Here is a 54178-nt window from a genome sequence, read left to right as displayed (position 1 = left end):
CGGTCTTGTCCTCATAACCCTTGGCAAGACGCTTGAAGACGTCGCTCTTGGTATAGGCGATCAGATGATCGGGGTTGCGGAAGATATAGGGGAAGTAGGTGACGCCGATCGGCTTGTAGTCGCGTGCGGCAAAGCTCGATCCAGAAATGATGATGTCGACCGTACCGAGCTTGAGCCCCTGGTTGATGTCGGCTTCCTTGCCGAGCTGCGAAGCCGGATAGACCTCGATCTTGTAGCGCCCGTCGGTACGCCTGGCGATCTCTTCCGCGGCCCAGACGGAATCAGTGTGGAAGGGCTCCGAGGTTTCATAGACATGTGCCCATTTCAGTACGGTCTGGGCATGCGCAACCGCCGTCATCGCCATGATCGCGGCTGCGGTGCACAGTATCGTTGCTAGTCTGCTCTTCATTGCGCTCTCCTCCCGTGCTCGGGTTTAAGTCTTGGTGGTTCCTTTCGCGGGCGCCTTGTCGCGGCCGCGCTCCTCCTCTCCCGAGAACTCCTCCCCGAAGCTCTCGGAAAATCTCTTCTGCGATAGGGTGAGATGGCTGCGCATTGCAGCCTTCGCGCCGGCGGCATCGCCGGCGGCGATTGCATCGCGGATGGCCCGGTGCTCATCGACGGCGCTGCGCCATGTCGTCGGCCCCTCGAAATGGCTGGCCAGCTTCGCGAAATAGGGAGTCATGCGCATGTCGAACATCTCGCCCGTCACGCGGGTCAACGTCGAATTGCCGACAATGGCGGCAATGCCGGTGTGAAAGGCGCGGTCGGCGGCGAGCACCGTCGCCGCATCGTTGACGCCGCCGCTCATGCGCATCAGCGCCTCGTCAAGCACGGCAATGTCTTCAGGCCTGGCCCGGGTTGCCGCCTCTTCGGCTATGGCGCATTCGATGATGGCGCGTGCCTGCAGCAGTTCGAAAGGCCCCTCCACCGGCTCGCTTTCGCTTGTCGCCATGCTGACGCCCTGACGGCGCACCACATAGATGCCTGAGCCCATGCGGATGTTGACGAGGCCCTCGACCTCCAGGACGATCAGGGCTTCGCGCACGGTCGGGCGTGAGACCGACAGTTGCTCCGCGAGATCGCGCTCGCCCGGCAGCTTCTGACCGACGACAAGCTCGCCTCCGGCAATCATCGAACGAATTTGATCCGCTACCTGCCTGTAGAGGCGGCGCGATTCAACGGGCAAAAACATCTGGCCTCCCCGGCGGCTTCTCCTCAAGCGCGCAGCTGGTCAACTGGCCTGACCAATTTCAGAGGTAGCACCGTGGGAGTTGTGCGTCAATGCGCCGCATGAAATTCCAACTGGCATCGTTCCCGCGCCAACGACCGTGGGAACCTTCAACCCCGTCACGGGTTCGGGCCCGACATGGGAGCATGATGATGAATTTTCTCTGGCTTTTTGCGGTATCGGGAGGGGCTGCCCTTCTCGGAATTGCTCTTGCTTTCGGAATGATCAAGCAGGATGGGCGACGATCGGTTGCAGCCATCGCTGGCGCTTTTGTGGTGGCCATCGGCGCGCTCGGACTCGGCATCTATGTTCAGAAGGCGCCCACGGCTCCTTTGCGCGCGTCCGATAGAGAGGGGTCGCAGAACAACCTTCCGGCGGCTGCGACGACCGAAAAGGATCTGCCGGGAAAGTGACGCTTGAGAGATCGTCGATTCCGGTGCGAGACGCGCCTCAGCGCCTCAGCGCCTCAGCGCCTCAGCGCCTCAGCGCCTCAGCGCCTCAGCGCCTCAGCCGGGCCCGGCCAGCTGCGTCCTGTGATGCCAGGGACATCGTAGGCGTCTGCAGCGAAGGCTTCGAGGGATGCGCGGTTTCGGATGATTACCAGGCCGCGGGTGGAATAAATGAGATGCTCGCCCTCCAGGATGTGTAAGGCATCAGTGACGCTGGAGCGGCGGACTCCCAGCATCGTGGCCATATATTCATGCGTAATTTCAATCTCTTCGCCATCGAGGCGGTCATGGCACAGCAGAAGCCATCTCGCCAGACGAACGTCGATCTTGTGAACGGCGTTGGACAGCGCGGTGTTGGCGACCTGCGCGAAAAAACTATGGAGAAAACGCAAAAGCAGCCGGCGGACGGTGGGCCGGTCGGCGAGGAAGCATGCCAGGGCGCCGGCTTCCACACGGCGCCCGTGACCGCCAACTTGCATCATGACGTCGAATGAAAACTGCTCCGCGTCCACCGTCAGGGGCGGCGGCGACATCCCGTCCCTGCCGAGCACGCCGATCTCGGCCTTCCTGCCCTCGGGGCTCGTCGCCACCATGGAAGCAATGCCGGTTTCCAGGAAATAATAATGGCTGACCGGCATGCCCAAATGCACGAGCTCGAAGTCGCGCGGAAGAAGAAGCGGTTCCAGCATGCGCTCCAGAGCCATAAGCTCCGGATCCGCCAACTGCGACAGAATGAGATTTTCGCTTTCGAACGCTCGCATCACTCTGCCCTTTGTTTGGCAAGAGGACACTGTCTCTCGGCCGTCAGCACCACAGATGCGCTCAGCCCTACGCAAAATTATGAACCCCGGAATGGCCGATTGCAAGACGCTGAGGCTTATCTCTGATGATCGGCAGAAGGCTTCGTGGAGGAGTTTTGTACGCAACCGCACGCGCCCGAGAAATTTCCTGTAGCAAGTGCTAATGTAGTCGACGGCAATAGCGGGGCGCGCGCTGGCATGGATCAATATCCCCTCCCGAGCAACGAGACTGAAATCTATCGGCACATCGTTGAGAGCGCCCGCGATTATGCAATTTTTGCAATGGATCGCAATGGCACTGTCATGACGTGGAGCGCGGGTGCCGAAAAAATCTTCGGCTATTCGGGATCCGAAATCATCGGACAGAGCGGTGCCGTGATCTTTACGTTCGAAGATCAGCTTGCCGGGGCAATGCTTAAGGAGATCAGGCTTGCCTTGACCACCGGCCGCGCCGACGACAATCGCTGGCATGTGAGAAAGGACGGCAGTTCGTTCTGGGCTTCGGGACTGATGATGCCGCTTCGCAACGATGCCGGCGAGACCTATGGCCTTCTGAAAATCGTCCGCGACCGAACGCAGATGCTGCATGAGGACGAAGCTTGGCGCGCCAGCGAAGAGCGCCTCCAGCTTATTCTCAAAAGCGCGATCGACTATGCGATCTTCGCCTTCGGCCGCGATGGGCGGATCATCAGCTGGAACACCGGCGCCTGCCGCATCTTCGGCTACGAGGAGAGCGAGATCCTCGGTCGCGACGCCCGCATCCTGTTCGTTCCCGAGGACCGCGAAGAGGGCGCGCTGGAGCGCGAGATGGAGGCGGCGGCCGAGCGCGGCCGCGCCGAGAACGAGCGGTTTCACTTGCGTAAGGACGGCTCGACATTCTGGGGCAGCGGCTTGACCATGCCGCTGCGCGCCCAGCGCGCCGGTTTTCTCAAAGTGCTCCGGGACGATACCGAGCGGCATTTCGCCGACGAGCATCAGCAGATCATGCTGCGGGAGATGAGCCATCGCGTCAAGAACAGCCTGGCTCTGGTTGCGGCCATGCTCGCCATGCAGGCCCGTTCGACCAAACAGGAGGAGGTCGGACAGGCGCTTCGGGATGCTGAAGCGCGAGTCGGAACCATTGCCCAGGTGCACGACCAATTGTGGCGCCAGCCTGATATCGAAACGGTGGATCTGGCCGATTTCCTGTCCAGCCTTTGCCAACGCCTGCAGCAATCGACCTCCGGCCACACGGTGTCGGTCGTCGCCGATCCATGCATGATCGATGCCGACCGTGCGATTCAGATCGCCCTCCTCGTCAACGAACTGGTAACCAATGCTTTCAAACACGCTTATGCCGAGGTAGCAGGCGCCGTCACGGTCAGCGCCCGGAGCATTGCCGACGAGATCTGCCTGGAGATCGCCGACGACGGACGAGGACTGCCGCCGGAAGTGCTGTCCGGCGAGAACGGCGGAAAAAGCCTCGGAATGAAGATCGTGCGGGCGTTGGTGCAGCAACTGAGGGCCGAGCTTCACATCGAAAACCGGGAGCCCGGCACGGGGTTCGTGATCAGGCTGCCGAGGGAGGTTTGAGAGCGTTCCGTGTCGGGCAGGAAATTATCCCAGAAGCGGTGCGCCTGGGACTATGGCTCGGCTTTTGTCAGAACCGTACAAAACTTATATGAAGATGGTCATCATTGCGCGCGTGACCCATATACCTCTCATTACCGCCAAAGAGGCGTCGGTATGAGCACGGGCTGTCTCCCGCCAGGAGAAGCGCATGCGCGTACCGGACCAAAGCGATATTCGGAATCTGCTGTTGAAGGCCCTGCCGGCCGAGGCATTCCAAAAGCTCACCGGCGATGGCAGTCTGATCGAACTTCCGGCCAGACATGTTTTGGTCGAAGCCGATCAGCCGAACGAGTATGTCTGTTTCATCGAAGGCGGTCTTGCCTCAATGGTGGCCGCCAATGGCGATGACGAAGCCGTTGAGGTCGGTCACATCGGACATGACGGCATGTCCGGCCTCCATGTCCTGCTGAGAACGGATACGACACCCAACCGCACCTTCGTTCAGGTCGCCGGCTCCGGCGTGCAGGTGTCGGTGAAAAGCTTCAAGCAGGTGCTGGCGGAATTTCCGGTCGCCAACGAATTGTTCCACAAATACATGCATTGCTGCGACATTCAGCTGGCCCAGTCAGCGCTTGCCAACGGGCGCTACAACATGCACGAGCGGCTCGCCCGCTGGCTGCTGATGTGCCACGACCGGCTGAATGGCAGCGACCTGCCGCTGACGCATGAACTGCTGGCCATCATGCTCGGCGTGCGCCGCGCAGGCGTCACCAACGAATTGCACGTCATCGAAGGTCTTCGAGCGATCAGGTCGACGCGCGCCAATGTCAGGATCCTCGACAGGGACCGGCTGGAAGAAATCGCAGCCGGCTGCTACGGCGTTCCGGAGCGCGAATATCAACGTTTGATCGGTCTGCCGATCCGGCGCCCCACTAATCGACACTCCTGATCGTATCGGCGAAAGGCACGATCAGAAGCAGGGTCCCCTGTTCGTCGCAGATGTAGATCTTTCTCGCTGAGATGTCTTTTCCCGAAAGAATTGCCTGACTCATGAGGGCTCTTGCATCCTGAACGGCTTCGCGCCTGGCGTCTTCAATGGTTGCCAGTTCCGAACCATCGGGATCAACGACCGTGCCGGTGTCTGAAACGACATTAAAATAAAATCTTGGCATCAGCCGCCCCATCGTTGCAGAATCAATGCCATAGCCTGTCTTAAGGTTCCTTGGAAAGGAACCAGGGCGCCCTTCAACGGCGACAATATCCTCGTTTCAAATCCTGCTGTCGAAATCAGTGGGACGTTTCGGCGCCGCCAGTGGCAAGACGCGTCATCTTCGCGCGAAGATCGAGGAGCTCCATAAGAATGATCTCCCATTCCTCGTCATCCGCTTTGGCAATCGATATGACCGAAGCGTCGATCATGCGAAGCAGACGATCGAAAGCCGAAGGACCGAAGTTGTCCGGCACTCCATCGCGCAGGTTTCTAAGATCGGCAACGATCTGTCGCAGAGCGATCTGCCGATCGACAAAACCGAGTTCGGAATGACCTGCCGCGACAGGAGCACTTTGCCGGGTTCTATCCATCGTGCCCATCCGCCCGTCCGGCATTCTCGCGCACATGTGCGCAGGCCGGTGCATCCTGGGTGACGAGCAGGTCCTCTGGATCCAGATACACATGCCGCATCAGGCCTGCGAGCCTATGCTTGTCTCGAATGCCGCATTCGAACCAGGATACGAGTTCTCTGGCAATATGTTCGGCTGCCGGGCTGGCGATCCCGCATGATTTTTCCTGGCACCAGTCTTCAAGGACCGCGGTCAGCATTGCCACGTCGTCGGGCTGTAACGGCGGCTTCGTGATTCCCGCGTGCTGCATCATCCGCGTTCCTCCCCTTGTATGCGACGATCCTAAACTTAGGGTCATCGATTTCAACAGCTGGTGCGAAAACGTACGGATCGCACGGCCGGCGCCCCGATCCCAACCGCCGGGGAACAAGGCGGCCCGGCAAGGGTTCGGCGGTCAGGGAAAAATGAACGTCGCATGACAGGCTCGAATATGGTAGGCACGATACAGGCGCGGACCCGCCTATGTTTCTAACCGCCATTGAACAGCATGATCACCCTAAAACCTGGATTACAGTAGGCGTCCGCCATGAAGTCGCTCAGTCCGGTCGCCGGCAAGACGATCCTTATCATTGGTGAAGCCGGCTTCCTTTCGGACGGTGCAAGAAAGGCGTTGATCGCGCGCCAGGCGGTGCTCGCCGGCCCCGTTGTCATCTCCAGCGCCATGGAATGCTTGAGCGAGGGCCTCCTGTTCGATGCGGTGATCATCGATGTGACGATTTCCGACGAGGCCATGCTCTGGATAAATGATTGGTTGGAGACACGGCGGATTCCTTTCATCTTTGCCTATGACGAGCGATCCGAAACACCGCCGGGCGGCTTTGTTGTCAGTGGGCGTCCTTCCGACGTGGACGCGATGATCGCCGCTCTGTTCGGAGGGGACTCGTCCTATTATCACTAAAGCGCCTCGCGTCCCTTCGGGCGCGCGATGCGGTGGATGTTCGCTTCCGTACAATGGAGGACGAGGAGTTGTTTCGGCTGCAATAGAGTCCCATTATTCAAAAAACGCACGGTGAAAAGCTTAGGGACCAGGGTCATGCTCGATTCTCAGTCCATCCATTTGAAAGCGCTCGATTCAGCCGATCTTAAGCGTCTGCAAATCGTCTTGGATGTGATCTGCCGCGAGGCCGGCAAAGCCGTGCGTTCGCCTGAAATGCAGGAGGTCGCCGCTCTGCTCATTCGCCTTTATCGCCACGGTTTGACTGACGAGGTCAAGCTGCTGTCGGTCGGCCGTCTGGCGTCGGCAAAAAAGGGGCTCTCCCGAACTGCTGCGATCACGGCGGGGCGGAGATCGAAACGGCCGCTCGGTGATCTCAATCTGACGAGGAGCAGCTCATGAATGACGGTGAAAAAGCGCGAGCCGACATCGAAGGAACCGAAAAGGAAACCGCTGATGCGAGGAAAAACCCGCCCGCCGGCCCTCACGCCAAGAATCATCTCATAGACGAAAGCAAAACGCCCGGCGCCGGCGCGCTGTCCGAGAAGGACGACAAGAGCATCACGCCAGGATCAGGCTGATCCACCGCCGGTCCGCCGAAAACACCGTCGGCTGCGGAACCTGCACCTTCGGGCGCGGTTCGAGGGGAATGGAGCCCGAAAATGAAGTTCCCACCAATTTCAGGTAACGACGAACCCTGCCCTCACGGGACTTTTGGGACGCTGCCCGCGGTGCCAGCGGGGTCATCTGTTTTCCGGATATCTTACGCTCGCCCGAGGCTGCGAAGTCTGCGGCCTGGATTATTCATTCGCCGATCCGGCGGATGGGCCGGCTTTCTTCGCGATGTCGATCGTCGCCGTTCCGGCGCTCGCCTTTGCCCTCTGGTTCGAATTCACGTTCGAGCCGGCGATCTGGGTGCATCTCATCGTCAGCCTGCCCCTCAGCGTCATCGCCTGCATTCTCATTCTGAGGCCTTTGAAAGGCTGGCTCGTCTGCTCGCAATTCTTTCACAAGGCGGAGGAAGGCAGTATCGACAGAGCCTGGCATGCCTCCGAGAAGGAGCGGAGGGAGCGGTCCTGAGGCGCTCACGCGGCGGCATGCTTTTCAGCGGGCGAGATCCTTGCCGATCAGCCGCCGATATTCTTCTTCGGCAGCGCCGTAAGATCCGTGCGCCTCTTCGATCAATCCCCGCCGGTTGAGGATGACGATCTGCCGTCGGGTGGACCGGATCAGCCCTTTGCCTTCCAGCAGGTGCAGCGCGACCGTAACGCCGGCGCGGCGCACGCCCAGCATCACCGCCAGAAACTCATGCGTCAGCCAGATGGTCGCGCCGTCGGTCCTGTCATGGACCATCAGCAGCCAGCGCGCCAGCCGCTCCTCGAGCTTGGCATGCCCGTTGGCGAGCACCGTCGACGTCGTCTGCGCGAGCAGCGCCTGGACATAGGCGAGAAGGAGGCTGCGTAAGGGACGGCTTTCCTCCATCGCCGCGGAAAGGGTCGATGCCGGCAATTTGAAGCCATGGCCGGAAACTTGCATGAACGTCCGGTTAGCGGATTGATTGCCGCCGAGAATGACGGCCGCCCCCGTCATGCCCTCGCGGCCGACGATGCCCACTTCGATGTCGCGCCCGCCTGGAAATCTCGCCACGATCGAGGCGAGCCCTGATTCGAGAATATAGACGTCGCTGACCGGGCTATTCTCCATTTCGAGGATCGTGGGCACCTCAAGGTCGACGGGCTCCAGATGCGGCAGCAGGAGTTGCTGCTCCTGCGGGCCCATGACGCGCAAAAGTTCATTCCGAAAAATCAATTGTTGGTCATCCATGTCCGTCCGCGCATCGGTGCTATTCCGACCCTTGCTGCGGGCGAACCTAACCATCTCGAATCATTGAGCAATACATTGTGCAATAGCGTACAGAATCGAAGGTCTGCGCAGGATCAGCCACTATTCGCGCCAGGGCGATCAAGCCTCTGCGAAATCCAGGCTCTGACAAGGCTGTTCGCTCCGGCCGCCAGCCTGGTCGGCAATCGGTTGAAGCCGTGCGGGGCCTCCGGAAAGATGACGCAGTCGGCATTGCCGCTTTGGCTCTGCCATCGCTCATACATCGAGATGCTGTCGTCGAGGATTGGATCGAGAGCTCCGGCGACCAGCAGGGCGGGGGGCAGGCCAGAGAGATCGGCAAACAACGGACCCTTCGCCTCGCGCCCGGAAAGGCTTGGCGTCAGTCGCTGCAGATTGCGCAGCGCCGATGGCCCGTCGATCACCAGGCTTCTGCCGGTGGAGCGGCGCAGGCTTTGCGACCCGCCGAGATCGAATGCGCCGCACATGGAAACGAAGCCGGCAACGGCCTCCGCCTTACTGCGCGCTCGAAGATGAAGAAGTGCTTCCGCGGCGAGATGTGCACCCGAGGACTCGCCGCCGAGGATCATCCGCTCGACCGCAAACTCGGCAAGATGGTCGGCCAGCCATTCGATCGACGCTTTGCTGTCCAGAAGAGCGAGGTCCAGCCGGTCGTCGGCGGCATTGTGAAAATCGACGCCAGCCGCTACCATCCGACAGTCTCTTGCGATCGGGCAGGTGATGCCGTCGTCAAAGCGGGCGTTGCCCATCACCCAGGCGCCGCCGTGGAAATGGACGTAGAGGCCGCGCGGGGCTCCGTTCGGAAGCATCAACCTCAAGCCGATCCGTCTGCCGTCGGCTGTGACAATGCGGGTAACAACGTGCCTGCGGCGCAGCAGCCTGTCTGTAGGCAGCAGTTGCGCGACGCGAATTGAGGCTTGCACGATTTTGGCGTTCCAGCGCCGATCGGTATGATAGCTGGGAAGGAAGCGCAGCAGGGCATTGAGCCTGCGGGCGGCGCCGATCTCGCGGGAAGTGAACGGCGCCGGCCGCAGGCCCGATACTGTTCGAGGGGTCATGTCCTTCACTTCGCTGTCAGACTTCATCGGCAGCAAAGGCAGGCGTCGCGGCCAGGAAGAGAAGGGAAAGGTTGAGCATCAGCCGCATCATCGTTCTCCGTGTTTATTCGGTTGAAGCAGGCGATTGCGCCCGAACGACTGGACCGAGAGTCGGTTCCCGAAACCCGAGGACAGATTTGAGCTGCTTACGCGCGGGAACCAGGGGAAGTTGAAGCGGATTGACAACAATCCGGAGATCGAGGCCGGCCGGCAAGTCCGGCAACATTCCTTTCGTCGATTCCGCGCAAATCCGGAACCAAGGGCGGGCTGGTGAGTTGTGTGGGAGAGCCGCCTAGCGAGTCAGTATTTCGCACCTGAAACCATCAGACTGCGCCCAACCCACACTTCCGGAGGGCGAGCATTGGCAGCAACGACACCGACCAGGGAAAACCGGTTATTCGCCCTCTTGCCTCAGGAGGAGCTTTCAGCTGTCGTTGCTGATCTGGAACCCTGCGACACCCCTCGCGGCTTTCTCATGGCTAAAGCAGGCGCAACGATCGACTATGCTTATTTCCCGTGCTCGGGCGTAGGTTCGATCATCAATGTTTCGCCGGAGGGAAACCGCGTCGAGGCCGGATTGTTCGGCCGTGACGGGTTTGCACCCACGGCGGCAGCGATAGACGGAGGAATCAGCGTCACCGAGGTCGCCGTCCAGGTGCCGGGTTTCGCCTACCGGCTGCGGCAGGACAAGCTTGTGGATCTGATGAAAACGCAGCCGGTGTTTACCAGCCTGCTGCACAAGAGCACGCACATCCTTGCGACCCAGGCCGGGTTCACAGCGCTTTCTAATGCGATCCACGGGATCGATGAGCGGCTGGCTCGCTGGATCTTGATGTGCCACGACCGCATTGACGGCGACAAGCTCGCGCTCACCCATGAGTTCATCGCTCTGATGCTGGCAGTCAGGCGGCCGAGCGTCACCACGGCGCTCCATCTGCTCGAGGGCAACCATTTCATCCGCTCGGTCCGCGGCCTGGTCATTGTCAGAGATCGCGTTGGCTTGGAGGAATTTGCCGCCGACGCCTACGGCAGGGCGGAGGAGGAATATGAGCGGTTGATTGGACCTCTCAGAAAATCGAAGCGACAGACTTTTGTAGGGTCATCGCACGCTGGTTGAAACAGCGCCAGCCAAATCCGGTACACCGTTCTTCTCCACGACCCCGGAAATTCGCCATTGCCGCCTCCATGAGATCCGCGACTGCCCAATGGGGATCGGCTCGACGCACTCGCACGATGCTTTCAGCTGCGAGTCGCAATGCGTTACAGCTTCACGTGCATGTGCTATAGAGCTGTATTGCAAAAATCCTTGGTTTTAACTGTAACCGATTGTCTGCTTTTACGAATGAGCTCTTTGACAGCATGACGACCGCCCATTCGGAAGAAGCCCTGAAAGCATTGATGCTTCTGTCCCTCGACGGGGACGAGGCTGCCTATCGGCGTTTGTTGACGGTTTTGCGCGTGCTGCTTGTCGGCTATTACAGCCGCAGGATGGCTGCGGCAACGAGGGCGGACATGGAAGATCTGGTCCAGGAGACGTTGCTGGCACTGCATTCCCGGCGATCCACCTATGACCGGACGAGACCTTTTACCGCCTGGTTTTTCTCGATCGCCCGCTACAAGCTGATCGACCATCATCGCGGCCGCGGCGGACGCAGGCTGGCGGAGACCGAGCTTGATGACGAGATCGAAAGCGACTTCAGCGAGGATAGGCTGTCTGCCCGCATGGATGTCGAGCGGTTGCTCGACGGCTTGCCGCCGAGACAGCAGGAACTGATCCGCCAGGTGAAGCTCGAGGGCGGCTCGGTCGCCGACGCCGCAAACCGCACCGGCCAGTCCGAATCGGCGGTGAAAGTCAGCATCCATCGGGCGCTCAAGGCGCTCGGAGAGAGATTGCGAGGCACATCGTGACAAAGACGGACGATATCATCGAACGATTGGCAAGCGACCTGGAGCCGGTGCCGCGCAACGCGCTAGGGCGCCGCTTTGCGCTCGGCATAGTGCCGGCCCTCGGACTTTCCCTGCTGCTGATGCTGATCATTCTCGGCCCCCGGGTCGATATCTCAGACGTGCTGATGCTGCCGGTCTTCTGGATCAAGTCGGCCTATAACGCGCTGATTGCGGCGGCCGCCTTTGCAGCCGTTTTTCGGCTTTCCCGCCCCGATGGCTCGGAGGGACGCTTTTTCGGTCTGCTCGCCGTGATTTTCGCTGCCATGACGGCCGTCGCGGCCATTCAGCTTCTGATGGCACCGAGCGAGAGCTATCGATTGCTGATCCTCGGCTCCTCGGCGCTGCATTGCCCGCCGCTCATCGCAGGCTTTGCGATCCCGGTCTATGCCGGTACGGTCTGGGCACTGCGCCGTGCAGCGCCGGTGGATCTGCGGCTGACCGGCTTCGTCGCCGGCATTGCCGCGGGAGCAACCGGCGCCTGGGTCTATTCCTGGTTCTGCACCGAAAATGGCATGCCTTTCGTGTTGATCTGGTACACGCTCGGCATCCTGCTCATCGGCGCTGTCGGCGCCGTGACCGGACCCCGCCTGCTACGCTGGTGACCCTTCTCGATTTCTCGATCTGGAACATTCCGGGTTTCCCTTGGTTCGAGTACCGAAGGAGAGAAGATGAGCCAGGAATCGGACCGTCGCGCTTTCATGATCTATTTGGGAGCCATCCTGTTAGTCGGGCTCGTGATCGTTTTCGGCGCTACGCTCTCGTGGAACTCGATCAACATAAGCGATCAGCCCACGCAATATTCAAGGGAAGCCAACCCCTGATGAAAGGGCCGAAAGGTGACCCGATTCGCTTGGATCGGCCGAGCGACGAAGGGCAGCGGGATGCGCTGAAAACCTTGTGGCAGGTCATCGCCGTGATCGCGACCGTGGTCGCTATCGCCTTTCTGCTCTACGTCTTGATCCTCGTTTACGGGGTCATGCAAAGGCTGTGAGCCGGCGCGACCTGAAATGTGCCGCGGCCATTGAGGCAGCATCTATTTCTCCCTGCGCCGCGCAGTCAGCTTCAGCCGGATGCCATAGTGATTGAGAGTGCCGGGAAGATTGGCGACGTCTAAAGAGGGATGCAGCAGCACAATCTCGGCGGCCGACAAGAATGTGCCCACGGCAAGGCTTGCAATCGTCGGCACGAGATTATGTGCCGGGCATATGACAGGACCGGCGCTGAAAGGCACGAGCCCTGCGGCCGGCAACGCATCGTTCTGTCCCCAGATGCTCGGTTCCATCCGATTGGCATAGAGGAGCCCGGGGTCTCGATGGAAGAAGGGGACGAAGATGATGACGCCAGTGCCGCGAGCGATGACCCTGTCGCCTGACTGGATGTCCCTGGTCAGCTGCCTGAGGATGGCGGGCGTCGTCGGCCAGAGACGCAAAATCTCCAGCAGACAACTGCGTGTGAAGGGCCGATCGAGATCCCCGCCGATGGCCTCTTCCACGGCTTTGCCCCAGTAGCTCACATGGCAGGCCAGCAAGGCGAGCGTCCTCATAACGGCTATTCCGGCTGCATCAAAGGCGAACAGCCATTGGGCCACCTGGTTTTCCGGAGCAAGCTCATCGCCCCTGGGAAACCGGTTGACCAGACTGTGCTTCTCCGGGTTCCCCAGATAGCGGCCGACCTGCTCATGAAAGCGGGCAAGCTTGTGCTGGTCGACCGGGGCGGCAAATGCCCAGTTCGCCCGGCCTCGAAGTTCGTTCAAGGTCTCGGTCAATGTGACGTCGTTGCGCGCTCGCTCGCCGAGGACAATTCGCCGGATGATCCGAAACCAGGCCTGAGAAAAGGCCGGCCAATCGAGCTCACGGGGTAAGTTCAGGATCTGCAGGAATTCTTCGTCGACGATATTTTTGAAATGCATCGCATATGGATGCAGCCGGTCTGCCGCTGCCAAAGCGTGCTCATGGGCAGGCCGAAGCTCGGCGCGCCGAGAGTCCGATGAGATAAGCACGTTCTTCGGCTCGAAGTGAGCAAGGGCGGCATGCTTTTCCGCCGTCGCCGCGGCAAACGGTTCGGGCGAAGATTGAAGCACCGTGGCGACATCGGCCGTATCGAGGATCAGCAGCTGTGGTCGCAATGGGATCGGCAGCAGAAGAGGGGCTGGCCCGTATTTGTGTTTCAGCCGCTGCATCTGTTCCACGGCGGTTGTGTCGAAGCCCTGCCGCTCCGCCAGACGCTCCATTGTCGGGCGGCGAATGATGATGCCCTTGGCAACCGTCGGGGCCACGACCGCCGTCAACACGCGAAGCGTATCGAACCATCCGGCGCGATTGACTCTGGGAAAGATGGCGTGGCTTCGCGCGTTCATGACTCTTCAGCCTGGCCCGGCGGTTGGCCCATATCGATTCGATCTGCCGATCCTATCGATTAGGTTTGGAACCAGGACCACGACCGTTTGTTCCGCTCGAGGCGAAGCGGCCAGCGCAAGCCGCTCAATCGACGAGATGGTTTCCGAGCATTGCAATCAGGCACTCGCGGGCGCGGCTCACCCGGCTTTTCAATGTGCCGATCCGGCACCCGCACATTTTGGCGGCGTCTTCATAGCTCGTTCCGGCAGCCACCAATGTCAGAGCCCGGCGCCTGTCGTCGGAAAGACGCGTCAACGCCCGCTGCAATTCATGTTCCCGCAGTACCCACTCCTGGGTCGGGGCGATCGCCACCTGTTCCATCGCCGCGTCCATTCCGGCCGGCTCGCGCTTCTTCCGGCGATAATTGGTGCAAAAGGTGTTTCGCAGAATGGTGAAAAGCCAGGATTTGAGCGAGGTGCCGGGCTGGTAGAGGTGAAGCGAGTTCAGCGCCTTCAGCAGGGTTTCCTGAACAAGGTCGTCGATGTCATCATCGCTGCGCAGGAACCTTCGGGCAAAGGCGCGCAATGCTGGTGTCAGCTCGACGATCTCCCGCTCGATCGCGGATTTTTCTTTGCAATGCGATGCGGGGCGTACTGAAGACGAGGAAGCCATTTTTCTCTCCTGGGATGAGAAGGAAAGTCGCTGGCTCCCTATTCGTTGCCGTACGATACCGGACAAAAGTCCCGGCTTGGCCGGCGACTGCTCGCCGGCTCGAGGACGGGAACAACGGCCTCCCGCAATCGTTCGGTGATCGCCGTCCCGGTACTCTCGATCGGGCGGTCTCTTCCTTGGCCGGACAGAGATGACGCCCCCGCCCAAGGGGGCGTCATATTTCCGATCGGAACATCCGACCGATGCGAGAGTTGATTGTCGTCACGACACGCCACAGGAGGATTAAATGGCAACCGAGAAGACTCTGAACGATCTGTTTCTCGATACTCTCAAGGACATCTATTACGCCGAAAAGCAGATCCTGAAGGCCCTGCCGAAGATGGCCCGCGCCGCGCAATCGGAAGAGGGCAAGGCCGGTTTTCTGCAGCATCGCGACGAGACCCAGGCGCAGGTCGAGCGCCTCGAACAGGTTTTCGAGATGATCGGCAAACCGGCACGCGGCAAGACCTGCGAGGCCATTCAGGGCATCATCGCCGAAGCCGAGGAGATCATGGACGAATTTAAGGGCACCGCTGCCCTCGATGCTGGTCTGATTTCGTCCGCACAGTCCGTCGAGCATTATGAAATCGCCCGCTACGGCACGTTGATCGCCTGGGCAAAGCAGCTCGGCCTCAAGGATGCAGTGCCACTGCTGCAGGCTACGCTTGCCGAAGAAGAGGCAACCGACAAGAAGCTCACGCGGCTCGCGGAGTCTTCAGCCAACATCAAGGGTAAGGGCAAGGCGGCCTAAGCCGCTCGATGCGCTATGCTCCTTCGCAACGGCCGCCGTCCCGGCGGCCGTGCTTTTGCCCGGATTGCCCCTGAGATCAAAGACCGAGCTGCCAGATTTCGGCGGTAAGCAGATTCCCTTGGGGCGCGATGAGACGCGCCGAGCTTACCCCGCTGAAGCCGGGCAGTCGCTTAGTTCCGGTCCAGCGGCCGTGGTCGGCGAAGACCTCGATCGAACCTGCATCGAGGAATATCCGGACGGTCGACGGGCGCGCGCCGGCGGCGATGTAGCGTGGCGACACCTTGGCATTCGCCACCGAAAAGGGAATGCTCAGCCCATCGTCGTTCAACAGGACCTCTACCGCCGCCTCCGGATGTTCGAACGTCAGGCGGAACGCGTTGCCCGCCTGCTGGAGGGTGAGCAGGATTTCGACGGCGCCGTTGGCGAGATCGACAGCCCGGCCGTCCAGAAGGCCATAGGCATCTAGCCGCCGCTGCCGCAGGCTTTCCACACCGGCGACCGGCGGGGTGATCAGAGCCCCCTCGTGCAATGCCAGCCGGCGCGGCAGCGTCATCGCCGTCGCCATGTCGATATCCTTTGAGACGTCGGTCCAGTTCGCCAGCCATGCAATGCCGACGGGGCCGCTATCATCGACGAAGGCCTGGAACGCGTAGGCGTCGGTGCCGAAATCCAGTTCCTGTTCGAATTCCACGGAGAAGCTGCGGCCATCGAAGCGGCCGACGGTCGCAAGCGTCATATTGCGTCGGCCCGTTGCCGGATCGCGGCTGGTGAGAAGACCGAAGATCAGTGCCCAGCGGGTCGAGGGGTCGTTTACGGGACCGTCGAGGGGCACCATGCAGGGGCATTCCGCGGCCGTCATTCCGAAGCGGTTCTCGCGATGAAGCACGCCGAGGAAAGTCCATCCCGTCGCCGCGGCCGGGTCGTCCGTTTCGTAAAGCAGGATGACGCCGCCCTCACGGTCCCGAGTGCCGAGCAGCATCTTCCATTTGTCGTCGGGCCCCATGAAGACATAGGGGTCACGGAAGTCGGTCGTCAGACCGAGCCCTGCGGGACGCGCGGGCAAGATCAGGCTCGCCGGCTCGACGCTGACAAGATCGCGGCTGGTTGCTGTGAACTGAACCTGTTCCTCCGGTTTCCGATCCTTCATGTGCTCGGTGAAGAAGATGCGAAAGCCGGCTTCATCCCCGGGAAGAGCGATCGCCGAGCCGGAAAATGCGCCGCCGCGCCCATCGGCCCGTGCGGCGAGTTCGTCCGAAGGCGGAAGAAAGATCGGAAGGTGCGTCCAATGAAGAAAATCGTCCGAGACAGCGTGGCCCCAATGCATGTTGTTCCACCGCAGGCTATGCGGATAGTGCTGATAGAACAGGTGCACCCTGCCGCCGAATCTACCAAAACCGTTGGGATCGTTCATCCAACCGAAGGGTGGGCGGAAGTGATAACCGCCGGAGATTTCGGGTGCGACGTTGGAAGACCCGACATGCAGCATCCGGATGCCTTTTTCGAGAACGCCGGGCTGAAGGAAGGCGTAGAGAACCGAGACCTGCGTCGTCACCGGATCGTAGGAAAAGTCGGTTTCCCCTGCGCTTTCCAGCGTCAGCACCCGAAACTCGAATTCATGGCGATTTGACGTTTCCACAGTGATGGGCGGATCGCCATCGACATGGGCGGTCAATCTTCCCACGGCGCCGCCATGCCGGGCCTTGGTCCACGCGTGGATCGTCGCTCCCGCGGGCAGGACGGCGCTGATCGTCTCCAGCCCGCGTTCATGGGACGGAGTCATCGCTTGGCTTGTCATCAATTCAACCTTTCACGGCGGAGCCGATGAAGGAACTCACGAACCAGCGCTGGAAAACGAGGTAGAGCCCCAGGATCGGGATCATCATCAATACGGAGGCGGCCATCGCGCGATCCCAGTAGATGCTGTCCTGACCGAAGAAGGTCGCGATGGCGACCGCGATCGGGCGGGCATAATCGGTCTGGGTGACGAGGATCGGCCAGAGATACTGGTTCCAGGTCTCGATGCCCATGAGGATCGAGACGGTGGCCAGTGCGGGCAGGCTGAGGGGCAGGAAAATCGAACGATAGGCCCGGAAGAAGGACGCGCCGTCGATCTCGGCGGCCTCAAGCAGTTCCTTCGGCAATTGGGTGAAGAACTGATAGAACAAGAAGATGTAGAGAGGGCTCGCGACCCAGGGCACAATCTGCACTGCGAAGGTATCGGCCATTCCGGCGCGCGAAACCATCATCACCAGGGGCATGATGATGCTTTCCTGCGGGATCACATAAAGCGCAATCACGATCGACAGGATGACGGCGCGGCCCTTGAGCGATCCCCAGGCCAGAACGAAGCCGGCCATCGAATTGACGATCAGGCCGGAACAGACCGTTGTGATCAGGATGATCAGCGAGTTGATGAGGTAACGGCCGAAGGCGAGTTCGCCTGAGAGGTGGCCGACCTCCGCATAGTTGGAGAGCGTCGGTTTCGAAACCCAGAAGGCGCGGAAACTGCCCATATCGGCCAGGATCTGGAACCGGTCATCCTTCAGGCTCGCCACGACGAGGAGCAGCAACGGGGAGACGATCACCAGGGCGATGATGAAGATAGAGACCGTCTGGATGGTGCGCAGAACCCTTGCGGCGGAGCGCGGCCGCGCCGCGCGGGCCTGTGGGATCGAGAGAGCGATATCAGACATCGAAGCGCCTCAGGAGCTGGCGCTGGATCAGCGCGATGATGAGAACGATGACGAACAGGATGACCGAAACGGCCGAGGCATAGCCCATCTTCTGCTCTTCGAAGCCGGCGCGGACCATGTAATGCACTACCGTCTCGGTGCTGCTCTTCGGCCCGCCCTGCGTGAGGATGGCGACCTGGGTGTAGAGCTTGAATGCCTGGATAGTTGTGATCACGAGGACGAAGACATGGGTCGGCCGCAGGCCTGGCATCGTGACATGCCAGAATCGCCGGAAGGCGTTGGCGCCGTCGATCTTGGCGGCATCGTAGAGTTCGTCGGGAATGCCCTGGAGCCCGGCGAGATAGACGATCATCTGAAAGCCGTAGGCTTGCCAGGCCGAGAGCAGGACGATCGAGAACATCGCCCATTCGGGATCGCCTAGCCAATCGATCGGCTGGATCGCTCCGCCGGAGAGAAAGCCGAGGATCTGGTTGAACGGTCCCGTCGGATATTGGAACAGGGTGCCCCAGATGACGCAGACCACCACCATCGAGGTGATCGCCGGAAGGAAGAACATGCCGCGCAGCAGATTGCGGAACGGCAGCTTCTGATGCAGCAGCAGCGCCGTCGCAAAGGCGAGGCCGCATTGCACCGGAATGATCCAGAAGGTGAAGCGCGAGACGTTCCAGAGAGCGGTCCAGAAGAGATCGTCCTGGAAGATGCGGATGAAATTGTTGAACCAGACGAAGCGGACGGGCGTCGGCCGGGGCACGAGAGGCTGGTTGGTCATCGCCGTCCAGAAAGACAGGAGGAACGGCACGATCAGAAAGACGGTTAACAGGATGACCGCCGGCGCGAGCATGGCCGCTTCCTGCATCAGCCGTCCCTTGTCACGCCGGAGCGTTATTCGGGCGGATCGCGACGATGTCGATTGTTGCATGGCCATACAGCTCCTCCTCTCCAGGCTTGATGTCGGTTCCGCCTTGCGATGTCACACGGACACATCGCAAGGCTCCGATTGGTCGGCGAGGGCAATTATTGCTCGTCACCGAACGGCGGGTATCCGTCATTGTCCTCGATGTCCTGGTCGATCTTCTTGGCGGCTGTTGTGAGCGCCTCCTTGGGATCACCGCCATTGAACACCTCGTCGACGGCTTGCATGAAGGCCGACGTGATTGTGGGATAGGCTGGATGCGGCGGACGTGCGACGGCGGTCTTCGATGCCTGTTCGAAGGCGATCGCCATCGGACCGCCATCGGCATAGAGCGGAGACTCGGCAGCGAAGCTCTTCAATCCGGGGTAGCCGGATTGGCTTGCGACATAGGCCCGGTATTCCTTGTCCTTCAGCAGGAAGCTGATGAACTTAGCCGCGATATCGGGATGTTTCGATGTCTTGGTGATCGCCCAGATCCAGGTGCCATTGGGGCTTACGCTCTTTGCGCCGAACTTCGGAAGCGGCAGGACGACGAGGTTGTCCTTCATGGCGGCTACCGCCTCCGCATAGACCCAATGTCCGCCGAGCGCCAGGGCCGCCGGATTGCCTTCGGCGTAGAACTGGTTGGTGCCGGCCGACTGTGGCACGACCCAGCCGTTCTTAACCCATTTCTGCATCATCGCGAGTGCATCGACGCAGGCGTCGCTGTCGAGCGTGCCCTCGGATTTCCACGCTTTGCGGTCGATCAGATCGCAGCCGGCCGATTGCAGGATGGGGCCGTAGGCATAGGTTATCCATTCGGTCTTGATGCCGTAGCCGCGGAAGGTGTCAATCGGCCATTTCACGCCATCGAGCTTCGAGAGCTTCTCGAGATAGGTTTCGAACTCCTCCCGCGTCCAGGCATCGTCGACGGATTTCGGGATGCGGGCGCCGATCGCTTCGAGATATTTCCTGTTGCCGTAAAGAACGACGGAAGAGTCCGTCAGGCCGATCGCATAGAGATCCTTGTCGATCGGATATGTGCCCTGAGCGATGTTGGACTCCGTCATGTCGTCGAGGACGTCCTTGTCGATCAGCGGCTTGATCGGCTGAAGATATCCCGACCAGACGTAATTGGCGAGGAACGGCGCATCGAGCTCCATGACATCGGGCAGTTGCTTGGCCATGACGGCCGCGCTGAACTTCTCGTTATAGGCGTCGTGCGGCGCATAGATGAATTGGACATCGACATCGGGATTGGCGGCTTCGAAGCGCTCGGCGACCTTGCCATAGGCGGCGACGAAGCCTGGATCGCCCTGATGCATGACCTGGATCGCGGTCTTTTCGGCTGCGTCAGCCCAAGTGGCGGCCAGTGCCGAAGACAGGACGAGAGACCAAAGTAAACGTTTACCCATTAGAATTCCTCCTCAATTGAATGGGCCTTCCTCAATTTACACGGATGCCCGTTCCACCAACTGGAACGGTAGTTTCTGCACCCCGACCGGAGGCCGGTCTTCGGCAAGCAGGATGTGCGCGGCCTGGCGGCCCATGGCGCGGTGCGGCAGCGCCATGGTGGTGAGCGGTGGATCGAGACGCGAGGCGATCTCGACCTGGTTGTCGAAGCTTGCAACGGCAACGTCATCGGGAATGGTCGCGCCCGAGCGGCGCAGTGCGGCATAGACCTCCATCGCCACGCGGTCATTGCCGCACAGGATGGCATCGGGTGGCCGGGGACCTTTCATCAGCTCATGCACATGCGTTGCCACGAAGCTAGGCGCCCGGTCGCTGTAAACAGCCTTGCCGACGGCCGGCAAGACCACGGCGCCGGCTCCGTTGATGCCGGCATGATCGAGCGCCTGGCGAAAACCGAGTTCGCGCAGTTCGCCAGCGAGAATGCCGGGCAGGTTGATGAAGGCGATATTGCGACGGCCTGCCTCGATCAGGTACTGCGTGATTTCGATCGCCGCTCCCGTCTCGTCCGGCACCAGGGACGTCACGCGGTCATTGGCATCCCGGCAGTTGATCATGACGCCGACCGTGTCGGCAAACTCGGCCGGCAGGTCGACGCTTTTGTGATACATGGCCGCGTAGGCAATCGCGCGCGGGCGAAAGCGCCGCATCTCATCGAGGATCGATCCCACGCTGCGATGGCCCCCGAGCGTCATGGCGAAGACGGCCATGTCGGAAGCACGCACGGCGCCGTCGAGCCCCCTGATGATCTCGGTCGCGAAAGGCGAGGTAATCAGGTCATCGGCGACGAGGCCGACAAGCGGCATCCAGCCCTGCCGCATGCTGCGAGCGGCGAAGTTGGTGACGTAGCCGAGTTCCTCGGCGATCCCCTTGATCCGCTGGCGCGTTTCCTCCGACATGCGCGCCGAACCGCCATGCAGAGCGCCTGACACGGTCTTGACGGAAACGCCTGCGCGGGCGGCTATGTCGTTGAGTGAAGCGGTCACAGGTTCGCCGTGGGTTATCGATTACCCAACTTGTACCCGTCGGCCTTGAATGAGTCAAGCCGGGCAGCTGACGCACCGCTCAATCGATCTCCTCGGGGATGAAGCCGCCGGTCTGGCGTTTCCACAGGCGGGAAAACAGGCCGTCCTGCCCGACCAGTTCCTCCGCCCTGCCCTCTTCAACGATGCGGCCGTGATCGAGAACGACAATGCGGTCCATTCTGGCGATCGTCGACAGGCGGTGGGCGATGGCGATCACCGTCTTTCCCTCCATGACGAGGTTCAACCGGTCCTGGATAGCGGCTTCGGATTCGCTGTCGAGGGCCGAGGTCGCCTCGTCGAGGACCAGGATCGGCGCGTCCTTCAGGAGCACGCGGGCGATTGCGACGCGCTGGCGCTGGCCGCCCGACAGTTTGATGCCGCGATCGCCGACGAAGGCATCGTAGCCCTTGCGGCCTTCGCTGTCGGCAAGATCGGCGATGAAGGCATCGGCGCTCGCCATCTTCGCCACCCGCTCGATCTCTTCCCGCGTCGCCTCCGGCCGGCCGTAACGGATATTGTCGCCGACCGAGCGATGCAGCAGCGCGACATCCTGGGCGATGACGCCGATCGCCCGGCGAAGGCTCGTTTGGGTGACCGCGCGGATATCCTGCGCATCGATCAGGATCGCGCCCTCGTTGATGTCGTAGAAGCGCAGGAGCAGGTTTGCGAGCGTCGTCTTGCCGGCGCCTGACAGACCGACGAGACCGACCTTCTCGCCTGGCCGGATCGTCAGCGACAGATTGTCGATGACGGGTTTGCCGGACTTGTAGGCGAAGCGGACGCTTTCGAAGCGGATTTCGCCTTGTCGCACCGTGAGATTGGTCGCATCCGGCCGGTCGATGATTGTGGGCGGCGTCGTCATGACAGGCATGGCGTCCTTGATCGTGCCGATCGCCTGGAAGATCTGCTGGCCCATCTGCAGGAAGACGAAGATCTGCGACGACAGCCGGTGGAGGATATAGATCGCCCCGACGAACTCGCCGACCGTGAGGAAGCCTTTGACGAGGCCGGAAAATCCGATCGCCAGCATGCTCAGCCACAAGAGCGTATTGAAAATGACGACGGTCACTTCCGACGAGCGGTAGATGCGCTGTTCGCTGTGCTGCGTCTGCACCGCCTTGCCGATGATGCGGCGGATGGCGCCCGCCTCGCTGTCTTCGGCCGCAAACTGCTTGATCATCTGCATGTTGGTATAGAGATCGGTGATGGCGCCGGCGACCAGGCTGCGCTGCTTGGCGGTGCGGCGCGAGCGCTCGACGAAGACGGGCACGATCTTGGCGGTGAAGGCGACGTTGAGCACGATCCAGACGACGACCGGCAGCGCAAGCTGCCAGGCAAGCGCGCTCAGCAGGATAACCGAGCCCACCAGCTGCATCAGGAAGCGCGGAATGGACTGGAAAGCGGCGAGGATCTGCTGCTGAACGGCGGACGAGACCTGCTGCAGCCGCGAGGAAACCTGGCCGGCATAGACATCGTGGAAGAAGGCGAGATCCTGCCGCTCCACCGCCTTGTGCCCCTGCCACTGGATGGCGGCCGGCATTGCTATGCCCAATGTGTGCGAGTTCAGCGTGTTGAGCATGAAGGACACGATCGGCATTACGGGAAAGATCAGGAGGCCGAGAACGGTCAGCAGCCGCCATTCACTCTGCAGGAAGGCGGCAGCACCCAGTTCAGTCACACCGTCAACGATGACCGAAAGCCCCCAGACAATCGTCAGGTTGATCACCTCGAACACCATGGAGCAAAGCGCCAGCGCAATCAGCACGCCACGAAACATGCCGATGAAATGCAGGAGCACCGTCACCGGCCCTTTCGACGGCAGCGGCCGGTAGGGTATGTCCAGCGGCCGGATCAGGGTTTCGAAAGGACGATAGATCGCATCTGAAATCGACATGGGCCGCTCGGGTTCAAATATCGGAAGGAGAGCGCGGACTCAGGGCTTCGCAGGTACGATAGGACCATCTCGCGCCTGCAATCTCAACTAGAATTTTGCTGAATGTCTGGAAACGGGAGGCTGTGGAAATGGATAAAGTGAGCGGTGGAAGGGTGGCAGATATGCCTTCCCTCGGAATGAACCCCGCCGAAGCGGGGTTCATTGAGCAGGCAAGTCGCTCAGTTGTTATGCGCTGCGCAGGCTTCGTCCATCGGCGTGGCGTTGCTCGTGCCGCCCTGTGTCTGGAGATTGGCGGAGTTGTTGACCGGGTTCGGGCACTTGGTCTTGTCCATTTTCATCGTGCCGCTGGTCGTTGAGCCGGTCGTGGTGGTGTCAGTGGCCATCGGCTTCTTGGCCTTCGTGTCGGTCGTGGCGCCGCCGCCCTGATCGGCCTGGTTCTTGTCGATCGTGGCGCCGGCCGGTGCCGGGTTGGACTGGGCGAAAGCCGACGTGGCCATGCCGAGAGCGAAAAGTGAAGCTGCTACGAGTTTCATACGCATTCTATTGTCCTCCTTGGGGATCTTTGCATGCTAGGCCTATTCACAACCTCGCCGGCAGATCATTGTTCCGCTTCCGTGGAAGACAAATGCATCGATAGGCCTGCGACCCGGATTGCAGGCAGCAAGCGGGAGGATGAGCGGCAGACCGCTCCACGGGTTGATTTCTTCGACCAGCAGAAGCGGCAGCGTCTGAATGCCTAATCTGGCGCCTCGCTGGGCGCGGACGGCTCAGATCCTTCGGTCGAACAGCACCAGCGACTGGGCGTCCTTCAAGCGGAACATCTGGGCGGGCCGGTTGCTCGCCCGGCGCATCTCGCCTTCGACCGGCTCCAGGAAATCGGCCTCCGCCATGCGCTTTCGGAAAGCCGATTTGTCCAGCTTGCGGCCGAGAAGGGTTTCATAGACCGATTGCAGCTCGCTGAGTGTAAAGCGGGCCGGTAGCAGATGGCCGGGCAGGCTCGAATATTCGACCTTGCTGCGGATGCGGCCGAGCGCCTCCTTGAGGAGGGACGCATGGTCGAAGGCAAGGGACAAGCCGACGCCGTCGCCTTCTATCGGCCGCCATTCGGCCTCCTCGGCCAGCGCATCCTGCCGTTCGGCGACGTCGTCGGCCGGAAGCAGCGCGATATAGACGATGCTGATGCTCCAGCCCCTCGGGTCTCGATCGCGGTTCCCCGTGGTTTGCAGCTGTTCGAGATAGGGTGTTTCGACGCCGGTCTTTTCCTTCAGAACCCGCCGCGCCGCGGCCTCCAGATCCGCATCCTCGTCGATATGGATCCAGCCGCCAGGCAGGGCCCAGTCGCCAGTGAAGGGCGCGTTCGCGCGTCGCACCAGAAGCACGGAGAGGCCCGCCGGCGACAGCGAGAAGATGGCGAGATCGACGGTGGCGATTGGTTTGAAGGCGTCATTATCGTGTGTCGTCATGATGGGAACATAGCAGGTGTGAGCCTTAGTGTAAATCTTCAACTAAGTTAGTTAACATTTGTCACTAAGTCATGTTTCTCTTTTTCAACACGAGCGAGGGGCTCGCGCCAAGAACAGGAAAACGGATATGTTCGGACTGCGCTTCATCAAGACGGAACCCACGCAATACGTCATCCAATATCAGAACGGCAAGGCCGTCCGCGAGGGCGCCGGCCTTGCCTTCTGGCATTTCTCGCCTTCGAGCTCTCTCGTGCTCGTGCCGACGGCCAGCGTCAACGATCCTTTCATCTTTCCTCTGGTGACATCAGACTTCCAGGAAGTGACGGTGCAGGGGCAGATCACCTACCGCATCGCCGAGCCGCGCCGCACGGCGGCGCTTTTGAATTTCACCCTCGACCGCAGGGGCCACTATGTCTCGGAGGATCCGCAGAAGCTTTCGACCCGCGTGATCGACCGCGTTCAGGTGGCGATGCGCGCCGAGGTGCAGACGCTGTCGCTGAAGGAGGTTCTTGCTTCGGGCGAGGCGCTCGTCGCCCGCGTGGCCGAGGCGCTCAAGGTGCATCCGACGATCGAAGCGCTCGGCTTGGAGATTCTCGGCCTGTCGCTGCTTGCCGTGATGCCGAAGGCCGAGACATCAAAGGCGCTGGAAGCACATGCCCGTGAAGCCCTGCTGCGGCAGGCCGACGAGGCCATCTATAGCAGGCGCAACGCGGCGATCGAGCAGGAGCGGATGATCAAGGAAAACGAGATCGCCACCGAGATTACCCTGGAGAACAAGAGGCGGCAGGTGCGCGAAGCCCAGATGGAGGCCGAACGCGCCGTGCAGGAACGGCAGCTGCAAATCCGCCGGGAAGAAATGGCCGGCAAGATCGCGCTCGAAGAGCAGAACCGCGAGCTGGTGACGCTGGCGGCGACCAATGCCCGGGCCGAGGCCGACGCGCAGGCCTATGCGCTGACGGCGATGATGAAATCCTTCGAAGAGGCCGATCCGAAAGTGCTGCAGGCACTCGCCTCGGTCGGTATGCAGCCGGGCCAGCTGATGGCGCTCGCCTTCCGCGACCTTGCCGACAATGCGACGAAGATCGGCCAGCTGAATGTCTCGCCCGATCTTCTCAGGGAGATCTTGCAGCCGCAGGAGGGCAAGGACCGTGCCGGTCTCTGACGAGCGCAAGATCATCCTTGTCGTCAGGCCGACCCGGCTCGACGAACTCATCGCCCGGTTCAACACGGTGCAGCAAGCGCAGTTCTATGTCGAACATCTCGGCGCCGACTTCAGCGACTACCTCGCGGAGAAGAAGCGATACGAAACGGCTATATCAGAGGTGGAAGCAAGCCTGCGCGCCGTCGCCCGCGTCCAGCGCCTCGACCGCCGCTACCTCGCGAGCTTCGTCTTCGCTCCCGACGATGTTGTCGTGGTGCTCGGCCAGGATGGCCTGGTCGCCAATACGCTGAAATATCTCGACGGGCAGCCGGTGCTCGGGGTCAACCCCGATCCCAGGCGCTGGGACGGCCTGCTGCTGCCTTTCAACCCGAAGAGCCTTCCGAGAGTGATCGGCGAGGCGCTGAAGAACAAGCGGCCGATCAAACACGTCAGCATGGCCAAGGCGACGCTCAACACCGGCGCCGTCATCCACGCCGTCAACGACCTTTTCATCGGGCCGCAAAGCCACGTCTCGGCGCGCTATATCCTTCACGCAGAGGAGCGCGAGGAACGCCAGTCCTCCAGCGGCATCATCGTCTCGACAGGCATGGGCTCGACCGGCTGGCTGAAGAGCCTCTACTCCGGGTGGCTCGGAGCCGCAAGCGCGCTCGGCCTCGAACCCGCCAACCGGACGATCGACATGTCCTTCGCCTGGGATGCGGATTACCTGCGTTACTTCGTACGCGAACCCTTCCCCAGCCGCACCACGGGCACCACCATCGTCGCCGGCATCGTCTCTCAGGACCAGCCGCTCACCATCGTCTCCGAAATGCCGGAACACGGCGTCATCTTCAGCGACGGCATCGAGGCGGATTTTCTGGAGTTCAACGCCGGCACGCGGGCGGAGGTGACGCTGGCTGAGCGGCAGGGGATGCTGGTGGTGTGAGGAAGCTGAGGTTCGGATGGTTATGGTAGGGTAATGACACCGGTGTCCTGGAGCGAACCGAGATCGCCGGCTGTTACCTTTAAGATATAATCGTAAATCGCTGCTGCGCTTGCTTCCGCCGTCTTCGAAGTGACATCCAAATTCAGCGTAAACGGGTGTTGGGGGTGGAGGACCTGGGCTCGTCTGCTTTTCTCCCTGGCAGCCTGTACGTCAACGGACTTTAACCGCTCGCGACGCGCCGGTGTGGTCACGCGACGCGCCAACTCTTCCTCGTCGCAGAGCAATCTCACGGGCACCAGCACCGCCCCGCGTTGTTGGGCCGCGCCAGCAATCTGCTGAAAGGTGCGATTGCTACGTTCATCACCTTCTATGCCGGCATGCGTGAAAATGAAATTCGCCGAAGGAGGGCCATAAGCGACAATCGCATCTAGGACGGCTTGCCGGACTCTTGCGGTATATGCCCATACTCCATTCGGGAGAGGCGTCAATCCGTCGTCGTCGAGCAGACGCAGTATCGGGTTGTTGAACCAATGATTGTCAATGACCTTTGCAGTCAGGAGCGGGCTTAGTTCTCTCGCGATCGTCAGCTTTCCGACGCCGGGAAAGCCCAAGAGAAGAATAAATAGTTTCATGGGCTGTCTTCCTTATTCACAGCTGACTTCTCGAACCTCTCAGTCACTGCAATCGACGATTAAGAGGCGGTGACCGATTTGGTCGGGCTCATAAGATCATAAATCGTAGCGCGGCTTCGAAAAGCCGTCGCTCCTTTGGTCGTCTCAAAGGCTCATCACATGCCTACCATGTTGGTAACCGCCATCGTCTCCCGGGGATCAGCCGCTCGCCATCGTTTTCCGAGATGCCTGAACGCGGCATCATCTTCAGAGATGGCATCGAAGCGAATTTTCCCAAATTTAATGCCGGGACACCAGGGTGGTGACGCCGGCTAAGCGGCTGGAGTTTGCAACGGTATAGGGGGCTAGTGCCATGATTTGTTTGGTATTGATCCAGAAATGGAAGTAATATTGAGGTTTAGTTCCTTTACTTTCTGCTGGCTTCTCACGACATGTAGTTGCTGTCACTTTTGAGCGGAGACGACGAGCTTTCGCAGGGATGAAGCTGAGCGGCGGCTGCTGATCAAAAATGCGTCGGGATATCGACTGTTGCCCCGGAGAGGAGCGGGCGCGCCACGTTGATTGATGTAAGGAGCGGCGCTGCGGCGTGTCCTTCGAGGCTACGGTCCTTCGGCCTACGCGCCTCAGCGACCGTGTTGTTGCGGTTCGCTCCATGGGGTTCGTCTTTTGATGATAGTGTTGATTGACGATGAATTTCCGCATGGCGGCGACGAGCGCGACCTTGGGTGGTTTGCCGGCAGCGCGCAGTCGTTTGTGGAAGGCCTTGATGGCCGGACTGCAGCGAATGGCCGAGAGCGTTGCCATGTATAGGACGCAGCGGACGGTGGCGCGGCCGCCGGCGATGTGGCGCTGGCCACGCCAGGTGCCGCTGTCGTGGGCGACCGGCGCGACGCCCAAGAGAGCCTCACCCTGAGGTGCCCGTAAGGGCCTCGAAGGTCGGCGCGGGTGCGCAGGTGTCAAATGACAAGGAGCGGTGTTGCCGCACGCTCCGCACGGGCTGCCGAAGAGGAGCCGCCCTCATGGCGTCCGGCCATCAAGGCCGCTAGCCGCTGCCCTGCTCCTTGTCCGCAGCCGCTGCCGAAACCAGGCCGCGTTGCGCGCGCTTCACCCCATCGGGAAGCTGAAACCAATCGTGCCTGGACTCCTCGTAGACGGAAACCAGGGGCGGTGGAAATGCCGGGTCGGCGAACGCGCCAACGGCGACGATGTAGAGGTCGGGATTGAAATCGCCTTCCCAGTATAGGGACGTGCCGCAGTTCGGGCAGAAATGGAATCGCACCTTGCGCCCCTGCGCGGCGTCCCGCTCGAAGATCCTGCGATCCCCCTCGATCATCACCTCCGCCTTCGCGAAGATCGCGCCGCTGCCGGCCACGGCGCCGGTTCTGCGCTGGCAATCGCGGCAGTGGCAGATGCTCACCATGAGCGGATCGCCTGATGTCTTTGCGCGGAGTGATCCGCAATGGCATTGCGCAAGCTTGTTCATCCGTCACCTCGGTTGCTTTTTGCTGATCTTGTTCGTGGTCGGTTAGAGCGCTGCGTCCCATGAGAAGTGTAGGAGGTTACCGCGCCGGCGCTCAAGAGCACTTCAAGGGGCGTGGGTGCGAGTCGCGTCGAAAGGAGCGGCGTTGCTGCGAGTGCTTCGAGGCTCCGCCCTGCCGGCTGCGCACCTCAGCATGAGGGTTGGCGGAGGATGCCGTGGCTGACGTCCGTTGGTGAGTGCCGCGGTCGACGAGAGGCGTTGGAGGTGTCGGCGCCACGAGGGCGTGACCCTGCGGTGCCCTATGAGGGCTTCGAACGGCGTGGGGGTGTGATATCGATCTGACAGAAGCCCGGCGCGGGAGAGTGCGCCGGGCTTCGATAGTGACCGACAGCATGGGAGGAGGAGTGCTGTCTATCGGGCCAAAGCAGCTAGGAGGGCAGCGCTTCGGCTCGTCACGAGGTAGTGCCGCAATGCGGCGAATTCAAGCCGATGTCTACCAGCGATATCGCGCAGATGATCTCTTGCGTCGTTGTCCGCGGACAACCGGGGGCGGCGATCTATGATCAGCCGCGAACGATGGCCGCCTGGTTGTCGCCACATGAGGCCAGTTGGCGTCGTGGCTGCCGTTGCCGCCGGTTTGCTCTTTTGCAGCGGCGGGTCAACGGCTTTCTGTCCGCGCAGGTTCTGTAAGATCTTCTTTCGGCATGGTCGGCAGGCATCTCCTGGATCGGTTGTCCGCGGACAACGGATGTGGTGATGCTTCATCTTGCCGGCATTTGCTGCTGCTGCCGGGAAGGCTGCTAGGTGGCTTTCCGCTTCTATGTTAATGTTCGGCATGGCTTCATGTGAGGGGGTAGATGGACAGGAAGCTCGCGGCTATCTTAGCGGCCGACGTCGTCGGGTACTCGGCGCTGATGGAGCGGGACGAGACGGGCACGTTCGAGCGTCTCACCGCGATGCGCAAAGCGCTGATCGAACCAGAAATCACCAAGCGACGCGGCTGCATCTTCAAGCTCATGGGCGACGGCTTGCTCGCCGAGTTCGGCAGCGCCGTGGATGCTGTGGAATGCGCGGTGTCGGTGCAGCGCGCGCTGAACGAGCGCAATGCGAAGGTGCCGCAAAACGAGCGGCTGGAGCTGAGGATTGGGCTCAATCTCGGTGAAGTCATAGTCGACGGCGATGACCGCTATGGAGAAGGCGTCAATGTGTCGGCGCGTCTGCAGCAACTCGCTGATCCCGGTGGCATCTGCATCTCCGGCAAAGTCGTGCGGGAGGTCGAGAAGACACTTGCCTTCGGATTTGAATCGATGGGGGAGCAGCAGGTCAAGAATATCACCGAGCCGATCACGGTGCATCGCCTCGTGCAGGAAGGGACTTCACCGGAGACGCGATTGGCGAGGCCACCTGTCCTGCCGAATAGGCCGTCGATAGCCGTGTTGGCCTTTGAGAACATGAGCGGCGATCCAGAACAGGAGTATTTTGCGGATGGACTGGTCGAGGATGTCATCACCAATCTTTCCAAAATTCCGAGCCTGTTCGTCATCGCGCGAAACTCCACCTTCGCATACAAACATAAGGCCATCGACGTCAGGCAGATCGCCAGAGAACTTGGTGTCCGCTATGTGCTGGAAGGCAGTATCCGGCGCTCAGCGAACCGGTTGCGCATCACTGCGCAACTGATCGAAGGGCGGGACGCAACCCATATCTGGGCCGACAGGTTTGAGGGCGCAGCGGAGGACATTTTCGATCTGCAGGATCAGTTGACCGAGCGGATCGTTGGTACACTTGAGCCGACGATCCGGCGGGCGGAGGTCGAGCGCGCGCGCCGCAAACGGCCAGGCAGCCTGGATGCCTATGATTTTTTTCTCCGCGCGTTGCCGCACAGTTATGCCAACACGCCGGCGGAGTCCGATGAAGCCCTGCGGTTGCTGAGAGAGGCCTTGCGTCTTGATCCCGACTACGCCTGCGCACATGGCTATGCCGCCTGGGGATACGAGCAGCGTTTCCTGCGCGGCGGCTTCCATCCCGAGGATAGAGCCGCTGCCCTCAGACACGCGCACGCGGCACTCGCGACCGGCCGGGACGATCCGCAGGCGCTTTGCCTCGGAGCTTTCGTCCATGCCACGATAACCCACGGTTACGAGCGCTCGATCAACGCGCTTGACAGGGCACTGATGCTGGACGGCAATTCGTCGCTCGCTTACGGATTAAGCGCGATGGTCCACATGTTCAACGAAACTTACGACCACTCACGCGACCATGCATTCAAGGCGCTTCGGCTAAGCCCACTCGATCCAATGAACTACCATTCCTATCTCGCATTGGCTTGGGTCAGCCTGTTTACCTCGCAGTTCGAGGACGCGGTAAAGTATTCAGCTCTCGGCATCCAGGTGAACCCCGGTTTTAGCATCCTTCATGCCAGCCTAGTGGCAAGTTATGCCAATCTCGATCGGCTGGAGGCCGCTCGAGCCGCTGCCGGGCGCCTCCTGCAGGTCGCGCCTGGCTGGACGATAGGCGAGTTTGTCCGGATGGACGTGGTGCGGCCTCAGCTAATGAATGGGCTGGCGTTGGCGTTGCGCAAGGCTGGCCTGCCGGAATAGAATTGCCTTCCATCCAGTGGTTTACGGGCGCGAATTTGCTCTTCTGGCGCCGCAGGATGCCACGCCCGCGAAAGTGCATGAACCATGGCTTTACCGAAGTAACGAAAGCAATGGTCGATTTGGCTTCCGTACGAGAAATTATCAACGTAGAATCATAGACTTCTAAGCCGAGGCAGTTCCTGCCTTGCGGCGCTTGGAGCGGCAGCGGCGCCCTCCCCTCACTCGAAATCTCCGGAGGAAAGCAACGGCTTGCATCCTTTAGCCGCACCCGGCGTTATCCACGAAGCAATTCGGAGGATAGGGTAATGGCTGATGCGCTCCACCTCAAGAGATATCCCCTCGCTACGGCGATGGTCGCCGCCGCCGTCGGGGCGATCGTGTTTATGCAGGCAAGGCAGCGCAGCTCGCTGGCGCCGCCGGCGGCAGTCGCCTGGTCTGGTGACGATCACGGGCGCAGCGCGGCGACACCCGAGGCCATTCCGATGAGCGGCCTTCGCGATGTGTTCTGGCGCGTCTTCCATGAGGTCCTCGACGACCGGGTCACCCTCATTGCGGCGGGCGTGACCTTCTATCTGCTCCTGGCACTGTTTCCGGCCTTGGCAGCCTTGGTCTCGCTTTATGGCCTGGTGGCGGATCCCATCACCATCTCCGAACATCTTCGCGAGCTTGCCGTGCTTCTGCCGCCCGGGGCCTTCGATCTTCTTGCCGATCAGATCAAGGCGCTGGTCGAAAACCGCGAGAGCACGCTCGGCATTACCTTTTTCGTCGGTCTTGGCATTGCACTGTGGAGCACGCATAGCGGCACGCTGGCGATCTTCGACGCAATGAACGTCGCCTATGAGGAGAGGGAGAAGCGCAGCCTGGTGCGGCTCAATCTGATCGGGCTCTGCTTTACCCTCTGCGCGATGGTTTTTGCGGTCGTCATGGTGGCGCTCGTGGGCGTGATGCCTGTCGTGCTCTCCTATCTCTGGCTCGACCAGTTTCAGGAGCAGATGGCGCTTCTCTTGAGATGGCCGCTGCTTCTCTTCGTGGCCGCGGTGGCCGTGACCTTCGTCTACCGTTTCGGCCCGAGCCGCGAGCCCGCCAGGATCCGGTGGATGACATGGGGCGCGGGGCTGACTGCGCTCGCCTGGGCCGCCATGTCGCTTGGCTTCTCCTTCTATCTCGAGCATTTCGCCAATTACAACGCGACCTACGGCACCCTTGGCGCGTTGATCGGCTTTCTCATCTGGATCTGGCTTTCCGTTGTCATTCTCATCGTCGGCGCGGAGCTCAATGCCGAGCTTGAGCATCAGACGGCGCGGGACACGACGACGGGCCATCCGCTGCCGATGGGTGCGCGCGGCGCCTATGTCGCCGATACTCTGGGCGAGATCGCGAGCTGAGCGTCTCGGCACGAGGCCGAAAAGGGTGAGCGGTTTTAGCACGACATCATGCGCCACTCTTAATCGAGCAGTCTCGATGACTGCTCTCCGATTTGATGTATCCTGTCCTTCGGCAGGTTCGACAGAGGAGACGATCATGACCGCCCCGCATCCTTCCAAAACTCATATCGGCAATCATGCCCTGCATCCCGAAACGCAGATGCTGAACTACGGCTACGATCCCGAACTTTCGGAAGGGGCGGTCAAGCCGCCGGTGTTTCTGACCTCCACCTTCGTCTTCAATTCCGCTGAGGATGGCCGCGATTTCTTCGATTATGTCTCCGGCCGTCGCGAGCCGCCGGCCGGCAAGGGCGCCGGCCTCGTCTATTCGCGCTTCAATCATCCGAACAGCGAGATCGTGGAAGACAGGCTCGCCGTTTACGAGCGGACGGAAAGCGGTGCGCTCTTCTCTTCCGGCATGGCGGCGATCGCCACCACTCTATTCGCCTTCGTCCGGCCGGGGGATGCGATCCTGCATTCGCAGCCGCTCTATGGCGGCACGGAAACCTTACTGGCGAAAACCTTCCTCAATTTCGGCGTCGCCGCCGTCGGCTTTGCCGATGGCGTCAGCGAGGCATCGGTGCAGAAGGCGGCGGATGAGGCGGTCGGCAAGGGTCGCGTGTCCGTGATCCTGATCGAGACGCCCGCCAACCCGACCAACAGCCTGGTGGACGTTGCGATGATCCGGCGCGTGGCCGATGCAATCGGCGCAAGGCAGGGGCATGTACCGGTCGTCGTCTGCGACAATACCCTGCTCGGGCCGGTCTTCCAGCGGCCGATCGAGCATGGCGCCGATATCTCGCTTTATTCGCTGACCAAATATGTCGGCGGCCATTCCGATCTGATCGCCGGCGCAGTCCTCGGGCGCAAGGCTGTCATCAAGCAGGTCAAGGCGCTGCGCGGCGCGATCGGCACGCAGCTCGATCCGCATTCCTGCTGGATGCTCGGCCAGTCGCTCGAAACACTGCAGCTGCGCATGGAGCGGGCGAACAGCAATGCGCGAGCGGTGGCCGATTTCCTGCGGGATCATCCGAAGGTCGAGACGGTTCATTATCTCCCCTACCACGATCCGGATTCGCCGTCGGGCCGCACCTTCGCCGCGCAATGCACCGGCGCTGGCTCGACCTTCTCCTTCGATATCCGCGGCGGCCAGCCGGCCTCCTTCAAATTCCTGAACGCGCTGCAGGTCTTTAAGCTCGCCGTCAGCCTCGGTGGCACGGAGTCGCTCGCAAGCCACCCCGCCGCCATGACGCATTCCGGCGTGCCGGCCGATGTCAGGGAGCGCATTGGCGTCTTGGAATCGACAATCCGGCTGTCGATCGGCATCGAGCATCCGGATGATCTGATCGCCGATCTGGAGCTGGCGCTGCAGGCTGTTTGAACGCGGCGCACGGAATCGATGCCCGGCGGCGCCGGGCATCGAGGTTGAGGTTACTTGTCGTCTGTCGTCAGGTCCGTCTCGTCGGTATTGAGCACGAACACCGCAAGCAGGCGCGCCGGTTTTGTCTTGCTGGCATTCTTGCTGACGGCGTGATGATCGCCGGGAAATTCGGGAAAGCTCTCGCCGGCCTTGTAGGTCTTCTCCGGCCCGTCATTCACCTTGCTAGTGATCGCTCCTTCGAGAACGGTGGCGTAGATGAAGGCCGACTTCGGGTGCGTATGGCCGGGCGACTGGCCCCCCGGTTCATATTCCACCAGCACGGCCTTCATGCTCTTGCCGGGAACATTGGGCAGCTTCTGGTCAAAGACGAGGGTCACCTTGGCTTTGCCGCCAGCGGCGTCAGCCTGAGTGCCGGCGGCAAGGACAAGCGCAAAGGCCGCCGCCGAGATTATTTTCCTAAGCATGTCTGGTCTGCTCCGATGATGGGAATAGGTCGACAGGCGACGCTTCGCCGTCACGCGCTTTTTTTCTGGGGCGGCTGCTGGCGCAGCCAGTCGTCGAAGCGAATCTTGCCGAGCCGCGCATTAGCGCCGGCGACGAGCGAAGTGTCATCGAGCTCGACGCCGAAATAGCGGGCGTGCGGATCGGCCGTCACTTGGCGCGGATCGTGCGTCGCCTTGAAGAGCCGTGTCACGATATCGGTCAGGCGGATCTTTTCCGGGCCACCGATTTCGATCGTGCCGTTCACGGGTGCTGCGAGCGCCACCTCGGCCATGACGTCGGCGACATCGTCCGAGGCGATCGGCTGCAGATAGGCCGGCGACAGATGCACGGTCTGGCCGACTGTGTTCGCCTGGGCGATGCCGGCGATAAATTCATGGAACTGGGTGGAGTGCACGATGGTATAGGGAATGCCGGAGCTCTTGATCAGCTCTTCCTGCGCCATCTTGGCCCGCATGTAACCGCTGCCCTGCAGCCGCTCCATGCCGACGATCGACAGCGCGATGTGATGTCTCACGCCGGCCGCAGCCCCGGCCTTGAGCAGGTTGCGGCCCGAGGTCTGGAAGAATTCCAGCACGGCCTGGTCTTCAAAAGAAGGCGAGTTGGCGAGGTCGAGTACCACCTGCGCCCCGGCAAGCGCTTCGGCGACGCCTTTGCCGGTGATCGTGTCGACGCCCGAATTCGGTGAGGCCGGCAAAACGTCGTGTCCCTTCTTGCGCAACCTTTCCACCGTCTTCGAGCCTATGAGGCCGGTCCCGCCGATAACGATGATCTTCATGGTAATCTCCCTTGTTTACGAGGAATATCCTCTGTTGATCTGCATTGCTGAATGAAGGCGAGCAGGAACTGCTCGGAGTCCCGAAACCGCGTACTTCACGAGGCCAGGCGGCTTCATTGGCCGGAACTGATCGCCAGCAGAATGCGCCGGATCGCGGGTTCGAACCATTCTCTCTCGGTCGCTGTCGACCTATGCCAAGGCAGTAGGGCGGCTAGGCCTGTGATCGAATTGTCTTGCGGAAATGGAGGGCGGTGCGCTGGTGTCGCCCCTCATCCGGCTGCCGCCACCTTCTTGGATGCGCAAAATGTAGGATACTGCCTGCCGGGCGGGTGGCCGCCCGCCCGGCAGCTGGTTGTCGGATCGTCACCTTCTTAGCCGTTTGGGGCTGTGGGGAGCAGGATCGCAACCGGCTCTTCATCTGGCCCGTGTGGTTGCAGGAACCTTGGGGTTCGTATCCAAGACAGGGACGACGAAGATGACCGATAATAGCATGATTTGTGCCGGAATCGATGTCGGCAAAAGCCATCTCGACATTGCCCTCCATCCCGGTAAGGCAAGGCTGAGGGTCACGTACGACACCGCTGGCCTGAAGGCGCTTGATGCCTTTCTTCAAGAGCATGACGTCAGCCGCATCGGCTTCGAAGCCTCTGGCGGCTATGAATGGCGGCTGCTGGCGCATCTGCGGGCCGGAAAGCGGCCAGCGGCGCGTCTGCAGCCGGCGCAATTGCGCTTCTTCGCCAAAAGCCGGCTCAAGCGGGCCAAGAACGATCGGCTCGATGCCGCACTGATTGCGCTCTTCACGGCAAGTCTCGAGCAGTTCCATGCTCTCTCGAAAGACGATGGACGCCACGATACCAGCAAAAATTAAACATGATTGCTCCCCGTGCGCGGGGAGCAGGGACATGCCGCAACGTCTCGGTTCCTCACCGACCTCTCGTATGGCACGTCCCCTCTCCCCGTTTTTACGGGGAGAGGGTTAGGGTGAGGGGTAGCTTCAGTCCGAACCGGGCAGACTTGCCTTTCTCTCAGGAAAGCCTGACTGCCTCGAACAGCGCCGTCAGTCCTATGCCGCCGCCGATGCCGATCATGGCGAGACCGGTGGCGGCGGGCCTCCGACCATCCCCGCGGATGAGCTGGCTGTAGAGCCGGGTCACGAGGATCGCGCCGGAGGCGCCGAAGGGGTGACCGAGCGCCAGGGCGCCGCCCTCCTTGTTGACAGCGTCGGCTGATAGATCCAGCTGATCGAGCGACGCCAGAACCTGCGCCGCGAAAGCCTCGTTGAATTCGATGGCGTCGATCGCGGAAAGCGACAGGTGAGGCTGGCGCTGCAGAAGCTTGTCCGTCGAGGCGACCGGGCCGATGCCGAGCAGGTTGGGGTCGACGCCGGCGGCGGCGCTGTCGATGAAGGCCAGGCCCTTTTCGATGCCGAGGCTCTTTGCCATGCCACGGCTCATTGCGAGCACCAGACAGGCGCCGTCGTTCACAGGGCAAGCATTGCCTGCCGTCACCGAGCCATTCGCCAGGAAAACGGGTTCCAGCTTTGCGAGCGCCTCGAGCGAGGTCGTCGGGCGCGGACATTCGTCTCGCGTTACGGGGCCGCTGGCGGTGGCGATCTCGACGATCTCCGGCCGGAAGCGGCCTGCTTCGGCCGCTGCGACGGCGAGCCGGTGACTGCGTAGGGCGAACTCATCCTGAAGCCGGCGCGAGATGTCAAATTTGCGCGCAACATTTTCGGCGGCGATGCCCATCTCGGGATCGCCGATCGCCTCAGGCGAAAACCGCGCCCGCCCGTAAAAGCGCGGCACGGCGCCATTCGTCTTCGGTCGTTCCACGCGCCACGGCGCAGTGCTGACGCTTTCGACGCCGCCGGCAAGGAAACACGAACCGGCCTTCGCCTGGATCAGCCGGGCGGCCATGATGATCGCTTCGAGGCCGGAACCGCATTGCCGGTCGATCGCAACACCGGGAACGGCCATGGGCAGGCCGGCATGGAGGGCGGCCAGCCGGCCGATATTGCCGCCGCCGCCGGCGGCATTGCCGACCAGCACGTCGTCGATGGCATCGGGCGCAACGCCTGTTTCTGCGACGATCCGGCGGATGATGGGGGTAAGCAGGTCTTCGGCTGCAACCGTCGACAGCGAGCCGAAGGCCCGGCCGATCGGCGTGCGGTAGGCGGCGACCACGACCGGCTGCCAATCCTTGTCAGGCTGATAGGCGTAGGACAAGACCGTCTCCCGAGATCACCGATGCCTCTACCTGCCCCCTGGATATCTTGCCGCTGCTCGTCATCGGCCAGGAGGCGATATGGTAGAACTGCCTGGGGATCTTGAACCTTGCAAGCCTGCCTGCGCAATGCTCGGCAAGCATTTTCGCATCCATCGCCTTCCCCGAGACGACGGCAACGATGCTTTGGCCGTAATAGGGGTCCGGCCGCCCGAAGACGACGGCATCTTCGACGCCGCGGCAGGTTTTCAGCGCGCTCTCGACTTCGGCGGGATAGACGTTGTTGCCGCCCGATATCATCATGCCCCCTGCCCGGCCGATCACCCGCAGCATGCCATTTGCATCGATCTCGCCGAGATCACCGACCGTCGCGCCCGCCGGAGTGACCCGGAATGCCTGGCCGTCGTCGCCCCAGAGATAGCCGTCGGCAATCAGGTCGCTGTTGACGAAGATGGTGCCCGGCACATCGGTGCCGACATCGTTTTCCTCCGGGTCGCGAATGGAGATCTCGACGCCGGGATAGGCTCGCCCGACCCGGTCGATCGGAAAATCGGTCGCGCCGCCAACGAGCGTCGAAACGGTCATGAAACCGATCTCGGAGGCGCCGCAATATTCCCGGATGCGCGCCTTCGGAAAAAGTCGGCGCATGGATTGGACTTCGTTGAGGTTCAGCTTGGCGCCGGCGGTCAGCACCTCGCGTAAGGATTCCATCGGCTCACTCCATGCCCGGGCGATGCCCGCTATATGGGTGGGCACGGCAACCAGCCGCTCTATCTTTTTTGAGGAGAGAATGCGCGCGACCGCGCCGGCATCCCATTTCCCGATCGAATGGAAGGTTGCTCCGGCATCGAGCGCTTCGACGAGTGCGTAAAGCGCGAGCCCATGCGCCAGCGCTCCCGGGCACAGGGTCGAGGGCGCGTCCTGGAGTTCGAACACGAGACGCCCCCGATCGAGGCTTCGGCGCCACTGTTCGCGCGACCGGTAATAGGCCTTCGGTTCGGCTGTCGTGCCCGAGGTGAAGCCGATCAGGAAGATCCCCTCGGCATCGACGGGCATGTCGTCTCCCCTCGCGGCGAGGTCAAAGGGCTCCGCGCCGGCGACGATCACGGGAACACCGAGCCGGCGGCCGATCTCGGCGCTTGCGCTGGCAGCATCATCGACGACAAGCGCGTCAGGCGCCAGGCGCTCGACGATGCGCTCGATCGTTGCCTCCTGCATCATCGGATCGATGACAGCGCAGGCATTCGGCAGCGCGGTGGCAGCAATGAAATACTCGGCAAAGCCGATGTGATTGCCGAGGCTGACCGCCACGAGCTTCTCGACGCCGGGCAGATCGAATGAACGGTGGTTCGAGAGCGGAAGCGCCTGGATGAACCGGTAGATCGCGCCGGCGCGGCTATAGACTTCGCCATAGCTCAGGGAGCCACCGTCGATCACGACTGCCGGCTTGTCCGGTCTCTCTGTGGCGTGTCGAAGAAGCTCCGCGTGGATCGGCATGGGTCAGCCCTGCGACAAGGCGGCTCTCGTCGCCTCGGGGATCGGCGTCGGGCGGCTGTCGGAAAGGCCGACGCAGACCCAGACGAGGCCGGCCGAGGCGCAATGGGCGCCGTCGCCCTGGCGATAGAGCTCGATCGTAAAGGAGAGGCTCGACCGCCCGATCTTCTCGACCTTGACCTTCGCCTCGACGACATCGTCGACGTCGATCGGGCTGTGAAAGGTGATCTCCGCCTTCTTGACGTGATAGGCCACACCCGAAGTAGTGTGGCGGAAGTGACTGAGGATCTCCCGGCGGCGCAGGAACTCGACGACCGCATCCTCGCAATAATCGAGATAAACCGAGTTGTGGACATGGCCATAGATGTCGATGTCTCGCATCGAGACCCGGAACGATGCTAAAGGCCTGTCGTCAACGCTCATTCGATCACCGAAATTTCGAAGGCGTGTTCTAACCGACTGTGTGGGGGATGCAAATGCAATATCAGGCGCTCGTGCGAAAATTCGGGCCGGCCGAGGAGGTCGTCGGCATCGAACGCGCCGATCTGGCGCCGCTTTCGCGAGACCAGGTTCGCGTTCGCCTGCTGGCGCGCTCGATTAATCCCTCCGATATCATCACCATCTCTGGCGCCTATGCCGGCCGCACGACCCTGCCCTTCATCCCAGGCTTCGAAGCCTTCGGGGTGGTCGAAGAATGCGGCGAAGAGGTTCATGGGCTTGCGCCGGGGGCACGCGTGCTGCCGGTGCGCAGCGCCGGCGGATGGCAGGAGTTCAAGGATACCGATCCGAACTGGTGCCTTCGCGTGCCCGACGCGCTTTCGGATTTCGAGGCCGCGACCAGCTATGTTAACCCGATGACCGCCTGGCTAATGCTGCATAAGAAGATCGGGCTGAGACCGGGCATGCGTATCGCTGTCAATGCCGCCGCCTCTTCGATCGGGTCGATCCTCATCGGCATGGCAAACGCCGTTGGCGTCGAGCCGATCGCGATCGTCCGCAGCGAAGAATCCCTCGCGCGCCTGCGGGGCCGGCTGGAGGCTGTCATCGTCGATAGAGCGGATGGCGATCTTGCCACCGGCCTCGCCGGCAGGTCCGGGCTCGATGCAGTGCTCGACTGCGTCGGCGGCGCGCGCGCATCGGTACTTGCCGATGCGCTGAAGCCCGGCGGGCACTTCCTGCATTATGGTCTGCTTTCGGGTGAGAGCATCCCGCCGTCATTCTGGTCGGCCCATCCCGACATCGCCTTTTCCTATTGTCACCTTAGGGAATGGGTTCACTCCGAGGCGGTGGTCGAGGTCCAGCGCGCCTATTCCGAAGTCGCTACGCAGATCGCGGGCAAGGTCATCGCGACCGAGGTGCGGGAGGTCTTTCCGCTGGAAAAGATCGGCGAGGCGCTGCGCGCCGCCCTGCCCTTCCGCACGGGGGGAAAGGTGTTGCTGGCGTGATGGGGGCGCCTTATAGAAGCGGCAGCGACGCACGCCTTGAGCGCAAGCGAAAGGCAAATCACGGATTCCAATTCTCGATCAGGTGGCAAGCATTGAGCTGTTGGTGGCTTAAATTCTAACCTGTCTCATTCCGCTCCCGCGCCCTCATGATTTCCGAATGGTTCCGGTCCGCCCAGCCGATCAGCACTTTCATCGGGATCAGGAATGAGCGCCCCATCTCCGTCAGTTCATATTCCACCCGCGGCGGAACCTCAGGATAAACCGTGCGGCTGATGAAGCCGTCCTGTTCCAGATGCCGCAATGTCTTGGAGAGCATCTGTTTCGAAACGTCGCCGATCTCGCGCTGCAGCTCGTTGAAGCGTTTCTTTTCGTGTTCAAGCGCTTCGAGGGTGAGCAGGCTCCATTGATCACCGATGCGATCGAGCACACCTCTGATCGGGCAGCCGGCTCCGGGCTGTTGTTTCGGCTCGTTCCATTCCCCAGGCATGCCCTCTCCTCGGTCACCGCAGGCTGACCTTGCCACCAAAACCTGCCTTCTTGTCGGGCAAGGCGAGGTTTCATAGACCAGCTCTCATAGTCTGTCTTTTAGACTAGATCGCTGATCCATACTAAGGAGCTTGATGCATGAGATTTCAATCGCTTTTCGCGCTCGCCATTCTGGCAGGCATCGCCGCGCCTTCCGGCGCTTCTGCTGAATCGGCCGCCCGCGACTTGAAGGTCGAGGAAGCCAACCGGAAGCTGGTGGTGGAATTTTACGACAAGTTCTTCAACAAGCACGATCTAACGGCCGCCTCGGTCGTTGCGGAGGATTACCGGCAGCACAATCCGCAGGTTCCCGACGGCAAGCAGCCGCTGATTTCCTTCTTCACCGGCTTCTTCAAGGACAATGCCCAATCGAAGGCGGAGATCGTCCGCAGCGCCGCCGATGGCGATCTCGTCTGGCTGCATGTGCACGCGACGAACGGCGCCGACGACCGCGGCCAGGCCATCGTCGATATCTTCCGCGTCAAGGACGGCAAGATCGTCGAGCATTGGGACGTGATTCAGGCCGTTCCGAAAGAGGCGGCCAACAAGAACACGATGTTTTGAAGTCGATGGGGCCGGCGCCCGCCGGCCCATGGTTATGCCCATTGAGCCTTCAGTATTTCCGGCAGGAGCCTTTTACGAAAGTCCTCATCGTAGTTGCCCTGGAGCGCGAAGTGCATCTTGTCTTCGAGTGCGAGATAGGCGATGCCGTGGGCGGTGGACCAGGCGGCAAAGATCGGGGCGAGGTTCCGCGCTTCCAATAGTGCCTCCAAAGTCGTGCCGTTGACCCGCGCGATGGCTTCGGCGAAAGGCCAAAGAGCCCGTTTGCTCGTTTCTTCGTAAACGGGGTTGGTGCGATTGACGAGATCCTTGCGGAACATCAGACGGAACCGGCCGGGATGGTCGAGCGCGAAGGCGACATAGGCCGCGGCCAGGGCGCGCATCCTTCCGGCCGGCGTTCCGTCATCCACTGCCTCACCGAGATAGCGGGCCAGCTCCTCATAGCCCAGAATCGCCACTTCGGTCAGCAGGCCCGATGCGCTGCCGAAATGGTGCGCGGGCGCTCCCGGCGACACGCCGGCTCGTCTCGCGGCATCACGCAATGAGAACCCCTCTATGCCGTTTTCTCTCAGGATGTCGTCGGTGGCGGTGATCAGCGCCTTCCTCAGCTCCCCGTGATGATAGCCCCGCTTTTCAGACACTCCAGCGCTCCAAAATTTTTCGTACGTACATCTATACAGCGTTCAAATTGACGTCTATATGTGCATCTTAACACTGTTCAAAATAGGATGCAAAGAACTGCGATGTCGAAGAACTGGCTTATCACAGACACATCGTCCGCCTTTGGCCGGCAGCTCATCCGGGTTTGCTCCCGCGGAGATTGCGTAACGGCGACACCGGGCAAACCCGGAGCCTTCTCCACCGACTTCCAAAACTAACCGACTGGCGAGGCCGTCAGTCCGACGTGGCCCGCCGACCCCATTCCATCAACTGAAGGTGCTGTCATGGCTATCTCATCCAATACCGCCAAGAAAAAAACCGCTTTGATCACCGGAGCCTCGTCCGGCATCGGCAATGCCACGACCCAGAAACTGCTGCAGGAGGGTTACCGGGTCTACGTCGCCGCGCGCCGCGTCGAGCAGATGCAGGAACTCGCGCAGCGCGGCGCCGTCGCCGTGCCGCTGGATCTCACCAAGGACGAGGAGATCGTGGCTGCGGTCGAGCGGATCGTGGCGGAACGCGGCTCGATCGATATTCTCATCAACAATGCCGGTTACGGCTCCTACGGGGCGATCGAGGATGTCCCGGTCGACGAAGGCCGCCGTCAGTTCGAGGTGAATCTCTTCGGGCTTGCCCGGCTGACCCAGCTCGTCCTCCCGAAAATGCGCGAGAACAAGTTCGGAAAGATCGTCAACATCACCTCGATCGGCGGCAAGATCTACACGCCGTTCGGCGGCTGGTATCATGCGACGAAGCATGCGCTCGAAGGCTGGTCGGATACGCTTCGCCTGGAAACCAAACCTTTCGGGATAGACGTCGTCATCGTCGAGCCGGGCGGCATCAAAACGGAATGGGGGCATATCGCCGCCGACAATCTGAAGAAGACGTCAGGCAGCGGCGCCTATGCCAAGGGGGCCAACAAGGCCGCGGCCAGCATGCATGAAATCTATTCCGGCTCACGGCTGTCGGACCCCGCCGTCGTGGCGGCCACCATTCTGAAAGCCATCACCGCAGCCAGGCCGAAGACACGGTATCATACCGGCTACATGGCAGGCCCGGTCCTGTGGCTGCGCCGCTGGCTCAGCGACCGGATGTTCGATCGCATCATTACGTCGACGGTCTGAGCGGCAGAAAGAGCAGCAGCGAGCCACTCTTAGCCGGCCGACGCGGCGCTTCAGGAGAGCGGCAACTGCGTCGCACACCAGTCCCAGACCGCGTCCACAGCCTTTCGCGGCGATGACGAGCGCTTGCGTACGAGGTAGTAATCGGGTCCAATGGTCGCCGTCGCATCAGTCACCTGCACCAGCCGTCCGGCCTCGAGATCGGCCATGACGAAAGCCCGGCAGGCGAGCACGACGCCCCGGCCGGCAAGTGCGGCGTCGAGCGCCAGGGTCGTATGGTTGAAGGCCGCGCCGGGCAGCTTCCCGCGCGTGCGCAGGAATACCGGCCAGTGATCGTGCGAGTCGTGCAGAAGCGGTAGTTTGCGAAGCTCTTCGCCGCTTAGGGGCAAGGTCAGGCCCTTGACCAGATGCGGGCTTGCGACGGCCACAAGTTCCTGGCGAAACAGCAGCTGCGCCTGCAGGTTCGCCGGAAAAGGCGGGCGGGTGAGACGCACCGCGATATCGACCTGCTCGCGGTCGAAATCCGACAGCGCCTCGGTGGCGACCGTCCTCAGATCGATGTCGGGAAGGGCGGCATAGAGCTCGGCGAGCCGCGGGATCAACAGCCTGGTGGCGACCGTGGGGGTGGCGGTGATCGTTACCATTTCCGGCCGGTCGAGAAGCCGCGCGGTCGCTTCGGCAAGCGTATCGAAGGCGCGGGTCACGTCCGCCAGATAGGCCGTGCCATAGGCAGTGAGCGCAAGGCCGCGGGCAAGGCGTTGGAACAGCCTGAGGCCGAGCTGATCCTCCAGCGCGCGAACCTGCTGCGCGACCGCGCCCTGCGTGACGCCCAGTTCTTCGGCGGCGGCGCGGAAATTCAGCCTGCGGCCGGAGGCCTCGAAGGCGCGCAGGGCATTCAGGGGCGGCAGCGTGCGGCGGGATGGGTTCATCGGCATATCCAGTAGATTTTCTACAGTCTGGCAGCTTTCTTTCTCGCGCGAAAGTCCCATCAGCATCTGCCATAATGCTGCGCAAAATCAGCTATCGGAGGTTTCAATGTCTGAAGGAAAAGTCGCTCTCATCACCGCGGGCGGGTCCGGCATGGGGGCTGCGGCCGCCCGGAAACTCGCGGCGGACGGCTATCGCGTCGCTGTTCTCTCCTCCTCCGGCAAGGGAGAGGCGCTGGCGAAAGAACTCGGCGGCGTCGGCGTCACCGGCTCGAACCAGTCGAACGACGACGTCAAGCGCCTCGTGGATCTGGCGATGGCGACGTGGGGGCGGATTGACGCTTTGGTCAATTCCGCCGGCCACGGCCCGCGTGCGCCGATCCTCGAAATCTCCGACGAGGACTGGCACAAGGGCATGGAGGTCTATTTCCTCAGCGCTGTGCGCCCGACGCGCCTGGTGACGCCGATCATGGAAGCGCAGGGCGGCGGTGCGATCGTTAACATTTCGACGGCATGGGCCTTCGAGCCTTCGCCGATGTTCCCGACCTCTGCGGTCGCCCGCGCGGGACTGGCAAGCTTCACCAAGATCTTCGCCGACACCTATGCGGCCAAGAACATCCGCATGAACAACGTCCTGCCCGGCTGGATCGACAGCCTGCCAGCGACCGACGAGCGGCGGGACAGCGTTCCGATGGGCCGCTACGGCACGAGCGAGGAAATCGCCGCCACCATCGCCTTCCTCCTGTCGGAAGGTGCGGGCTACATCACCGGCCAGAACATCCGCGTCGACGGCGGCATCGCGCGTTCAGTCTGACCGGGGACCCGCCGGTGGATCTCACTGACATCGATGCCGCGGCATGGGCAGAGCTCAAAACGGCTGCGGCAGATCCGCAGTCAGGTTTCCGCTATGTGAGCCTCTGCTCCGTCGATACCGAGGCGAAGCCGCAGGCGCGCATGGTCGTGCTGCGTGCGGCCGACAGGTTGGCGCGGTGTCTCGAATTTCATACGGATACGCGCAGCTCCAAATGGCTGGAACTTTCAGTCAATCCCCGCGTCACGATCCTCGGCTTTAGCGCCGAGAGCCGGCTGCAGCTTCGGCTTCAAGGGGCGGTCGAGCTTCATGGGCCGGGAAGCGCAGGTGCTAATGCCGCGTGGGGCAGGCTGCCCGCGCGGACGCGGATGACCTATGCGGGCGGCCCGCCCGGGGACGAGCGCGCCTTCGAAACGATCGACGCGGCAGAGCCTGCGGATGAGGTCGAGGGAAAGACGCGCTTTGGCGTCTTGATCTTCCGGGCCTGGACGCTGGACTGGTTCCAGCTGCGGCAGCAGGACAATCAACGCGCGCTGTTCTGTTATGACGAAGCCGGCGCCCTCTCTTCTTGCCGCTGGGTCAATCCCTGACCTGAAATCGGCGCGCTTTCGGACGTTGAGCGGAGGCGATCAATCGTCCCCGGGCGGTCCGATTTCGGCGTCGCCAGCCCGTGAGTTCCAGCGTCAGGATGCGAGTTTCGAGCAGGTTGAAGATGCGCAGCACCGCATCGATCGCCTCGAAGGGCTTGGTCAGGAAATCCTTTCCGCCGAGGGAAAGCGGATGGACGGCCGAGCGAAATCAGGAGTACCCTCCGCGGCAGCGGCAGGTCGCCGAAACGGCGGCCACGGGAGACGCGATGATGAAGCACAGACTGTTTCGCCTGATGTTCGGGGTGCTGGCATTTGCTTCCGCACCGCCGGTTTCCGATGCCTTTGCCGCAGCCCAGCCCATCTTCTGGAGCGCTTTGCGCCCGGCCGAACAGGCCAAGGCGACAATGCCGCTGTCGGGCAAGACGGTCAGCGGCCCGCAGGGCGAAACGCTTGTCTGGCATGACGAAGGCCAGCCCGTCGCATTGACGGGCTTCGTGCTGCCGGTCGACCAGGATGGTGATCTCGTCTACGAATTCATGCTGGTCCCCTGGGCCGGAGCCTGCAGCCACATGCCCTCCCCTCCGCCCAATCAGCTGGTCCGCGTCGTTCCGCAGGAGCCTCTGCACCTCGAAAGAATGTACGAGACCGTCACCGTAACGGGCAGCCTGCGGCCCGCCTTGGACCAGGCGCAGTTCTTCATGATCGACGGCGTCCGCGTCCTTTCCTACGGCTACAGCATGAGCCATGCCCAAGTGGCGAAAGCGACGGCGAGCGATGATCCCGATCTGCTGACGCTCTCGCCTTTCGGCATTCTGCCTCGCTAGCGGAACGGCTTCTTGCATGAGTGCCGCCAGCCGCGTATATACATAACTATATATACGACCTGTGGAGCGTTCTCTATGCCGCAATATGCGCGCGTCTTTCAATCCGGCAATTCGCAGGCCGTCCGGCTGCCGAAGGAGTTTCGCTTCGACGTCGATCAGGTGGAAGTGACACGGGAAGGCGATGCGATCATTCTGCGGCCGCGGACCGATCACGGCGGGCGCTGGGCCTCGTTGCGCAGCGCCCTGGAGCGCGGCCTCAGCGACGATTTCATGGCGGAGGGACGTGAGCAGCCGGAAGATCAGGAGAGAACTGGCCTTCAGGACTTGTTCAAGTGATCACTCATCTCATCGATACCAATGCGGTGATCGCTCTGATCGGCCGGAAGTCCGACACGCTGCTCGCCCACATCATGGACAGCGACGAGGGATCGATCGGGCTGTCGAGCATCGTCATGCACGAGCTCTATTACGGCGCCTACAAGAGCGCGAAAATTTCCTACAATCTCGAAACCCTGCGCCTGTTCATGGCGGATTTCCCGACCGTCGGTTTCGAGCGCGAGGATGCGCTGGCCGCTGGAGAGATCCGCGCGGCGTTGGCGGCAAAGGGAACACCGATCGGTCCTTACGATGTGCTGATAGCTGCGCAGGCGAAGACGCGGGATCTTGTTCTTATTACGAACAACGTCGGGGAGTTCCGGCGCGTGGATGGCCTGCGCGTCGAGGATTGGACGACCGGGCGGTAGCCCCGGAGAGCTTCAGCCGGCGTTTCGGCACGCACTATCCGCCTCTTCACGCAGCCGGTTTAGGAGAGGAATCCACCCTGCCTTCACTCATATCAGATGTCGAAGGCGCTCGGCAGGATCACCACGTCGCGGATCGTCACGTTGCGCGGCCGGGTCAGCATGAAGAGCACTGCTTCCGCGACGTCGCGGGGTTCGATCAGCGCGCCCGCCTCTTTTGCCTTGCGCAGGTTTTCCGCAGGCCAGTCTTTCAGCAGAGCGCTGCTGACAGGTCCGGGCGAGAGGGATCCGACGCGGATGCCGTTCTTGAGGAGCTGCCGCCGCATGGTCTGGACGAAGCAATGCATCGCCCATTTCGAAGGCGAATAGACCGGCTCCCACGGAACCGGGGCATGGCCCGCGACCGAACTGGTAACGATGATGTCTCCCGTCCCTCTCTCGATCATGTGCGGCATGACCGTCCGGACGTTCTTGATGACCACGTTGACGTTCAGATTGAGCATGCGGTCGATCGCATCGAGGTCGGCATCCGCCAGATCCCCGCCGATATAGGTGCCGGCATTGGCATGGAAGATGTCGACCTGGCCGGCCTTCGAGAGAATGCCGTCCAGCAGGCCGGCGCACTCCTCGGGTCTCAGAAGGTCGAGCGGCAGCGCGATCGCCCTCTCGCCGAGCCTGCCGCAGGCCGCACTCAGCGCCGTCTCGTCCCGATCGATCATCACGACCGTGCCGCCCACCGCGATGATCGCCTCGGTCGTCGCCAATCCAATGCCCGAGGCAGCTCCGGTAATGGCCGCGATTTTGCCTTGCAAACCGTTCATATCCACTCTCCAAATGTGTCGATCATCTATCGCATGCGGGGTCGGTCATGGCTAGAAGTTCGCGGCGTGGCGGGGATGATCTGGGCGATTGGGCGGTGGTGCCTCTGAACTCTCTTCCGTCATTCTCGGGCTTGTCCCGAGCACTTGCTTCCGGTCGATAGGGCAGCAGATCCTCGGCACAAGGCCGAAGACGACGCCGAGTAAAAATGAAACGGCTGCGGAAAAGTGGCCGGAGGCCAACCCCACACTTCTCATTCCCGTGCCTGTCACAGGAATCCAGCCACCGCGCGTCCGCGCGGTGAATGACTATTTTGAAAACAAGGGAGTTTCCTGCGCCCAAGGACTTGGGCGCGCTGGATCCCTGTCATATCCCTCGGGCTAAGCCTGAGGTCACTGGGATGAGGGAAGGATAGGTGGTGCCCGCGCCCCACCAACCATCACGTGCGGCGAGGATCGGAAGCTTGGACGGTTGTAGCCGCCCCAGGACATTCACAAAAAAAACCGGGCGCGGCCGAAAGCCGCGCCCGGGCAAAACTCGCTGAACCGATCAGAAGAGGTCGAAGCGGTCGGCGTTCATGACCTTGTTCCAGGCGGCGACGAAGTCCTTGACGAACTTCTGCTTGGAGTCGGCCTGGCCGTAGACTTCGGCGAAGGCGCGCAGCTGCGAGTGCGAGCCGAAGATCAGATCGACGCGGGTACCGGTCCACTTGGGCGCACCCGTCTTGCGGTCGCGGCCTTCATAGACGCCGTCCTTGCCGGCGGCGGGAACCCACTGCGTGGCCATGTCGAGCAGGTTGACGAAGAAGTCGTTCGTCAGTGTCTCGGGGCGCGAGGTGAAGACGCCGTGCTCGGGATTGCCTGCCTTCAGCACGCGCAGGCCGCCGACGAGGACGGTCATCTCAGGCCCGGTCAGCGTCAAAAGCTGGGCGCGGTCGACGAGCGCTTCTTCCGGCTTCATGAACTGATGGCGCTTGTCGTTCACATAGTTGCGGAAGCCGTCGATGCGGGGCTCGAGCGGCCCGAAGGAATGCGCGTCGGTCTGGGCTTCGGACGCGTCCATGCGGCCCGGCGTGAAGGGCACGCTGACGGCGTTGCCGCCCGCTGCCGCGGCCTTTTCGACGCCGGCAGCACCGGCAAGCACGATCAGATCGGCGAGCGAGATCTTCTTAGCCCCCGTCTGGGCAGCGTTGAAGTCCTTCTGGATGCCTTCGAGAACACCGAGCACCTTGGCGAGCTGCGCCGGCTGGTTGGCTTCCCAGTCCTTCTGCGGGGCAAGACGGATGCGCGCGCCATTGGCGCCGCCGCGCTTGTCGGAACCGCGGAAGGTCGAGGCCGACGCCCAGGCGGTCGAGACCAGTTCCTGCACGGAAAGGCCCGTGGCGAGAACCTTGGCCTTGAGGTCGGCAATGTCCTGATCGTCGACAAGCGGATGGTCGACCGCCGGGATCACGTCCTGCCAGATCAGGTCTTCGGCCGGAACTTCAGGGCCGAGGTAGCGCACCTTCGGTCCCATGTCGCGGTGGGTCAGCTTGAACCACGCGCGGGCGAAAGCGTCGGCGAACTCACCGGGATTTTCGAGAAACCGCCGCGAGATCTTCTCGTAGATCGGATCGAAGCGCAGCGACAGATCGGTGGTCAGCATGGTCGGCACATGCTTCTTACCCGCCTCATAAGCATCCGGAATGGTGGCTTCGGCGTTCTTGGCCCGCCACTGGTGCGCGCCGGCCGGGCTCTTCGTCAGCTCCCACTCGTAAGCGAAGAGGTTTTCGAAGAAGTAGTTGCTCCACCTGGTCGGCGTCTGCGACCAGGTGACCTCGAGGCCGGCGGTGATCGCGTCCTTGCCGACGCCGGTGCCGAACGTGCTCTTCCAACCAAGGCCCTGGTCTTCGATCGCCCCGCCTTCCGGCTCGGCGCCGATAAAGGACGGGTCGCCTGCGCCATGGGTCTTGCCGAAGGTGTGGCCGCCGGCGATCAATGCCACGGTTTCCTCGTCGTTCATTGCCATACGGGCGAAGGTTTCACGGATGTCTCGGGCCGCAGCGACCGGGTCGGGATTGCCGTTCGGGCCTTCCGGGTTGACGTAGATGAGGCCCATCTGCACGGCGCCGAGCGGCTCTGCCAGCTGGCGTTCGCCGCTGTAGCGCTCATCGCCGAGCCAGGTGCCCTCAGGGCCCCAATAGAGCTCCTCGGGCTCCCAGACGTCGGCGCGGCCGCCGGCGAAGCCGAAGGTCTTGAAGCCCATGGATTCGAGCGCAACGTTGCCGGTGAGAATCAGGAGGTCGGCCCAGGAGATGCGGTTGCCGTATTTCTGCTTAATCGGCCAGAGCAGCCGGCGAGCCTTGTCGAGGTTGGCATTGTCAGGCCAGGAGTTCAGCGGTGCGAAACGCTGCTGGCCCTGACCGGCGCCGCCGCGGCCGTCGGTGATGCGATAGGTGCCGGCGCTGTGCCAGGCCATGCGGATGAAGAGGCCGCCGTAATGACCGAAGTCGGCCGGCCACCAGTCCTGCGAATCCGTCATCAGCGCATGAAGATCCTTCTTCAGCGCGTCGAGATCGAGCTTCTTGAACTCCTCGGCATAGTCGAAGTCCCTGCCCATCGGGTCGGCACGGCCGGAATTGTGATGAAGAATCTGCACGTTCAGCTGGTTCGGCCACCAGTCGCGGTTGGCTCTGCCGCGCGGCGTATTGCCATGGGCTACAGGACATTTTCCTGTGCTGTCAGTGGGGTTGTCCATGATCGTCTCCTTCATTGCTTGATCGGTCGGCGGTTCAAAAAAGATGAGCCGAGCTGGCGCCCCACTCTCTCCCTGGCAGTCTTCATATCGGAAGCGTTCAATAATTTTAAGTTGGATTTACTGATTGCTGCGATAAGCTCAGGTTATGAAGAATCTTACCCTGAAACAGCTACGCTATTTCGAAGCCCTGGCGAGAGATGGCCGCTTCCGCCGCGCCGCCGACGCCTGCGCCATCTCCCAGCCGGCGCTCTCCATGCAGATCAAAGAACTCGAGCAAGAATTGGGCGGCGAGCTCTTCGAGCGCAGCGCGCGCGAGGTGAAGCTTACCCCGTTCGGCCAGAGCTTTGCGCTGCGCGTCCGCGACATCCTGCGCGCCGTCGACGAATTGGGGGAGTTTGCCCGAGCCTCGCGCGAATCCTTTCTCAAGCGCCTGCGCATCGGCATCATTCCGACGATCGCGCCCTATCTGCTGCCGGCAATTATAAACGATCTCAACGAAACCTTCGCCGGAATTCAGATCGAGGTGCGCGAGACGCAGACAGGCAAGCTGGTTCATGAACTGGCGCAGGGCCAGCTCGACATGGCGATCGTCGCGCTGCCGGTGTCGGAATCCTCGCTCACCGAACTCGAGCTTTTCAGGGAAGAATTCGTGCTGGTCAGGCGGCAGGAGGATGGAGACAAGCCGGTGCCAGAGCGCGAAGCTTTGCGCGAAATGCGGCTGCTGCTGCTCGAAGAGGGCCACTGCTTCCGCGACCAGGCGCTGTCCTTCTGCAAGATCGGCCCAGCCCGCCCGCGGGAGATCATGGAAGGCAGCTCGCTCTCCACCCTCGTCCAGATGGTCGGCGCCGGCATCGGCGTGACACTGATTCCGGAGATGGCCGTTCCGGTCGAAACGCGGTCGGCGCCTGTCTCAATCTCCCGCTTCCCCTCGCCACAGCCGTCGCGGACGATCGGCATGGTCTGGCGCAATTCGACGCCGATGGCCAAGCAGCTGCAGGAAGTCGCCGAGGCGGTGCGCCGCTCGGCCGAGACGATGCGCGCGCAGGATCCGCTCACGTGACGGACCTTGGCCGTCATCTCAGCGTCTAAGACCCCGCCCCTCACCTCAACTGCGGCGCTTGAACGTATGCTCGGCTGCCGGAAATTTGCGCGCCCGCACCTCTTCGGCATAGGAGGCGGCGGCGTCCGCGACCCTCTTGCCGAGTTCGTCGTAGCGCTTGACGAAACGCGGCTTGAAATCATTGAAGAGGCCGAGAATGTCGTCGGAAACCAGGATCTGGCCGTCGCAGGCGGAAGAGGCGCCGATGCCGATAGTCGGGATGTGCACGGCTGCCGTCACTTCGCGGGCCAGTGGCTCCACCGTGCCCTCGACGACGACGGCGAAGGCGCCTGAGCCGCCAATCGCATGCGCGTCGCGGCGGATCTTCGAGGTCTCGTGTTCGGAATGGCCGACGGAGCGATAGCCGCCGGCGGTGTGGACGAGCTGCGGCATCAGGCCGATGTGGCCGAGCACGGGAATGCCCCGCTTCGTCAGGAAGGCGATGGTTTCGGCCATCTCCTCGCCGCCTTCGAGCTTGACGGCGTCGCAGCCGGTTTCCTGCATGATGCGCACGGCGTTGCGGAAGGCAATCTCCTTCGATTCCTGATAGCTTCCGAAGGGCATGTCGACGACGACGCAGGCATTGGCGGCGCCGCGCATCACGGCCTTGCCATGAGCGATCATCATGTCCAGCGTCACGCCGATCGTGGTCTCCATGCCGTAGAGCACCATGCCGAGCGAATCCCCGACCAAAAGCAGGTCGCAATGCTCGTCGAGGAGGCGCGCCATCGGCGTCGTATAGGCGGTGAGGCAGACGATCGGCTTACCGCCCTTCATGGCTGCGATCCGCGTCGGCGTCAGGCGCTTCTGAGATCCGGTGGCGCTCATTTCGTCACTCCCTTTCCCGGCTGACCGCTCATTCGGTTGTCTCGGATCATTCTGTTCCCGCTCGCCGGGCTGCTGTTGTTTCCGACAACTCTGTTGTCGAGAAGCCGCGTCGTGCCGATCTGCACGAAGAGCGCCACCACGATGGGGCCTTCGAGCGAAGCGACCGGCGCCAGCGTTTCTGCATCCCTGACTGCGACGACTTCGGGTTTTGCCAGAGACTCGCGGCCGATGAAGGCGGTGAGTTTCGCCTCAAGTTCTTGCGCATCGGTGATGCCTTCGGCGATGAGCCGCTCGGCCTCATCCAGCGCCTGCGGAACGATCACCGCCGCGCGCCGCTCATCGGGGCTGAGATAGACATTGCGCGACGACAAGGCGAGGCCGTCGCTGTCGCGCACGGTCGGCACAGAGATCACCCGCACCGGCACGGCGAGATCTTCCACCATGCGCTTGATGATGACGACCTGCTGGTAGTCCTTCTCCCCGAAATAAGCAGTCTGAGGCTGGACGATGTTGAAAAGCTTGGTGACGACGGTGGCGACTCCGGCAAAATGGCCGGGCCTGACTGCGCCTTCGAGTTCGCGGCCGAGATCGGGAACGTCGACCACCGTCTTCATCGGGCGGGGATACATATCCTCGACGCCGGGCGCGAAGAGGAAATTCACGCCGGCCTGCTTGAGCATGTCGCCATCGCGCTCGAGATCGCGCGGATATTTGCCGAGGTCTTCGGCCGGGCCGAATTGCAGCGGATTGACGAAGATTGAGACGACGACGATGTCGTTCTCGGCCCGGGCGCGCGTGACGAGCTTGAGATGTCCGGCGTGGAGATAGCCCATGGTCGGAACGAGGCCGACGGTGCGCCCCTGCCGCTTCAGCGCATCGAGCGTGTGGCGCAGCTCTTCAATATTCGAGAAAACCCGCATACATCCTCCCCGCGGCCGGTCACTCATCTTGGGCGCGGATAAGAAATGTAATCGAAGCCCGAGGTCAATGCACTTCCGGACAAAAAACGATTAGATGCATGGTCGGCCGATAAACCGACCCATATCCGCTCGGAAATCTTTGTCTCGCATCCGGCTTGCGGCAGGGCTAGCAATGTGCGACCTGCGCCTCTATCTACCCTCTCCGTCAAGATACCATCACAGTCGGCCGTTATGGAGTTTACATGGACAAAC

Annotated in this window: 61 protein-coding genes and 2 pseudogenes (2 of these 63 running past the window's edge); 29 read left to right on the top strand and 34 right to left on the bottom strand. The window is 61.7% G+C overall.

From position 1 onward, the window contains the following. Both ACQ7C1_RS22440 and ACQ7C1_RS22435 read right to left on the bottom strand, forming a co-directional pair. Positions 1-409 carry the 5' end (the start) of a sialic acid TRAP transporter substrate-binding protein SiaP gene (locus tag ACQ7C1_RS22440; RefSeq protein WP_430959827.1) on the bottom strand. The gene continues 566 nt to the left of window position 1, outside the view, so the window shows 409 of its 975 coding nt (coding positions 1-409); the start codon lies at positions 407-409; its stop codon lies beyond the left edge, outside the window. A 24-nt stretch (positions 410-433) separates the two neighbouring features. Beyond that, the gene (locus ACQ7C1_RS22435) at positions 434-1192 is read right to left on the bottom strand and encodes a FadR/GntR family transcriptional regulator (RefSeq protein ID WP_430959826.1); all 759 of its coding nucleotides are present in this window, start codon (positions 1190-1192) and stop codon (positions 434-436) included. An 89-nt stretch (positions 1193-1281) separates the two neighbouring features. Here ACQ7C1_RS22435 and ACQ7C1_RS22430 point away from each other — a divergent pair, with 89 nt between their 5' ends. Next, positions 1282-1641: a hypothetical protein gene (locus ACQ7C1_RS22430; protein ID WP_245421409.1), complete on the top strand. Its 360-nt coding sequence runs from the start codon at positions 1282-1284 to the stop codon at positions 1639-1641. Between the two features lie 77 nt (positions 1642-1718). Here the strand turns inward: ACQ7C1_RS22430 and ACQ7C1_RS22425 are convergent, their stop codons facing one another. Further along, the gene (locus ACQ7C1_RS22425; protein ID WP_430959838.1) at positions 1719-2156 is read right to left on the bottom strand and encodes a Crp/Fnr family transcriptional regulator; all 438 of its coding nucleotides are present in this window, start codon (positions 2154-2156) and stop codon (positions 1719-1721) included. A gap of 519 nt (positions 2157-2675) precedes the next feature. Between ACQ7C1_RS22425 and ACQ7C1_RS22420 the strand changes: the two genes are divergently transcribed. Together ACQ7C1_RS22420 and ACQ7C1_RS22415 are read left to right on the top strand one after the other, a co-directional pair. Beyond that, on the top strand, positions 2676-4049 hold the full coding sequence (locus ACQ7C1_RS22420) for a sensor histidine kinase (RefSeq protein WP_430959825.1): 1374 nt from the start codon (positions 2676-2678) through the stop codon (positions 4047-4049). Positions 4050-4236: 187 nt separating this feature from the next. Next, on the top strand, positions 4237-4977 hold the full coding sequence (locus ACQ7C1_RS22415) for a Crp/Fnr family transcriptional regulator (protein ID WP_430959824.1): 741 nt from the start codon (positions 4237-4239) through the stop codon (positions 4975-4977). Here ACQ7C1_RS22415 and ACQ7C1_RS22410 read toward each other — a convergent pair. The 3 genes from ACQ7C1_RS22410 to ACQ7C1_RS22400 form a co-directional block, all read right to left on the bottom strand. Beyond that, positions 4961-5200, bottom strand: a complete 240-nt coding sequence (locus tag ACQ7C1_RS22410) for a DUF6894 family protein (RefSeq protein WP_430959823.1) — start codon at positions 5198-5200, stop codon at positions 4961-4963. The two genes, ACQ7C1_RS22415 and ACQ7C1_RS22410, sit on opposite strands and share 17 nt — an antisense overlap. A 115-nt stretch (positions 5201-5315) precedes the next feature. Then, complete coding sequence (locus ACQ7C1_RS22405; RefSeq protein WP_430959822.1) at positions 5316-5609, bottom strand: hypothetical protein; 294 nt, start codon at positions 5607-5609, stop codon at positions 5316-5318. Continuing rightward, positions 5602-5901 (bottom strand): hypothetical protein, encoded by a 300-nt coding sequence (locus ACQ7C1_RS22400; protein ID WP_430959821.1) that lies wholly within the window; start codon positions 5899-5901, stop codon positions 5602-5604. Before ACQ7C1_RS22400 ends, ACQ7C1_RS22405 begins: the two co-directional genes overlap by 8 nt. Positions 5902-6174: 273 nt before the next feature. Here ACQ7C1_RS22400 and ACQ7C1_RS22395 point away from each other — a divergent pair, with 273 nt between their 5' ends. The 4 genes from ACQ7C1_RS22395 (at position 6175) to ACQ7C1_RS22380 (ending at position 7662) form a co-directional block, all read left to right on the top strand. Then, positions 6175-6546, top strand: coding sequence for a hypothetical protein (locus ACQ7C1_RS22395; RefSeq protein ID WP_210632043.1), 372 nt, complete (start codon positions 6175-6177; stop codon positions 6544-6546). 36 nt (positions 6547-6582) lie between these two features. Beyond that, the gene (locus ACQ7C1_RS22390; RefSeq protein WP_430959820.1) at positions 6583-6984 is read left to right on the top strand and encodes a hypothetical protein; all 402 of its coding nucleotides are present in this window, start codon (positions 6583-6585) and stop codon (positions 6982-6984) included. After that, positions 6981-7163 (top strand): hypothetical protein, encoded by a 183-nt coding sequence (locus ACQ7C1_RS22385; RefSeq protein ID WP_221113677.1) that lies wholly within the window; start codon positions 6981-6983, stop codon positions 7161-7163. Before ACQ7C1_RS22390 ends, ACQ7C1_RS22385 begins: the two co-directional genes overlap by 4 nt. 133 nt (positions 7164-7296) lie before the next feature. Next, positions 7297-7662 (top strand): DUF983 domain-containing protein, encoded by a 366-nt coding sequence (locus ACQ7C1_RS22380; protein WP_430959819.1) that lies wholly within the window; start codon positions 7297-7299, stop codon positions 7660-7662. A gap of 24 nt (positions 7663-7686) precedes the next feature. Here ACQ7C1_RS22380 and ACQ7C1_RS22375 read toward each other — a convergent pair whose 3' ends face one another. Next, entirely contained in the window at positions 7687-8406 is a 720-nt protein-coding gene (locus ACQ7C1_RS22375; protein WP_221139250.1) for a Crp/Fnr family transcriptional regulator, read from the bottom strand. A gap of 113 nt (positions 8407-8519) precedes the next feature. Continuing rightward, entirely contained in the window at positions 8520-9500 is a 981-nt protein-coding gene (locus tag ACQ7C1_RS22370; RefSeq protein WP_430959818.1) for an alpha/beta hydrolase, read from the bottom strand. A gap of 400 nt (positions 9501-9900) precedes the next feature. On the opposite strand from ACQ7C1_RS22370, the gene ACQ7C1_RS22365 reads away from it, so the two are divergent. The 5 genes from ACQ7C1_RS22365 (at position 9901) to ACQ7C1_RS22345 (ending at position 12477) form a co-directional block, all read left to right on the top strand. Beyond that, on the top strand, positions 9901-10656 hold the full coding sequence (locus tag ACQ7C1_RS22365; RefSeq protein ID WP_210632184.1) for a Crp/Fnr family transcriptional regulator: 756 nt from the start codon (positions 9901-9903) through the stop codon (positions 10654-10656). 242 nt (positions 10657-10898) lie between these two features. Continuing rightward, positions 10899-11447, top strand: coding sequence for a sigma-70 family RNA polymerase sigma factor (locus tag ACQ7C1_RS22360; RefSeq protein WP_221113673.1), 549 nt, complete (start codon positions 10899-10901; stop codon positions 11445-11447). Continuing rightward, complete coding sequence (locus ACQ7C1_RS22355; RefSeq protein ID WP_430959817.1) at positions 11444-12088, top strand: NrsF family protein; 645 nt, start codon at positions 11444-11446, stop codon at positions 12086-12088. The genes ACQ7C1_RS22360 and ACQ7C1_RS22355 overlap by 4 nt, the downstream gene beginning before the upstream one ends. Positions 12089-12154: 66 nt before the next feature. Continuing rightward, entirely contained in the window at positions 12155-12307 is a 153-nt protein-coding gene (locus tag ACQ7C1_RS22350) for a hypothetical protein (protein ID WP_183704957.1), read from the top strand. A gap of 29 nt (positions 12308-12336) precedes the next feature. Continuing rightward, positions 12337-12477, top strand: coding sequence for a hypothetical protein (locus ACQ7C1_RS22345; RefSeq protein ID WP_430959816.1), 141 nt, complete (start codon positions 12337-12339; stop codon positions 12475-12477). A 42-nt stretch (positions 12478-12519) separates the two neighbouring features. Here ACQ7C1_RS22345 and ACQ7C1_RS22340 read toward each other — a convergent pair whose 3' ends face one another. Together ACQ7C1_RS22340 and ACQ7C1_RS22335 are read right to left on the bottom strand one after the other, a co-directional pair. Then, positions 12520-13842, bottom strand: coding sequence for a cytochrome P450 (locus ACQ7C1_RS22340; RefSeq protein ID WP_430959815.1), 1323 nt, complete (start codon positions 13840-13842; stop codon positions 12520-12522). A gap of 124 nt (positions 13843-13966) precedes the next feature. Continuing rightward, entirely contained in the window at positions 13967-14494 is a 528-nt protein-coding gene (locus ACQ7C1_RS22335; protein ID WP_183704965.1) for a sigma-70 family RNA polymerase sigma factor, read from the bottom strand. 286 nt (positions 14495-14780) lie between these two features. Between ACQ7C1_RS22335 and ACQ7C1_RS22330 the strand changes: the two genes are divergently transcribed. Continuing rightward, on the top strand, positions 14781-15284 hold the full coding sequence (locus tag ACQ7C1_RS22330) for a ferritin-like domain-containing protein (protein ID WP_088393398.1): 504 nt from the start codon (positions 14781-14783) through the stop codon (positions 15282-15284). Positions 15285-15360: 76 nt separating this feature from the next. Here ACQ7C1_RS22330 and ACQ7C1_RS22325 read toward each other — a convergent pair whose 3' ends face one another. The 8 genes from ACQ7C1_RS22325 to ACQ7C1_RS22290 form a co-directional block, all read right to left on the bottom strand. Next, positions 15361-17079, bottom strand: a complete 1719-nt coding sequence (locus tag ACQ7C1_RS22325) for a glycoside hydrolase family 32 protein (RefSeq protein WP_430959814.1) — start codon at positions 17077-17079, stop codon at positions 15361-15363. A 4-nt stretch (positions 17080-17083) separates the two neighbouring features. Next, entirely contained in the window at positions 17084-17977 is an 894-nt protein-coding gene (locus ACQ7C1_RS22320) for a carbohydrate ABC transporter permease (protein WP_430959813.1), read from the bottom strand. After that, positions 17970-18902 (bottom strand): carbohydrate ABC transporter permease, encoded by a 933-nt coding sequence (locus ACQ7C1_RS22315; RefSeq protein ID WP_285192271.1) that lies wholly within the window; start codon positions 18900-18902, stop codon positions 17970-17972. The genes ACQ7C1_RS22320 and ACQ7C1_RS22315 overlap by 8 nt, the downstream gene beginning before the upstream one ends. Before the next feature lie 89 nt (positions 18903-18991). After that, positions 18992-20284, bottom strand: coding sequence for an ABC transporter substrate-binding protein (locus ACQ7C1_RS22310; RefSeq protein ID WP_430959812.1), 1293 nt, complete (start codon positions 20282-20284; stop codon positions 18992-18994). Between the two features lie 36 nt (positions 20285-20320). Continuing rightward, entirely contained in the window at positions 20321-21325 is a 1005-nt protein-coding gene (locus tag ACQ7C1_RS22305; RefSeq protein WP_430959811.1) for a LacI family DNA-binding transcriptional regulator, read from the bottom strand. A gap of 79 nt (positions 21326-21404) precedes the next feature. Then, positions 21405-23258, bottom strand: coding sequence for an ABC transporter ATP-binding protein (locus ACQ7C1_RS22300; RefSeq protein WP_430959810.1), 1854 nt, complete (start codon positions 23256-23258; stop codon positions 21405-21407). Between the two features lie 218 nt (positions 23259-23476). Further along, positions 23477-23797: a hypothetical protein gene (locus ACQ7C1_RS22295; RefSeq protein ID WP_085781329.1), complete on the bottom strand. Its 321-nt coding sequence runs from the start codon at positions 23795-23797 to the stop codon at positions 23477-23479. A 228-nt stretch (positions 23798-24025) separates the two neighbouring features. Continuing rightward, on the bottom strand, positions 24026-24721 hold the full coding sequence (locus ACQ7C1_RS22290) for an NUDIX hydrolase (protein WP_430959809.1): 696 nt from the start codon (positions 24719-24721) through the stop codon (positions 24026-24028). Between the two features lie 127 nt (positions 24722-24848). Here ACQ7C1_RS22290 and ACQ7C1_RS22285 point away from each other — a divergent pair, with 127 nt between their 5' ends. Both ACQ7C1_RS22285 and ACQ7C1_RS22280 read left to right on the top strand, forming a co-directional pair. After that, positions 24849-25883: an SPFH domain-containing protein gene (locus ACQ7C1_RS22285; RefSeq protein ID WP_183704980.1), complete on the top strand. Its 1035-nt coding sequence runs from the start codon at positions 24849-24851 to the stop codon at positions 25881-25883. Next, on the top strand, positions 25870-26808 hold the full coding sequence (locus ACQ7C1_RS22280) for a sugar kinase (RefSeq protein WP_183704981.1): 939 nt from the start codon (positions 25870-25872) through the stop codon (positions 26806-26808). Before ACQ7C1_RS22285 ends, ACQ7C1_RS22280 begins: the two co-directional genes overlap by 14 nt. Before the next feature lie 20 nt (positions 26809-26828). Here ACQ7C1_RS22280 and ACQ7C1_RS22275 read toward each other — a convergent pair whose 3' ends face one another. The 3 genes and pseudogenes from ACQ7C1_RS22275 to ACQ7C1_RS22265 form a co-directional block, all read right to left on the bottom strand. Further along, positions 26829-27440 carry an AAA family ATPase gene (locus ACQ7C1_RS22275; RefSeq protein WP_430959808.1) on the bottom strand — a complete coding sequence of 204 codons (612 nt, stop codon included), beginning with the start codon at positions 27438-27440 and terminating at the stop codon, positions 26829-26831. A gap of 623 nt (positions 27441-28063) precedes the next feature. Next, a pseudogene (locus ACQ7C1_RS22270) lies at positions 28064-28343 on the bottom strand (transposase); the annotation flags it as partial. A 139-nt stretch (positions 28344-28482) separates the two neighbouring features. Further along, complete coding sequence (locus ACQ7C1_RS22265) at positions 28483-28923, bottom strand: GFA family protein (protein ID WP_183704983.1); 441 nt, start codon at positions 28921-28923, stop codon at positions 28483-28485. Between the two features lie 854 nt (positions 28924-29777). Between ACQ7C1_RS22265 and ACQ7C1_RS22260 the strand changes: the two genes are divergently transcribed. From ACQ7C1_RS22260 to ACQ7C1_RS22250, 3 genes are all read left to right on the top strand, one after another. Continuing rightward, positions 29778-31520, top strand: a complete 1743-nt coding sequence (locus ACQ7C1_RS22260) for an adenylate/guanylate cyclase domain-containing protein (protein WP_221113661.1) — start codon at positions 29778-29780, stop codon at positions 31518-31520. A 305-nt stretch (positions 31521-31825) separates the two neighbouring features. After that, a complete protein-coding gene (locus ACQ7C1_RS22255; RefSeq protein ID WP_430959807.1) occupies positions 31826-32905 on the top strand; it encodes a YihY/virulence factor BrkB family protein in 1080 nt (359 codons plus the stop codon). A 136-nt stretch (positions 32906-33041) separates the two neighbouring features. Continuing rightward, a complete protein-coding gene (locus tag ACQ7C1_RS22250) occupies positions 33042-34325 on the top strand; it encodes a cystathionine gamma-synthase family protein (protein ID WP_430959806.1) in 1284 nt (427 codons plus the stop codon). A 50-nt stretch (positions 34326-34375) separates the two neighbouring features. On the opposite strand, the gene ACQ7C1_RS22245 is transcribed toward ACQ7C1_RS22250, so the two are convergent. Next, on the bottom strand, positions 34376-34789 hold the full coding sequence (locus ACQ7C1_RS22245; RefSeq protein WP_221128163.1) for a cupin domain-containing protein: 414 nt from the start codon (positions 34787-34789) through the stop codon (positions 34376-34378). Positions 34790-34839: 50 nt separating this feature from the next. Beyond that, a complete protein-coding gene (locus tag ACQ7C1_RS22240; protein WP_430959805.1) occupies positions 34840-35604 on the bottom strand; it encodes an SDR family oxidoreductase in 765 nt (254 codons plus the stop codon). 475 nt (positions 35605-36079) lie between these two features. Between ACQ7C1_RS22240 and ACQ7C1_RS22235 the strand changes: the two genes are divergently transcribed. After that, a complete protein-coding gene (locus tag ACQ7C1_RS22235; protein WP_430959804.1) occupies positions 36080-36472 on the top strand; it encodes an IS110 family transposase in 393 nt (130 codons plus the stop codon). Between the two features lie 157 nt (positions 36473-36629). On the opposite strand, the gene ACQ7C1_RS22230 is transcribed toward ACQ7C1_RS22235, so the two are convergent. From ACQ7C1_RS22230 to ACQ7C1_RS22220, 3 genes are read right to left on the bottom strand one after another with little or no spacing between them, the layout of a single operon-like run. Then, positions 36630-37829 carry a thiolase family protein gene (locus ACQ7C1_RS22230; protein WP_430959803.1) on the bottom strand — a complete coding sequence of 400 codons (1200 nt, stop codon included), beginning with the start codon at positions 37827-37829 and terminating at the stop codon, positions 36630-36632. Continuing rightward, on the bottom strand, positions 37807-39324 hold the full coding sequence (locus tag ACQ7C1_RS22225) for a class I adenylate-forming enzyme family protein (RefSeq protein ID WP_430959802.1): 1518 nt from the start codon (positions 39322-39324) through the stop codon (positions 37807-37809). The genes ACQ7C1_RS22230 and ACQ7C1_RS22225 overlap by 23 nt, the downstream gene beginning before the upstream one ends. 3 nt (positions 39325-39327) lie before the next feature. Next, complete coding sequence (locus tag ACQ7C1_RS22220) at positions 39328-39744, bottom strand: acyl-CoA thioesterase (protein WP_430959801.1); 417 nt, start codon at positions 39742-39744, stop codon at positions 39328-39330. A 53-nt stretch (positions 39745-39797) separates the two neighbouring features. Here ACQ7C1_RS22220 and ACQ7C1_RS22215 point away from each other — a divergent pair, with 53 nt between their 5' ends. Next, positions 39798-40766 carry a zinc-dependent alcohol dehydrogenase family protein gene (locus ACQ7C1_RS22215; RefSeq protein WP_430959800.1) on the top strand — a complete coding sequence of 323 codons (969 nt, stop codon included), beginning with the start codon at positions 39798-39800 and terminating at the stop codon, positions 40764-40766. Between the two features lie 115 nt (positions 40767-40881). Here ACQ7C1_RS22215 and ACQ7C1_RS22210 read toward each other — a convergent pair whose 3' ends face one another. Further along, the gene (locus ACQ7C1_RS22210) at positions 40882-41253 is read right to left on the bottom strand and encodes a winged helix-turn-helix transcriptional regulator (RefSeq protein ID WP_430959799.1); all 372 of its coding nucleotides are present in this window, start codon (positions 41251-41253) and stop codon (positions 40882-40884) included. A 137-nt stretch (positions 41254-41390) separates the two neighbouring features. Between ACQ7C1_RS22210 and ACQ7C1_RS22205 the strand changes: the two genes are divergently transcribed. Next, positions 41391-41855 carry a nuclear transport factor 2 family protein gene (locus ACQ7C1_RS22205; RefSeq protein ID WP_184459874.1) on the top strand — a complete coding sequence of 155 codons (465 nt, stop codon included), beginning with the start codon at positions 41391-41393 and terminating at the stop codon, positions 41853-41855. Between the two features lie 32 nt (positions 41856-41887). On the opposite strand, the gene ACQ7C1_RS22200 is transcribed toward ACQ7C1_RS22205, so the two are convergent. Next, the gene (locus ACQ7C1_RS22200) at positions 41888-42493 is read right to left on the bottom strand and encodes a WHG domain-containing protein (RefSeq protein ID WP_183704998.1); all 606 of its coding nucleotides are present in this window, start codon (positions 42491-42493) and stop codon (positions 41888-41890) included. A 303-nt stretch (positions 42494-42796) separates the two neighbouring features. On the opposite strand from ACQ7C1_RS22200, the gene ACQ7C1_RS22195 reads away from it, so the two are divergent. Beyond that, a complete protein-coding gene (locus ACQ7C1_RS22195; protein ID WP_430959798.1) occupies positions 42797-43636 on the top strand; it encodes an oxidoreductase in 840 nt (279 codons plus the stop codon). Between the two features lie 50 nt (positions 43637-43686). On the opposite strand, the gene ACQ7C1_RS22190 is transcribed toward ACQ7C1_RS22195, so the two are convergent. Next, complete coding sequence (locus ACQ7C1_RS22190; protein WP_430959797.1) at positions 43687-44562, bottom strand: LysR substrate-binding domain-containing protein; 876 nt, start codon at positions 44560-44562, stop codon at positions 43687-43689. Between the two features lie 106 nt (positions 44563-44668). Here ACQ7C1_RS22190 and ACQ7C1_RS22185 point away from each other — a divergent pair, with 106 nt between their 5' ends. Together ACQ7C1_RS22185 and ACQ7C1_RS22180 are read left to right on the top strand one after the other, a co-directional pair. Beyond that, entirely contained in the window at positions 44669-45373 is a 705-nt protein-coding gene (locus tag ACQ7C1_RS22185) for an SDR family oxidoreductase (RefSeq protein ID WP_430959796.1), read from the top strand. Between the two features lie 14 nt (positions 45374-45387). Beyond that, positions 45388-45960: a pyridoxamine 5'-phosphate oxidase family protein gene (locus tag ACQ7C1_RS22180; protein WP_430959795.1), complete on the top strand. Its 573-nt coding sequence runs from the start codon at positions 45388-45390 to the stop codon at positions 45958-45960. A gap of 50 nt (positions 45961-46010) precedes the next feature. Here ACQ7C1_RS22180 and ACQ7C1_RS22175 read toward each other — a convergent pair. Then, positions 46011-46147, bottom strand: a pseudogene (locus tag ACQ7C1_RS22175) (response regulator); the annotation flags it as partial. 79 nt (positions 46148-46226) lie between these two features. Between ACQ7C1_RS22175 and ACQ7C1_RS22170 the strand changes: the two are divergent. The 3 genes from ACQ7C1_RS22170 to ACQ7C1_RS22160 all read left to right on the top strand — a co-directional run bounded on the left by ACQ7C1_RS22170 (position 46227) and on the right by ACQ7C1_RS22160 (position 47527). Further along, positions 46227-46784 carry a DUF3299 domain-containing protein gene (locus ACQ7C1_RS22170; protein WP_430959794.1) on the top strand — a complete coding sequence of 186 codons (558 nt, stop codon included), beginning with the start codon at positions 46227-46229 and terminating at the stop codon, positions 46782-46784. A 75-nt stretch (positions 46785-46859) separates the two neighbouring features. After that, the gene (locus tag ACQ7C1_RS22165; RefSeq protein ID WP_085781307.1) at positions 46860-47120 is read left to right on the top strand and encodes an antitoxin; all 261 of its coding nucleotides are present in this window, start codon (positions 46860-46862) and stop codon (positions 47118-47120) included. Continuing rightward, positions 47117-47527, top strand: a complete 411-nt coding sequence (locus ACQ7C1_RS22160) for a type II toxin-antitoxin system VapC family toxin (RefSeq protein ID WP_221157535.1) — start codon at positions 47117-47119, stop codon at positions 47525-47527. Before ACQ7C1_RS22165 ends, ACQ7C1_RS22160 begins: the two co-directional genes overlap by 4 nt. A gap of 92 nt (positions 47528-47619) precedes the next feature. Here ACQ7C1_RS22160 and ACQ7C1_RS22155 read toward each other — a convergent pair whose 3' ends face one another. Both ACQ7C1_RS22155 and katG read right to left on the bottom strand, forming a co-directional pair. Continuing rightward, positions 47620-48345, bottom strand: a complete 726-nt coding sequence (locus ACQ7C1_RS22155) for an SDR family oxidoreductase (protein ID WP_430959793.1) — start codon at positions 48343-48345, stop codon at positions 47620-47622. A gap of 547 nt (positions 48346-48892) precedes the next feature. After that, a complete protein-coding gene (katG, locus tag ACQ7C1_RS22150) occupies positions 48893-51079 on the bottom strand; it encodes a catalase/peroxidase HPI (protein WP_430959792.1) in 2187 nt (728 codons plus the stop codon). 145 nt (positions 51080-51224) lie between these two features. Here katG and ACQ7C1_RS22145 point away from each other — a divergent pair, with 145 nt between their 5' ends. Next, positions 51225-52139 (top strand): LysR substrate-binding domain-containing protein, encoded by a 915-nt coding sequence (locus tag ACQ7C1_RS22145; RefSeq protein WP_430959791.1) that lies wholly within the window; start codon positions 51225-51227, stop codon positions 52137-52139. A gap of 45 nt (positions 52140-52184) precedes the next feature. On the opposite strand, the gene panB is transcribed toward ACQ7C1_RS22145, so the two are convergent. Next, positions 52185-53006, bottom strand: coding sequence for a 3-methyl-2-oxobutanoate hydroxymethyltransferase (panB, locus tag ACQ7C1_RS22140; RefSeq protein WP_097601236.1), 822 nt, complete (start codon positions 53004-53006; stop codon positions 52185-52187). Then, the gene (gene panC / locus ACQ7C1_RS22135; protein ID WP_430959790.1) at positions 53003-53926 is read right to left on the bottom strand and encodes a pantoate--beta-alanine ligase; all 924 of its coding nucleotides are present in this window, start codon (positions 53924-53926) and stop codon (positions 53003-53005) included. Before panC ends, panB begins: the two co-directional genes overlap by 4 nt. Before the next feature lie 242 nt (positions 53927-54168). On the opposite strand from panC, the gene ACQ7C1_RS22130 reads away from it, so the two are divergent. After that, positions 54169-54178, top strand: partial view of a ProQ/FINO family protein gene (locus ACQ7C1_RS22130; RefSeq protein WP_430959789.1) — the 5' end (the start) only. It continues 470 nt past the right edge of the window; the window shows 10 of its 480 coding nt (coding positions 1-10); it begins with the start codon at positions 54169-54171; its stop codon lies beyond the right edge, outside the window.

Origin of the sequence: Rhizobium sp. Nf11,1, assembly GCF_050587665.1 — a bacterium.
In the GTDB taxonomy this organism is placed as follows: domain Bacteria; phylum Pseudomonadota; class Alphaproteobacteria; order Rhizobiales; family Rhizobiaceae; genus Rhizobium.
Note: the sequence above shows the minus strand (reverse complement) of the source record. Positions and strands in the feature narration are given on the sequence as shown.

Coding starts and splice junctions, on each gene's coding strand:
- ACQ7C1_RS22435 (WP_430959826.1), bottom strand. CDS start 1,192: ATGTTTTTGCCCGTTGAATCGCGCCGCCTCTACAGGCAGGTAGCGGAT.
- ACQ7C1_RS22430 (WP_245421409.1), top strand. CDS start 1,282: ATGCGCCGCATGAAATTCCAACTGGCATCGTTCCCGCGCCAACGACCG.
- ACQ7C1_RS22425 (WP_430959838.1), bottom strand. CDS start 2,156: ATGCAAGTTGGCGGTCACGGGCGCCGTGTGGAAGCCGGCGCCCTGGCA.
- ACQ7C1_RS22420 (WP_430959825.1), top strand. CDS start 2,676: ATGGATCAATATCCCCTCCCGAGCAACGAGACTGAAATCTATCGGCAC.
- ACQ7C1_RS22415 (WP_430959824.1), top strand. CDS start 4,237: ATGCGCGTACCGGACCAAAGCGATATTCGGAATCTGCTGTTGAAGGCC.
- ACQ7C1_RS22410 (WP_430959823.1), bottom strand. CDS start 5,200: ATGCCAAGATTTTATTTTAATGTCGTTTCAGACACCGGCACGGTCGTT.
- ACQ7C1_RS22405 (WP_430959822.1), bottom strand. CDS start 5,609: ATGGATAGAACCCGGCAAAGTGCTCCTGTCGCGGCAGGTCATTCCGAA.
- ACQ7C1_RS22400 (WP_430959821.1), bottom strand. CDS start 5,901: ATGATGCAGCACGCGGGAATCACGAAGCCGCCGTTACAGCCCGACGAC.
- ACQ7C1_RS22395 (WP_210632043.1), top strand. CDS start 6,175: ATGAAGTCGCTCAGTCCGGTCGCCGGCAAGACGATCCTTATCATTGGT.
- ACQ7C1_RS22390 (WP_430959820.1), top strand. CDS start 6,583: ATGTTCGCTTCCGTACAATGGAGGACGAGGAGTTGTTTCGGCTGCAAT.
- ACQ7C1_RS22385 (WP_221113677.1), top strand. CDS start 6,981: ATGAATGACGGTGAAAAAGCGCGAGCCGACATCGAAGGAACCGAAAAG.
- ACQ7C1_RS22375 (WP_221139250.1), bottom strand. CDS start 8,406: ATGGATGACCAACAATTGATTTTTCGGAATGAACTTTTGCGCGTCATG.
- ACQ7C1_RS22370 (WP_430959818.1), bottom strand. CDS start 9,500: ATGACCCCTCGAACAGTATCGGGCCTGCGGCCGGCGCCGTTCACTTCC.
- ACQ7C1_RS22360 (WP_221113673.1), top strand. CDS start 10,899: ATGACGACCGCCCATTCGGAAGAAGCCCTGAAAGCATTGATGCTTCTG.
- ACQ7C1_RS22350 (WP_183704957.1), top strand. CDS start 12,155: ATGAGCCAGGAATCGGACCGTCGCGCTTTCATGATCTATTTGGGAGCC.
- ACQ7C1_RS22340 (WP_430959815.1), bottom strand. CDS start 13,842: ATGAACGCGCGAAGCCACGCCATCTTTCCCAGAGTCAATCGCGCCGGA.
- ACQ7C1_RS22335 (WP_183704965.1), bottom strand. CDS start 14,494: ATGGCTTCCTCGTCTTCAGTACGCCCCGCATCGCATTGCAAAGAAAAA.
- ACQ7C1_RS22330 (WP_088393398.1), top strand. CDS start 14,781: ATGGCAACCGAGAAGACTCTGAACGATCTGTTTCTCGATACTCTCAAG.
- ACQ7C1_RS22325 (WP_430959814.1), bottom strand. CDS start 17,079: ATGACAAGCCAAGCGATGACTCCGTCCCATGAACGCGGGCTGGAGACG.
- ACQ7C1_RS22320 (WP_430959813.1), bottom strand. CDS start 17,977: ATGTCTGATATCGCTCTCTCGATCCCACAGGCCCGCGCGGCGCGGCCG.
- ACQ7C1_RS22315 (WP_285192271.1), bottom strand. CDS start 18,902: ATGGCCATGCAACAATCGACATCGTCGCGATCCGCCCGAATAACGCTC.
- ACQ7C1_RS22310 (WP_430959812.1), bottom strand. CDS start 20,284: ATGGGTAAACGTTTACTTTGGTCTCTCGTCCTGTCTTCGGCACTGGCC.
- ACQ7C1_RS22300 (WP_430959810.1), bottom strand. CDS start 23,258: ATGTCGATTTCAGATGCGATCTATCGTCCTTTCGAAACCCTGATCCGG.
- ACQ7C1_RS22295 (WP_085781329.1), bottom strand. CDS start 23,797: ATGCGTATGAAACTCGTAGCAGCTTCACTTTTCGCTCTCGGCATGGCC.
- ACQ7C1_RS22290 (WP_430959809.1), bottom strand. CDS start 24,721: ATGACGACACACGATAATGACGCCTTCAAACCAATCGCCACCGTCGAT.
- ACQ7C1_RS22285 (WP_183704980.1), top strand. CDS start 24,849: ATGTTCGGACTGCGCTTCATCAAGACGGAACCCACGCAATACGTCATC.
- ACQ7C1_RS22275 (WP_430959808.1), bottom strand. CDS start 27,440: ATGAAACTATTTATTCTTCTCTTGGGCTTTCCCGGCGTCGGAAAGCTG.
- ACQ7C1_RS22265 (WP_183704983.1), bottom strand. CDS start 28,923: ATGAACAAGCTTGCGCAATGCCATTGCGGATCACTCCGCGCAAAGACA.
- ACQ7C1_RS22260 (WP_221113661.1), top strand. CDS start 29,778: ATGGACAGGAAGCTCGCGGCTATCTTAGCGGCCGACGTCGTCGGGTAC.
- ACQ7C1_RS22255 (WP_430959807.1), top strand. CDS start 31,826: ATGGCTGATGCGCTCCACCTCAAGAGATATCCCCTCGCTACGGCGATG.
- ACQ7C1_RS22250 (WP_430959806.1), top strand. CDS start 33,042: ATGACCGCCCCGCATCCTTCCAAAACTCATATCGGCAATCATGCCCTG.
- ACQ7C1_RS22245 (WP_221128163.1), bottom strand. CDS start 34,789: ATGCTTAGGAAAATAATCTCGGCGGCGGCCTTTGCGCTTGTCCTTGCC.
- ACQ7C1_RS22240 (WP_430959805.1), bottom strand. CDS start 35,604: ATGAAGATCATCGTTATCGGCGGGACCGGCCTCATAGGCTCGAAGACG.
- ACQ7C1_RS22235 (WP_430959804.1), top strand. CDS start 36,080: ATGACCGATAATAGCATGATTTGTGCCGGAATCGATGTCGGCAAAAGC.
- ACQ7C1_RS22225 (WP_430959802.1), bottom strand. CDS start 39,324: ATGCCGATCCACGCGGAGCTTCTTCGACACGCCACAGAGAGACCGGAC.
- ACQ7C1_RS22220 (WP_430959801.1), bottom strand. CDS start 39,744: ATGAGCGTTGACGACAGGCCTTTAGCATCGTTCCGGGTCTCGATGCGA.
- ACQ7C1_RS22215 (WP_430959800.1), top strand. CDS start 39,798: ATGCAATATCAGGCGCTCGTGCGAAAATTCGGGCCGGCCGAGGAGGTC.
- ACQ7C1_RS22210 (WP_430959799.1), bottom strand. CDS start 41,253: ATGCCTGGGGAATGGAACGAGCCGAAACAACAGCCCGGAGCCGGCTGC.
- ACQ7C1_RS22205 (WP_184459874.1), top strand. CDS start 41,391: ATGAGATTTCAATCGCTTTTCGCGCTCGCCATTCTGGCAGGCATCGCC.
- ACQ7C1_RS22195 (WP_430959798.1), top strand. CDS start 42,797: ATGGCTATCTCATCCAATACCGCCAAGAAAAAAACCGCTTTGATCACC.
- ACQ7C1_RS22190 (WP_430959797.1), bottom strand. CDS start 44,562: ATGAACCCATCCCGCCGCACGCTGCCGCCCCTGAATGCCCTGCGCGCC.
- ACQ7C1_RS22185 (WP_430959796.1), top strand. CDS start 44,669: ATGTCTGAAGGAAAAGTCGCTCTCATCACCGCGGGCGGGTCCGGCATG.
- ACQ7C1_RS22170 (WP_430959794.1), top strand. CDS start 46,227: ATGATGAAGCACAGACTGTTTCGCCTGATGTTCGGGGTGCTGGCATTT.
- ACQ7C1_RS22165 (WP_085781307.1), top strand. CDS start 46,860: ATGCCGCAATATGCGCGCGTCTTTCAATCCGGCAATTCGCAGGCCGTC.
- ACQ7C1_RS22155 (WP_430959793.1), bottom strand. CDS start 48,345: ATGAACGGTTTGCAAGGCAAAATCGCGGCCATTACCGGAGCTGCCTCG.
- katG (WP_430959792.1), bottom strand. CDS start 51,079: ATGGACAACCCCACTGACAGCACAGGAAAATGTCCTGTAGCCCATGGC.
- ACQ7C1_RS22145 (WP_430959791.1), top strand. CDS start 51,225: ATGAAGAATCTTACCCTGAAACAGCTACGCTATTTCGAAGCCCTGGCG.
- panB (WP_097601236.1), bottom strand. CDS start 53,006: ATGAGCGCCACCGGATCTCAGAAGCGCCTGACGCCGACGCGGATCGCA.
- panC (WP_430959790.1), bottom strand. CDS start 53,926: ATGCGGGTTTTCTCGAATATTGAAGAGCTGCGCCACACGCTCGATGCG.